We start from the raw sequence: 55,678 nt of genomic DNA, 5'->3' as shown, positions 1-55,678 counted from the left end.
CGCCATCGGTAAGCCGGGCGACGCTTCACAGCTCCCGGAGGCGCTCCGGGCACGCGAGGTTCCAAGCCAGCGCAACCCGATTTCCGATCATATTTTTGAAGGTCGCTTCACAGCGTGAGAGTTCTAACCTGAGCGGAGATTTGCGCCGTGATCGGAGGGCGCGACGAAACTCGTTCCGACGGCTGAACCTTTAGACACGCTACTCTACGCCGTTTCCCGAGATCCGCTAGCCGCCCGAATGCAGTCTTTCGAAGAAACGAACGACCCGACAGTTCGGCATCTGTATTTGGCACTTTGCGCCAGGAGCTCGACGCTAAGAAGCAGACATTCAAGCGCGTGAATGCGATCGTGGCGATACGTCCGTTTCAGGCGGAGCGCTTTGCCGGCGCGGCTGCATTGAAGCGGCTCTGAACCGCGTCCAGTCCCAGCCGGTCGCGGAGCGTCCCGTCGCGATACTCGCTGCGGAACAGGCTGCGTTTGCGCAGGAGCGGGACGACCTCTGTCGCGAAGATATCGAACTGCGCCGGCAGGATCGGCGGCATGACATTGAAGCCGTTGGCCGCGCCGGATGTGAATCAGTCCTCGATGATGCCGGCGATCTGCTCCGGCGTTCCGGTTGCGGTGAAATGGCCGCGCGCCCCCGCCAAGCTGTGCAGTAAGCCGCGCAATGTCGGCCGCTCGCGCGCGACCCGCGCAGTGATCGACTGTGCCCGGCTGCGCGAGGCCTGAACCTGCAACGGATCTGGAAAATCCTCGACGGAAAGGGTCTGGTCGAGTTTCAGATGTGAGAAATCGTGGCCACCGAACCGGCCCGGCAGCCTGGCCATCGACCCGAGGCACCCCATGCGACAGCGGAAAATGCAGCGCTATCCGCGCCATCTGTCATTCGCTCAGCAAAACAAATCACTCATCACGGCATTCTCCCGGAACCGTGAATCAGATCTCAAACAAGATTAATAGGTCCTGAGCCTAGCCTTTCTCACGGCGAATGGACGCAGGCTGCATCTGTATCGTCGCCCAGCTGGATGGATGCTCGGCCTCATGATCCAGCACCATCCGCGCACCGCACGGGACCGCACCTCAGGCGAAAACTTGTTTGTCGTCTTGCTCGCAGCTCTGCCTTCTCAGGAGTTGGAGCCTCCGACAAACCCGGCGCAGTTCAGGAACGGCAAGCGGGGAACGTCTGGGTCCTGGCATGCCAGACGGTTCAGGCAAAGCTGGATGGCCATCACCAGCTTCAAGTCTGGGTTAGTCCGTCCTTCACCGACATCCGAAACCGCTCGATGCGAACATCGCTGAACAGGCCTTGGGCTACGAACGGGTCGTTCATCACGAGGTCCGACGCCGTCTGCCGATCGTCAGCATCCAGGACCAGAATCTGTCCGAGCCTGGTGTTGCCGTCATCGGAAAGCAACGGGCCGGCAAGTCGGATGCGAGCCATGCGTCCCGACCAGTAGTCGTCATGCTGCGCTCGGATCTGCTCACGGAGAGATAGCTTATCCGGGTTTGTCGTCAGCATAGCCAGATACATCGCAGTCCAGCTCCAAAAAGTCGATATTACATAAATAAATATGCATAAATCCGTATCTTAAAAAGAAGCGACCTGCAACGGCCTTTCTGCTTCGGAATTGGGGTGTGGTTGCAAGAAGGTGCAAACGGGGCTTCGTCCCCCGCGCGCGGCATTTTTGCACATCCGATAATTTGCTAAACCTTGAAGCTAAGCAGGGTCCATGCCATCAGGGCCTGATGGCATTCCCGGCTTTGCAAAGCCGCGTGCAGTTGGATACGACATGACCACGAAACCAGGTCGGGCCGAAATAGTGGCCGAAAAGAAGAAGAGTCCTGCCAAGGCCGCGACGCACAAGGATCAGGCGATGACCTTCGCCCCGCCTCTAACGGTATCGCACCGCGAAATGCTGGTGTCGGGAGGCGACGACGAGTTCAGGCAGGTGATCTATACGATCGTTCAGGTCCTCAGCGAGGTCGAATCCTGTGGAGCGGCGTTCGGACGCGCGATCGGCCTGACGCGTTCGCAGTTCGTCGTTCTGATGGGCGTTGCCTATCAGCAGGCTGACAGCGGGGTCAGGATCAACATGCTGGCACGTTACGTCCAGCTCGCCTCCACTCACGTCACGACCGAAGTCGGCGTGCTCTCACGCAAAGGGCTCGTGCTGAAAATGGTCGATCCAGGGGACCGGCGCAGCGTTCTGGTCCGGCTCTCTCCGCAGGGAGAGACGACGGTGACCTCAATCGCACCTTTCGTCAGGCGCGTGAACGACCTGCTCTTCAAGGACATCAGCCGGGATCAACTCAAGGCGCTGCGCGAAATCTTCACCGTCCTCTCGCTCAACAGCGAATTCGCACTGGCCGAGGTCCGGCGTTCGGAGCGCGAGCAGGCTGCTAATCTGAAGAAAGCCTACTGACCGTAGAACTTTAGGGACAGGCGGCGATGACCGCGATCTCGATCCTGCCCTTGCCATTCAGCGTCGCGCCGACGCAGGAGCGGGCCGGCAGGCTGCGCTTGTCGACCCATTCTGTCCAAGCGGCGTTGAAAGCCGCGAAATCGCGTTCCATGTCGGACAGCCACACCGTCGCTGAGATCAGTGCCGATTTCGATGTGCCGGCGGCAGCGAGGCAGAGGTCAACCTCCGCCAGCACCGCTTGTGTCTGCGCGGTCATATCCGCATCGCCATCAGCGGGCATGATCCCGGAGAGGTGAACGCAGCCGTCCCAGGCTACGGAATCGCCCCTGTGAGGCAGATCGTCACGATTGAGACGCTTTATGTGCACGGGAGCTGCTCCTTTCGCGATGCCAGCTGGAGCGGGGCGCCGCGCTACTTCATCCCGCGGTTGGCTTCCTCGCGCAGATCGCTCCAGATGCTGCCGACGAGCTTACCGAAGCGCTCGCTGGTGATGATCTCTGAGGAGCGTGGGCGCGGCAAATCGATGTCGACGATGCGTTTGATGCGGCCCGGCCGGTAGGTCATGATCACGACGCGGTCGCTGAGCTGCACGGCTTCGGTCAAGTTGTGCGTGATCAGCAGCGTCGTCTGCTTCAGGGCCTGCTGGATCTGCAACACCTTGTCACCGAGCAGGATGCGGGTCTGCTCGTCGAGCGCCGCGAACGGCTCGTCCATCAGGAGGATCTTGGGCCGAACCGCAAGCGTGCGGGCAATTGAGACGCGCTGTTTCATTCCCCCCGACATTGCTGCGGGATAATGATCCTCGAAGCCTTCGAGACCGACCAGTGCGAGCATCTCGCGGGCGCGCTCGATCCGCTCCGGCTTTGGCACACCTGCGGCTTCCAGTGGAAACAGCACATTCTCCAATGCCGTGCGCCATGCGAAGGTCGACTCCTCCTGGAAGACGCTGCCGATGGTGCGCCGCGCCGTGGCGTCCGACTGGCCGTGTACGACCACGTCGCCGTCATAGCGCTCGAAGAATCCGCCCATGATGTTGAACAGCGTCGACTTCCCGCAGCCGCTCGGCCCGATGATCGAGATGAACTCGCCGTCGGCGATGTCGAGCGAAAAGTCCTGCACGGCCCATTGCGGCGCTTGCGCGGTTCCATAGGCCTTGCCGACCTTGCGCAGGCTGAGTGCCGGGACAAGCCCGCCGGCATGGACCGCGGGCGGGGTATGATCGACCATCGTCATGCTGCTCGGCTCCTGCTTCGCGGATCGGACGCCGGGGCGGGCCTTCAGCCGGCCCCGGACTTGAGATCAGGCGCCGGTCGCGGCCTGCCGCTGGCGCGTACGCTCCAGCTTCCACGGCGCGAAATGCGGGTCGAGCTTGAACAGCGATTGCGCATTGCCACCAAGGATCGCGCGCTTGCCGCTCTCCTTGAGGAAGGGCAGATCGTAGATCGTACTCGGCAGATCCATGTCCCAATGGGGATAATCGGACGAGTAGAGCAGCTGGCTCTCGGCCTTGATCATCTTGAAGGTCAGTTCAAGGGCGTCCTGGTTGTCGACCATCTCCATCGGCTGAGACGTATAGAACATCTCGCGCATGTAATCGCTTGGCTTACGCTTCAACAGCGGCGCATCAGAACTGCGCATCATGAACTCGTTGTCGAGGCGCTGCATCAGGAACGGCACCCAGGCGAGGCCGCTTTCGATCCAAAGCGTCTTAAGCCCCGGAAAACGCTCCGGCATGCCGTTCATCAGCCAGTTCGTCATATGCACCATGTTGTGCCAGACGAAACCCAGAGCGTGCACGGAGATGAAGCGGTTCATCAGCGCGGTCGACTTGTCGCCCCAGGTATAGGCGGCGTGGAAGCCGAGTGGCAGGCCGCGTTCCTGCAACGCGCCATAGGTCCTCGCGAAGGCGTTGTCCTGGACGCTCTTGTAATGCGTCGAGGTCACCATGAAGCCGATCACGCCCTTCCGGTCACCGAATTCCTCGACGATCTTGTAGCAGGCGTCGGGGTCGTTGAAGGGCAGATAAAGCATCGACGTCAGGCGCGGCTCTTCGGCCAGGATATTGTCGCAAAGCCAACGATTGTAGGCACGCGCCAGTTCGACCTCGACCTCGACGCGCGGGCAGGTCGAGATGTTGAGCATCGGCGTTGGAAACATGCAGGCCATGTCGACACCCATCGGGTCCATCCAGCGCCGCATCAGTGTGATGTCGCGGTGGATCGTGGGTGGCGTCACCTCGTGCTTCCGCATCGGGTAGCGCGTCACCCGGCCGGCCATCTCCTGATAGGAGCCGTCTACCGACGTCACGCCGCCGCGCGCCATGCCCTGATACAGCGCTTCGTCGCGCAGGACGGGGTCCTCGATGTATTTCGCGATTTCGCCGAAGGCCTCGGTTTCGTAATGGTGCGAATCGACATCGACGATGAGGAAGTCCTCGTATCCGCGCTCCGTCGCCTGCCCATAGGCATTGGCGAGGTGCTGCTCGGTGTCGAAGGATTTTCGGGACGGCTCCCGGAAGACGCCTGCTGTCGCGGTCATGGACGTTCCCTCCCGAGGGCTGTTTTCGCGACCTGCCGCGAGCCGATATTGGACACCGCCTGCCATGCGGCGAGTTCGAAAACCGCGAGCTCGACGCTCTCCAGGATCGCGGTGCAGGCGATCACAGCGTCGGTCGCCGACACGGTATTGTTGCCCGCGAATGTCACGGGCACCTCACCCTCCTGCGCCTTGGCTGCGAGCAGGCGGATCGCGCTGGCGAAGACGGCGCCGAGATCCGCGTCGTCGATCGAATGGATCGCACCCGCATCAGCGGCTTCCGCAAAACGGCGGGCCAGTTCCGCAGCCAGATCGCCGGTCGGAAGGTCGGCTGGATCAGAGTTGGACATAAACGCTGCCCTCCCTGACCACCGCCTTGTGCTTGTGAAGCCGGATCGCGGGATTGATGACGTGTTCGCCTGTCTTGATATGGAATTCATAGCCGTGCCACGGGCACACGATGTGCATGTCGCTCTCGTCGTACCGCTGGCCGAGAAACCGGCCATCGCCGTCGATCAAATCCTGTACCTGCGGAATCCGCACGCCTTCGCAGGCCGGGCCGCCTTGGTGGGGACAGCGGTTGCGATAAGCGAGATATTCGCCATCGTGCAACATCACGCCGATCTGCCGGCCCGGTTCGCCGACAAGCCGGACATTCCCGTCCTCCAGCTCGCCGACTTCGCATACATAGAGCTCGCTCATGAGACCCTCATTTTAATAAGGTATATTATAATATGGCGCCTTGTGAATTGATGTCAATTGACAAGGTGCCTTATAATTCCGCTATTGCGCAGCTTCTTGGATGGAGAGCCAATGGACAACGGTGGCAACAAGCGTGCCGATATCGGAATCGGATGGCGCCTGCGCCGCGCGCACATGGCGTTCAGCCGGGGGTTTCGGCAGGAACTGGCGAAAGCGGAGGTGTCTTTCGGCCAGTTCGTCCATCTCGAAAAGCTCTGGGAAAACGACGGGCCGACTCAGGCCGAGCTCTCCCGTGCTGTCGGGATCGAGACCGCGTCGTCCACGACGATCCTCGACGAGCTCGAGCGCCGCGCCTTCGTTACGCGCGTGCGAAATCCGCAGGATCGGCGCAAGATCAACGTCTATCTGACGGAGGCAGGCCGAGCGCTGGAGCCGCTGCTGCTGGAGCGCGCACGCGCCGTTAATCTGCAAGCCAAGGCGAAGCTGACCGGGAAGCAGGTCGAGGACCTCTTCGCCTTGCTCGAAACCGTCACCGACGCGCTGAACGAGATCTATCCGCAGGCCAGCCAGGGCGACGCGCGGGAACGCCTGAGGAGCTGACAGCCGGGCTAGGTTTTCATCCATCCCGGCGTCCGCAGTCACAGCGCGATGTTGATGTTCTTGATCTGAGTGCATTCGAGGAGTTCCTCGATCGACTCCTCCCGCCCCATGCCCGACTGCTTGTAGCCGCCGAAGGGCGCGCCGGGAAAATGGGTGCTGCTGCCGTTGATCCAGATATAGCCGGCTTCGACGCGCGCGGCGGCGCGATGAGCGGTCTTCAGGTCCTGCGTCCAGATCGAGGCAGTCAGGCCGAGATCGGAATCGTTGACCGCCTCGAACATCTCGTCCTCGTCGCGCCAACGAATGACAGACATGACCGGGCCGAAAATCTCCTCACGCGCGATCGTCATGTCCGGCGTCACGTCTGCGAAGACCGTCGGCGGATAGAAGAAGCCCTTGGCAAAGGCCGGGTCGGTCGGCGCCTCGCCGCCTGCGACCAGCCGTGCGCCTTCCTGCTTGGCGAGCGCGACGTAGTGCATCGTCTTGTCGAGCTGCTGGCGGCTGACCAGGCAGCCCATCTGCGTCGCCTCGTCTGTCGGCAGGCCGTAGGAGACGCTGCCGACAGCCTTGACGATGTGGTCGACGACCTCGTCATGGATTGTGTCGTGCAGGAAGATGCGAGAGGTCGAGCCGCAGGACTGACCGCACCAGGTGAAATTCATGCCCTGCACCGCGCCGGCAGCGACCTTCACAGGATCGCTATCCGGATAGGCGATCAACGCGTTCTTGCCGCCGAGCTCGAGCCCGACCTTCTTCAGCGTGCCGGCAGCCGCGCGCGCGATCGCCTTGCCGGTCGGCACGGAGCCGATCAGACCGACTTTTGCCACGAGGGGATGCTCAACCAACGCTGCGCCACATTCGCGCCCACCGGTCAGCACACCAATGACGCCCGCCGGGAACAGCGGCCCGATCAGCTCCGCAAGCCGCAGCGTGGAGAGTGGCGCCTGGTCTGGCGGCTTGATGATCAGCGAATTGCCGGCTGCCAGCGGTGCAGCCGCGCGCGAGGTGGCGAAAAGGAAGGGATGGTTGAAGGCATTGATGCGCACGACGACGCCGAGCGGCTCACGCAGCGTATAGTTCAGCGTATCGTCGCCGAAAGGGATGGTCTGGCCCTTGAGCTCGGTCACGAGGCCGGCGAAGAACTCGAAAGCCTGCGCGCCACCTTCCGAATCCCTGATCATGCGCTTGAACGGACCGCCTGAGTCGGCGGAGTCGATCAGTGCAATCTCCTCGGCGTGCTCGCGGATGACCCGGGCAGCTTCGCGCATGATCGCGGCGCGCTCGGCCGGTTTCACTGCGCGCCAGGTCTTGAACCCCTCGCAAGCGGCTCTGACGGCGGCATCGACGTCGGCAGCCTGCGCTACGGCATAGCGGCCCAGGCTCTCGGCATTCGCGGGGTTGAAGGATTCTTCGGTGCCGCCGTCCTGCGCCGGGGACCAACGTCCGCCGTAGAAAAGGTCGCGATGGAGGGGGAGCTTGTCGAGATAGGACGGCATGTCGTCACCTCATCAGGAAGGGCTTCGCGTTTTGGTGTCGGCTTAGCCGCCGCCGGCGTAGCCGGCCTCGATATGCACATCGATCACCGCAACCTTGCCGGCGCGGACCTGTGCAACAGCATCTTTCAAAGCGGCCTGAAGCGCTTCGCGGTCCTGCACCGGGCCGATCGCATAAGCACCCTGCGCCTTGGCCATTGCGGCGATATCGGGCTCGGGATCGGCAATGCGCTGCCCGATCCACTTGTTCTCTACGGGCCGGTCGCGCTTGCGGGCCACCCGTTCCTGATGCTGCTCGTCATTGAAATAGGAGCGGTTGTTGGCGACGATGATCAGCAGCGGGATATCGTAATGCACTGCGGTCCAGATCGCGGTGATGCCCATCAGCGTGTCGCCGTCTCCCAGGATGCCGACCGGAAGGTGATCGCTGTCGCGCAGGGCCAGCGCGGAGCCGACCGCCATGCCAGGACCTGAACCGACGCCGCCGCCGCCGGAATGTCCGAGTTGATCGAGCGGATGGTCGAAATCCATCAGGGCTCCGTCCCAGCCGAGCGGCACGCGCGTCAGCGAGACAGGCCCGCCATCGTTCGCCTGATCGAGCGCATAGGCGATGTCGGCCAGCGTCAGCTCCGGCTTGGGCGTAGGCTTCGTGGGGCGTCGCTTGTTCGTGACATAGGCCTGCTTTGTGGCCGGCAGCTTCGCCACGAGCGCAGGGGTGAAGGCTTCGGGCGTCGTGGCGATGTGCAGATCCACGGCCGGCAGCGCCATATGGTCGAAGCTGAAGCCGTTATGGACGTGATGGTCGACCGAAACCTGGATCACCTTGGCCGGGCAGGGCTTGCCTGGCCAGACGACGCTGGCGAAGCCGGCGAGGTCGACCCAGTCCAGCGACAGCACGAGGTCGGCCTCCGCGAGGCGCGCGAGGGCCGGCTTGGTCAGGTTCATGCCGGGCGGGCCGACATGCAGGGGATGGGCGGTCGGGAAGGCGGCGCCGACCTTGAGATCGGTCACCACCATGGCGCCGAGCCGCTCGGCCAGCGCGATGCGGGCGGCCCAGGCTTCGGTGTCGCGCGTGACGCGCCCCATCAAAATCGCCGGGCGCTTGGCGGCGGCGATCAGCGCCAGCGCCTGATCGAGCAGCGCGCCATCCGGGGCAGAAGCCGCAATTGGCCGATAGCGGCTGAGGTCGCAGGGCTCGCTGCGCGGCGCGCAGGCGGATTCCTGAACCTCGGCGTCGAGATTGATATAGACCGGGCCGGCCGGGGCCGTCAGCGAGAGCTGCATCGCCCTCAGCAGCGCTTCCTCCGCCGCCTCGACCGAAGCGGGCTGGTCATCCCACTTCACATAGCTGCGTAGCATCGCGCCTTGGTCGCGCATCGTGTGGATCCAGTCGATGAACGGCCGCCGCTTGGCGGCATCGACCGGGCCGGTGGCGCCGAGAACCAGCATCGGCAGCCGGTCGCACCAGGCGTTGAAGATCGCCATCGTCGCGTGCATCAAGCCGACATTGGCGTGCAGGGCGACGGCTAGCGGCTTGCCGCAGGCTTTCGCGTAGCCATGGGCGATGGCGACGGCGTGCTCCTCATGCAGGCACACCATCATCTTCGGGGCAGTATTGCCGAGGTAGTTGACCAGGCTGTCGTGCAGGCCGCGGAAACTTGATCCGGGGTTGAGGCAAACATAGGGCAGGTCGAACTGGGCGAGCAGCGCCGCGATCCGGTCGCTGCCCCAGCCCTGGACCGGCGTGCCGCGCAGCAGCGGAGCCTCGACGGAGAAACGAAGGTCGGAAGAAGGCTCTGCAGTCTCGGGCGCGCCGCCCTTGGCCATCGTCGCGGTCATCGGATTCCCCTCGTCGCGTAGATGAATTTACATCCATAAAATAGATAAATATCGGAGCTGTTTTGACGGGTCAAGATGCTGTTTGGCTTGATCGCTCTGCTTTGGTAGGCGGCCTCGTTCGAGGGCTACGGTCCGCGCGAGGAAATGCCCGGACTCTGGGCAATCTCCCTAATAATAGCTTCAGTTTTAAGCTTGCTAATTAACTAGAAGATGTATCTAATTTATCGTCTCGACGCGAGATCGCATGTCCCGTCGTGGCTGGAGTCGCACTCACGCATCTATCAATGAACAAGAGGGGAAATGCGATGCGCAAGCCGATCGTTGCTAGCCTGGTGGCCTTCTCGACGCTCGCCGGGGTTCATTCCGCGGCCATGGCACAGTCGCCCGAGACGGTGAAGGTAGCCGTTTCCTTTGTCGGGTTGTGGGATACCTCCCAGCCGACCTTCTGCAAGGACCGTGGCGAATTCGCCAAGGCCGGCCTCGACGTCCAGATCACGCCGACTCGCGGCGGGTCCGAGACCGTTCAGGCGGTGATCGCCGGAGGCGCTGACATCGGCTATTCGCCCGGCACCTCGGCCGTGATCGCAGCCTATGTGAAGGGCGCGCCGATCAAGATCGTCGGTTCGGAATTCGTCGGCCAGAACGACACCTTCTTCTATGTGCCGGCCAATAGCCCGATCAAGAAAATCGAGGACATCGCCGGCAAGAAGGTCGCTTATCCGCGCCCCGGCGGCGCCTCCGAGGCTGTGCTGCTTGGCCTGAAGGCCGAGCGCAAGCTCGACTTCACCGCCGTCTCCACTGGCGCGATGGACGCGACACGGACGATGACGATGACGGGCCAGGTCGATGTCGGCTATTCCGTTCCGCCATCGGGCCTCGATGCGGTAACGAGCGGCGAAATCCGCGTGCTGTTTGCCGGCGACGTCGTTGCATCGCAGCGGGACATCTCGGCGCGCGTGAACATCGCCCACACGAACTTCCTGAAGCGGGGCGAGGTCGCCAAGAAATTCTTCAAGGTGCTCGATGAATGCGTCGACTGGGCCTACAAGAACACCGACCAGAGCCTGAAGATGTATGCCGAACTCAACAAGGTCAGCCTCCCGGTGGCGACCGAGGCCCTGAAATTCTATGGCCGCGACCAGCTCCGCTTCACGCCGGTCAAGGGCCTCGATGAATCGATCAAAGCCGCCATTGGCGGCAAGTTCATCGATAAGGACCTGACGGCGCAGCAGAAGACCGACATCGTCGACCTGATGAACTAAGGCTTTCGTTTCGCAGAGATGGGCCGGCGGCCGATGACGACCGCCGGCCCATGCATGTGTTTTCCCATTCGCCGTTGATCACGACAGGATGCCGATGCGGCGATCCTTCACTGACTTGGAGGCACGCTACCCGACCGCTGCCGATCTTCACGCAGCGGGCTTGCGACGCGTGCCGCGTTTCGTCGCCGACTATGTCGATGGCGGCTGCGGTGAGAATGCGACGATGGTCCGTAACCGGCAGGCATTCAAAAGCCTGACGCTTCTGCCGCGCTACGGTCTCGGCGCCTTTGATCCGTCGATGGAAATCGAGCTTTTCGACGCGCGTTATGCGGCGCCTTTCGGCATCGCGCCGATGGGACTGGGCGCCCTGGTGCGGCCGCGTCTGGAAGAGCGGCTCGCGCGAGCGGCACAGGCAGCGGGCATTCCTTATGTGCTGTCCACAGCCGCCAGCGCTGACATCGAGACGATCGGGCGGCTCGCGCCGGACGTGTTCTGGTTCCAGCTCTTCGACTTGCCGCGCGAGGATCACCGCATCACCTTCGATCTGGTCGCGCGCGCTGAGCGGGCGGGGGCCAAAGTTCTTGTCCTCACCATCGACACGCCCATTCAAGCGCGTCGGCCGCAGGATCTGAAAAACCGGCTTGGTGCGTCCGTCCGCCTGAGCCCTCGGATGCTTCTCGATATCGCATTTCGGCCGCGTTGGGCCGCGGAGATGCTGCGTCATGGCCGGCCGGGCTGCGAAGGTTTGCGGCCTTATCTCGCGGTTGGCGCGACCTCCGAAGAGTTGGTGGCCTTCGCCGGGTCGCGGATTCAAGGCGGCTTCACCTGGGAGCTCGTTCGGCGCATTCGGGATGCCTGGCCTCGCGCGTTGGTCGTCAAAGGCGTTCTCGCTCGCGGAGATGCCGAACGCGCCGTCGAGGCCGGTGCCGACGGTATCATCGTTTCCAATCATGGTGGCCGAACCTTCGATGCCGCACCGGCCAGTCTCGCGATGCTGCCGGAGATCGCCAAGGCCTGCGAGGGGCGAGCGACGATGATGCTTGACAGTGGTGTGCGCAGCGGGCTCGACGTTGCGCGGGCGGTGGCTTCAGGCGCGCGGATGGCTTTTTTGGGCCGACCGTTCCTGCACGCCGTCGCTGCGCTGGGCGAGGATGGCGGCGATTATCTGGCCGCGCTTGTGCGCACGGAACTGCGCCATACGATGACGCAGCTCGGCGCTGCCGACGTAGAGGCCTTGGGTTATGTGCGCCACGCCGAGCCTTACCAGGCGTAGACCCACCAATGCTCCGAGGGCAGGGGGTCGACGCGGGCGCGGGCGTCGAGATTGCGATAGCTTCCGCCGAAAAAGACGAGCGGCTGCGCCGCCTCATTACCATGGCGCGTGACTGAAAGCACGCGGCCCAGGATGATGATGTGGTCGCCGCCGTCCAGGATCTGGTGCGTCTCGCATTCGAACCAGGCCAGCGCACCCGGCAAGAGCGCCGCGCCGCAGGCGGCGCTCTTCACGATCTCGACGCCATCCCATTTGTCGGGCTGTGCCCGGCCGAAGCGGCTCGACAAGTCGCGCTGCGATTGATCGAGCACGTTGACGGCGAAACGCTCGACCGTGTTCCACGCGGCGAACGACTTGGCGTTGCGGCCGATGCTGAACAGCACCAGCGGCGGGTCGAGCGAGACCGAGTTGAACGAACTGACCGTCGCGCCGATCTGCTCTCCGTCGCTTTCGGCGGTTACGATGGTGACGCCGGTCGCGAACAGGCCGAGCGCGGCACGCAGATCGAGGCTGGTGAAACCGGGCGAAGGGTCGAGAACCGCTCCGGCGCGGTTGTCCGCGGTCGGGGTTCGGTTCCCGCTGTCCATCACAGCGCCGGCATCGCGAGCGCGTGATCGACCAAGTCGGTCGAGCGCTTGAGGTCGTAGTTGCGGTACATGTTCTGCTTCACCAGGAAGGACGCGCCACCGTAGAATTTCTCGTATTGCTGGTGGCGGGCGCCGAATTCGGAGCCGATGAAGTCCCAGGCCAACCGCATCAGTGCGATGCGCTCGCGCGCACCGGACACGCTGGAGGCGAGATAGCGCTCGATGTCGGCCGATGTCTCCGGGCTCTCGAGATCCTTGAGCGAGGAGGGCATCGAGATCATGGCCGAGCCGGTCAGCTCCTTGATGATCTCGATCATGCGGGGGTTGATCTCGGATTGCAGCGCCATCACCGCATAAAGCGCGGTGCGTGAAGGCCAGACCACGCCGTTGACGTCGATCGTCGCCTTGAGCTCCTGCGCCTCCAGCATCGTCTCGACGATCGAGGAGAGCGCCGCGAGTTCGCCCATCTGCACCATCACCGGCGGCACGTTGGCATTTCCAGTGGCCTCGTTCATCCGCTGGGCGAGGCCGACCATGAAGCGCAGCTTCGTGGCGTAGCGCGCCTGCGCCTGTAGATTGCCATAGGCGTGGGAAGGCGTCTTCCACCACTGGTCGCGGCAGATTTCGATGTTGCGATAGATGAAGACGTGCTCCCAGGGCACGAAAACGTTGTCCAGCACGACGAAGCAGTCGGACTCGTCGAAGCGGCTGCTCAGCGGATGGTCAAAACCATTCTGCGCCTGGGTGGCGAAGGGGCGGCGCGGATAGAGCTTCAGCCCCGGCGCGTTCATCGGGATGGCGACGCCGATAGCATGGTTCTCGTCGCCAGGCTGCAGCGGATGTATGCAGCTCAGATAAAGAACATCCGAATAAAGTCCGGCGGTGGCAAGCTGCTGCGCGCCGGCGATGACGATGCCGCCGTCCTTTTCCTTCACCACGCCGGCATAGAGCGTCGGGTCGCTCTGCTTATGCGCCGGCTTGGAGCGATCGATCTGCGGCGGCACGATCGCGTAGGTCGCCCAGAGGTGGTTTTCGCGCATGTGCTCGTAATAGGACACGACGTTGTCGGCGAATTGCTGCCCACCCGCGGCGAAAACCTCCGGAACCGCGGCATAGCCGCAGAAAAAGCCGGCGACGTGGTCGGGCGTGCGGCCCATCATCCCGAATGTGGATTCGGACCAAGTCTCCGAGGCCAACCGCTTGGCCTTCAGGTCGGCATGGTCACGCGGGATCTGGAAGGCGCGCAGCACGCGGTTGCCGGAGGAGGGCGAAATGTACGTCATGCGCTCCTGCATCGCCGGTTCGGCGGCGATGTCGTAGAGCCTGGAGGCCGAGAGCGCGGCCTGTCGCAACGCGGGGTGCTTGGTCACGTCGCGCACACGTTCGCCGTCGATATAGACCGTGCGACCGTCTGCCAGCGAGCGCAGATAGTCGTCGCCCGTGCGCAACGCGCCGGTCGGGGCGGTGACCTGGGAAGATGCGGAATTTGCCTTTGGGACGGCGGACATTGTGGTTCCTCCGGGCGATCCTCGATCGGGATCAATTAGCTACGGTTTGTAGCTTCTAAATGTAACTTAAATCTGTCGCTGTCAAGCGCCTTGGCGAACTCACGCATCACGCGATGTGCCCGGCCTCATTGGGAAAATCGTGTTGCGCCTTATGATAAGATGGCTTACAAATTTCGTGCGCGGGATCGCAGCTCTCCGCATGCGGCGGCGATCCGCTGTATGTGGAAGACGGCCCCGACCCGCGCGATTTCTGAACACGGGGATGAATGATGGCAGCTGTTGGTTATCGCGACCTGCGCGACTTCATCGGGCTGGTCGAGGAGATCGGCGATCTCAAGCGGGTGCGCGGTGCGCCAGCCGAATATGAGCTCGGCGCGATCACCGAGGTCGCGGCAGGGTCGCCCGCCTGCCCGGCGCTGCTTTTCGACGACATTCCCGGACTGCAACCGGGTTTTCGCGTCTTCTCGAACGCGACGGTCAACACGCGCCGTGCCGCGCTGGCGCTGGGTATCGATCCCTCGCTTTCGCCGCTGGAGGTGTTGAAGACCTGGAAAGAGCGTCGCGGCACGCTGAAGCCGATCGACCCGGTCACGGTGAAGGACGCCGCTTTCCTCCAGAACGGTATGCGCGAAGGCGAGGTCGATCTTTCGCGGTTTCCGGCGCCGATCTGGCACCGCGGCGATGGCGGCCCCTATATCGGCTCGGGGAGCCTCGTCATCACGAAGGATCCCGACGAGGGCTGGGTCAATGCTGCGATCTATCGCGTCCAGGTGCACGGGCCCGACCGGGTGACCGTCCAGTTCGACCACAAGGGCCGCCACGGCGCGATGATCTCGAAGAAGTACTGGGATCGCGGCGAGCCGTGTCCGATCGCCATCGTCAACGGCCAGGATCCGGCGCTTTTCATCGCCGGCTTCGAATACCTCCCGGAGCGCCATCCCGAATATGCCTTTGCCGGGGCGATCAAGGGGGAGCCGATCGAGGTCTATGAACTGCCGCTGACCGGTCTGCCGGTGCCCGCCCATGCAGAGATCATTCTAGAGGGCTATCTGCTGCCCTTCGACGAGGTGAACCTGCCGGAGGGGCCGTTCGGCGAATTCACGGGATATTACGCCGCCGACAAGCGGCCAGCGCCAGTGATGGAGGTGAGGGCCGTCCATTACCGCAACGATCCGATCCTGCTCGGTTCGCCGCCTCTGAAGCCACCCCGCTTCCATTTCGGTATTCCGTTCCGGGCCGCCAGCATCTGGGCTAATCTCGAAGCCTGCGGCGTGGGCGACGTCGTCGGCGCCTGGCAACACGTCTCGCAGCTGATGACCGTGGTCGCGATCAGGCAGCGCTATGCCGGCCATGCCAAGCGGGCAGGGCTGATCGCTGCAGCCAACAGCTATATGGGCCGCGTCGTGGTGGTGGTCGATGAGGACGTCGATCCCTCTAATCTCGCCGACGTGATGTGGGCGGTGACGACGCGCGCGGAACCGTCGGAAGATGTCGATATCATCCGCAATGGCTGGAGTTCCTCGCTCGATCCACGCATTTCGGCTGCCGATCGCGACTCCGGCCGCACCTCCAATTCCAAGATGATCATCGACGCTTGCATTCCCTTCGAGCACCTGGCCACCTACCCCAAATCCTCGGCTCTTTCCGTCGAGGAGGCGCTGGCGGTGAAGCGGCGATGGCCCGATATCCTGGGAGTGTGAGGCGATGGCGGCGAGCCGGCTGATAGTCGGGATCTCCGGGGCCTCGGGCGTGGTCTACGGCGTCGCGGTCCTGGATGCGGCGCGTGCGCTGGGGCTGGAGACGCACCTTGTCATGACGCGCTCCGCCAAGGTGACGTTGGCCCACGAGATGTCGCTGAAGGTTCGCGACATCGAGGAGAAGGCCGACCATGTCCATGCCGTCGAGGACATCGCGGCGCCGATCTCCAGCGGCTCGTTCAAGACGCTGGGGATGATCGTCGCGCCCTGTTCGATCCGCTCGCTCTCGGAGATCGCGCATGGCACGACGTCGAGTCTGCTGTCACGTGCGGCCGATGTCGTGCTGAAGGAGCGGCGCAGGCTCGTGCTGATGGTCCGCGAGACCCCGCTGCACCTCGGCCACCTGCGCAGCATGGTTCAGGTGACGGAAGCCGGGGCCATCGTCATGCCGCCGGTGCCGGCCTTCTATGCCAGGCCCAACAGCATCGACGATATCGTGCGCCACACCGTCGGCCGTGCACTCGATCTGTTCGACCTCGATATCGGCGGCTTGAAGCGCTGGGGCGAGGTCGGGGCGTGAGCTGCGCGGCCCGGCCCGACACGGGGCTCGATCTCGATTCCCCATTTTGGCGTTTCGCCTTGCGGCTCTATGCCCAGCCGGGAGTCTCGCCCCTGTGCCTGGCTTTGCAGGACGAGAACGGCATCGACGTGAACCTCCTGTTATTTGCCTGCTGGTGCGGCAGCATCGGCCGCATGCTTGATGCAAACGCTGTCGCAACGGTGTCGTCCCAAACCAGACCTTGGACCGAGGCCGTCGTGACGAAGCTGCGGGAGGCACGGCGCGCCTGGAAAGAGATCGGCCCCGACGCGGTTCAAGCCAAGACAGGGCGCGAGACCTTGAAATCGATCGAGCTTCTCTCGGAGCGCATCGTCTGCGCCATGCTCTATGCGGCCCATGAAAGCCTGGGAGCACGGGCTCGCGAAACCGCATCGCCGATCGATAACGTGCCGGCGAACGTCGGGCTGGTTCTGGCGCGAGCCGGCGTCGCGCCGCCCCGCATCGAGGCGGCTTCGGCCTTGCTGGGGCAAGCCTGCCGCGCGGCTTCCTGACGTCAAGCGCGGGCGGCGGTAAATCGGTTGGCCGGCACATCCAGGCCGAGGTGATCGCGCAAGGTCGTGCCGGTATAGTCCTGACGGAACAGCCCGCGCCGCTGCAATTCCGGCACGACCAGTGCGACGAAGTCGTCGAACGTGCCGGGGAAGGTTGCCGGCACCAGCATGAAGCCGTCGCAGGCCTGGCCGGCGAACCACGCTTCCATGATGTCGGCCACCGTCGATGGCGAACCGCAGGCGACGAGATAGGCCCGCGAGACCGCGAAGATGTTGTAGATGTCCCGCAGCTTGCAGCCGGGCCGCTGGGCGAGGGTGCGGATCACCGCATGATAGCTGTGGATGTGGGCAGAAGGGGGCAGGTCCGGCATCGGCCCGTCGAGGTCGTAGCCCGACATGTCGTGGCCGAGCCGTTCTGACAGCGTGTTGATTGCGCTGCGATCGTCGACCAGCTCGACCATGGCGGCTAGCTTCTCCCGCGCCTCCTCGTCGGTTCGACCGACGACCGGGAACAGGCCGGGCAGGATATTGCACTGGTCCGGCAGGCGCCCCATGGCGGCGACGCCGTCCTTCATTTCGCGGTAGAAGGATTGAGCCACGTCAAGGTCCTGCTGCACCGTGAAGATCGCCTCGGCATAGCGGCAAGCGAAGTCGCGTCCCGCATCGGAGGCGCCGGCCTGCACGATGACCGGTTGGCCCTGCGGCGTTCGCGAGAGGTTGAGCGGCCCGCGCACTTTGTAAAATCGGCCGTCATGATCGATTGCGTGCACCTTGCTCGCATCGACATAGACGCCGCTGGCGCGATCGGCGATCCGGGCGCCGTCCTCCCAGCTATCCCAGAGCGCCTGAACGACATCGACGAATTCGGCGGCCATCTCGTAGCGTAGATCGTGCTCGATCGGCTGGGCGAGCCCAAAATTCGCGGCCGCCTGCGGGGTAGAGGTCGTCACCACGTTCCAGCCGGCGCGGCCATTGCTCAAATGGTCCAGCGAGGCGACGAGCCGCGCGAGATTATAAGGCTCGCTATAGGTGCTGGAGCCTGTCCCGATGAGGCCGATGCGGCTTGTCCGCATCGCCAGCGCCGACATCAAACTAAACGGCTCGAAGCGCGCGATCGAGCCGGGATGGTCGCCGGGCGACGATGCAAGGCCATCGGCGATGAAGACGAAGTCGAATTTGCCTCGCTCGGCTGTCTCAGCGATGTGAAGGAAGGCATCGAGGCTCTCGCTGCTGGTGAAGGAACCGTCCATCCGCCAGCCGGCGACATGATTGCCGGTGCCGACCGAGAATACACCAAGATGCATCGTCCGGCTGGTCACGGCTCCGTCCCTGTTCAGCCTTCAGCCGCGATCGCGGCAAGGTGTGGAGCAACGACCTCGTCATAGGTCAGGTCGCGGTCGAGCTTGCCCATGGCGCGGCAGGCACGGCTCATTCCGGCGACGAAGTTTGGTGCGATCGCCTTGTCGTAATAGGGCAGGTCGCGCCGGATCAGGTCGGTGATCAGCGCGGCCTGGGCCGGGGGGAACAGAGCGTTGCCGACCTGGGTGGCGTGCTCGACGTCAGCCTTGAGCAGTTCATGCGTTTGGGCGATCGCGCGGATGATCTTCCTGGCGACGTCGGGTTGCTGCTCGGATAGATCCTGCCGCACCGCAATCGACGCCATCGTGCAGTCGAAGGCTGCTCGCGGTCCGTCGCCACGCCGCGCATCGAGAACGACCGTGCCGAAGCCCTTGCGAACGGCGATCTCGGCCGCCATGCCATTGGCCCAAAAGCCGTCGATCTGGCGGTTCTGCAACGCGCGAGCGGCGTTAAGCCCGAAATTCACCGACTTTTCGGGCGGCGCCGGGACGGGGCCGATCGTGATGCGATCGCGCTCCAGATCCATGCCGGCTTCCCGCAGCAAAAAGCGCAGACCCATCTCCACCCACGGTGCGGCCCCGATGCGGCGGCCTTTCAGCACGCTCAGGTCGCCCCGCTGTGCCTTGAAGTCGGCGTGCATGACGAGAAACCAGTACATGCCTTGCGCCTGCGCGCAGAGCAGCTTGACGCCATCGAAGCGCGGAAAGGCCGCGAGCGCCGAATGGGCGGAGCCCGCCACGATGTCGATCGTGCCGTCGCGCAGGGCCTCATAGGCCTTGTCGACTGGGAAGATCAGCTCCAGCGAGACGTCGAGTCCGCATTCCTTGAAGACGCCGAGTTCGATCGCGGCCTCTGCCGGGAAATACGAGTTCGACACCATATCCGGTACGGCGAGCCTCATCGTCTTGCTCCGTCCTTCCGCTGCCGGCCGCATCAGTAGTAATGAATTTCGAACAGGATGCAGCCGTTCACCGATTTGAACGGGCCGTGATAGGCGCCGGGCGGGCGCACGGCGTAGGTGTAGCCGGTGAAGGATTCACCACCCTCGCCATTGGCATCGTTGCCGACGGTCAGATCGCCCTCCAGTAGGAAGACCTCTTCGAAATACTCATGGACGAAAGGCGAGGTCGTGTAGACACCGGGGTCGAAGCGCAGCAGCCGCGTGCGGTTGCCGCGCTTGCCGGGCTCGTCCAATCCGCCGCCGATGATCTTCTGCTTGATGCCGGCTGGGTAGCCTGGGGGCGTGTGCCAGCCGCTTTCCATGTCGAGCCGGTGGAATTCGTCATGGGTCTTCTCGTAGACGACGGGGTCGCTCATCGGAATCATCCCTCGATCGGAAGGCTGCGGATGGAATAGGCGGCGGTGATGGAGCGCCCGCTGCGAGGATCGTGCAGCTCCATTTCGAAGCGATCGGCCGATGCGACGCCGCCGATGGCTGCGAATGTGCCGCAGAACATGGCAGTGCCGTCCGGCAGCGACTTGCCGCCATTGTACAATTCGATCAGCTCGGCGACGGGCCGCATCGCCTTGGCGGTGCCCTCCTGGTAGAGCCGCCGCTCGCCGTCTACGACGGCGTGAGAGCGCAGCACCAGCTCGTCCCAGTGGTCGGCGACCTCTGAGAAGCGCCAGAGCCTGGCGGAGACCGGCTTGGCGCACATCTGCTTGGAAAGCGAAACGCCCATGGCTTCCGCCTCGCGGTCGGTATGGTCCGAGCCGACGCCGACCCAGAGTTCGCCGTCGAGCGCGACCACGACCGGTTCGATTTCGCCGCTCGATGCGGTGCCGAGAACCTCGATGGTGTCGGCCGTCGTCAGTAGCGCAGCCGCCGCACGATAGAAGATCGGGGTCGTCTTCGGTCGCTTCACTCCCAGCGCTTCAAGTTCCTTGATGTGATGTTCGACCGCGTTCTGATCGCGGCCGGTCCAGCCGGCGATGATCAGGCGATCGATTTGCGAGGTCAGGAATTCTCTTTCGGCAGACACGCGAACCTCCGGATCGGCCGGCGACAACGTGCCGGAACAGGTGCATGATTTTGCTTCGGGTATAACTTGTCAAGTTTAGGTTATTAATGAAGCTAAAAGGAGGTTCGGCTTGGCCCGATCGGGCGGGCTTCCGCTAGGCGGAAAAAGCGCCGTCGCTGACAACCATATTATTTTTTTAGCTTTCATCTTGATATAAATTTGGGAGGCGATAAGGTCGTGGCTCATGGCGAGGGGAGAGCGACCGTGAAGGCTTGGCTGACATACGATTTCAACGACATGCGGCTCGAGGACGTGCCGGAGCCAAAGGCCGAGCCCGGTTGGGTCGTCTGCCGCACAAGGGTGCTGGAACTCTCCGTTACCGAGGTCGCCGAGTTCAGCGGCGCGGCGGTTTCGAGCCATGAGAGCCTGAAGGCGATGCTGGCCAAGGGCCAGCCTCTACCACTGTTCGGGCACGAGTTCTGCGCCGAGGTCGTCGAGGTCGGGGAGGGCGTCACCAACGTCAAGCTTGGCGACCGGGTCTTCTACCATCGCGGTGTGCCATGCGGCGCCTGCAAGTATTGCCAGGCGCATCGTCCGCAGCTCTGCCGTTCCGTGATTAACGTCGGCGAGGACACCCCCGGTTGCCTGGCCGAATATTTCCCGGTGCCGGCCCGCATGGTCGCCGCCGTCCCCAACGAGATCAGCGACGCCGAGGCCGCCGCGCTGCAACCGCTGGTCTCGATCGTCGGTGCCACCGAAGGCATCGGCATCGAGATGGGCGACACCGTTGCGGTAATTGGCCTCGGCCCCATGGGGCTGGACTCGTTGCAGGTGGCGCGCTGTGCCGGCGCTTCGCGTGTCATCGCCATCGCCCGCCGCGACGCCGTACTCGATCTTGCGAAGCAGTTGGGCGCCGACGTGCTCGTCAACACGACCCATCAGGACCCGGTCGAGGCCGTGATGGAAGCGACGAAAGGCTTTGGCTGCGATGTCGTCTTCGATTGCGCCGGCGGTGCCACCGGGCAGGGTCATGCCGGCACGCAGGCCTTCCAGCAGGGTTTGCAGATGCTGCGGCCCGAAGGTCGCATCATCGAAATCGGCCATCTGCCGACGGGCGCGGAAGTCACCTTCGGACTGATCGAGAAAAAGGCGCTGCGGGTCGTCGGGCGCCGCTCGCCCTCGCCGAAGATGATCGACTACGCGATCCAGCTCGTTGCCTCCAAGCGCGTGCAGATCACGCCGACGATCACGCACACCCTGCACGGACTCGACAAGGTCCCGGAGGCCTTCGACATCCTCGCCAACAAGGGCAAATACGGCGTGATCAACCCGCCGCAGGTCGTCGTCTGGCAATGAGCCGAAGGTGGGGAGCGGCTCCGGTCGCCCCGCCGATGCGCAATGGTTTGAGGAAGCCGTCATGATCTCCGAAGAGCAGCTGGCCGCATTGTCCTATCCGACAATGCCGCGCATGGTCTCCAATGAATTCCCGGGAGCCAAGGCGCGTGCCGTCATCGAGCGCGCCATGCAGTTCCAGAGCCCGACGCGCCCCTCCGTGCGTGGGCGGCTCGTCATCGAGAGCGGCCGCGGCGCCGGCATCCAGGACCCCGACGGCAATACCTTCATCGACCTATCGGCCGGTGTGGCCGTCGCCAATGTCGGCCGCAGCCATCCGAAGGTCGTCGCGGCCGTCAAGGCGCAGGCCGATCGGCTGATGCACTCCGCCGGGCTCGTCAGCGAGACGACCGTGGCGCTGGCCGAAAAGATTTCGGCCTCGATGCCCGAGGGCCTCCGCGGCGAATGCTTCACCTGGTTCGGCATGAGCGGCTCCGCCGCCAACGAGACCGCGCTCAAATACGCCAAAGCGATCACCGGCCGCACACAGATCGTTGCCTTCGAGGGCGCGTATCACGGCGTCTTCCACGGCACGCTGGCGCTGACCACGCGCGAGAATTTCCGCAAGCCCTATGGGCCGATGATGTCGGGCGTGATCCACATGCCTTATCCTGACGACTACCGGCCTTTCCTCGATCTGGAGCCGGAGGCCGCCGCAGCGGCCTGCTCCAAATATCTCGACCATCGCCTCTCGACGCCCAACACCGGGGCCGACGACGTCGCCGCCGTCATCGTTGAATCGATGCAGGCCGATGGCGGCTATCTCGATCCGCCGCTGTCGTTCCTAAGGGCGGTGCGCGAAATCTGCACCCGCCGCGGCATCCTGCTGATCCTCGACGAGGTGCAGGCCGGTGGCGGACGCACCGGCAAGATGTGGGCCTGCGAGCATGCCGGCGTCGTGCCGGACATGATGACTTGGGCGAAGGCGATCGGCGGCGATCTGCCGCTGTCGGGCGTCACGGTCCACAAGCGCTATCAGGAAAAGCTGCCGCTGGGTTCGCAGGTCATCACCGGTGCGGAGAACGCGCTCGCCAATGTCGTGGCATTAGCCAATCTCGAAATCCTGCTCGATCCCGAGGACGACCTCATCGGCCGCTCGGTCGCGGTCGGCGAGGAGATGAAGCAGGAGCTGACGCGGATCGCGGAGAAGAGCGCCTTTCTCGACGGCGTCCGTGGTCGCGGCTTCTTCATCGGTGTCGAGCTGGTCTCCGACAAGACGAGCAAGGAGCCTCTCGACCTCAAGCGCGTCGGCGCGATCCTGCAGCGCTGCGAGCAGCTCGGCGTGCGCATCATGTCCTGTGGGCGCCACGGCTCGACCATTCGCCTGATGCCGCCCTTGACCATCACCCGCGAGCATTTCCGCGAGGGGCTGAGGCTTTTCGGTCAGGCCGTTTCCGAGGTCGAGCAGGGCATTGCCGCCTAAGGGCGACGCAGGGATCAAGACGGTTTGCGAGGCACCGATGAGCGAATTCACATGCAGCCAGGAAATCGTCAGCCAGGCACGCCGAAACCTCAATCAGGAGGTTTGGGACTATCTGACCGGCGGCGCCGAATCCGAGACGACGATGCGGCGCAACCGTCATGCTCTCGATAGCTACGCCTTCCTGCCCCGCGTCCTGCGGGACGTGTCCAGCGTCGACCCGTCCGGCACCCTGCTCGGCCATAAATTGCGAATTCCGGTGATCCTCGCCCCGATCGGCTCCTTGCAGGCGATCGAGAAGGGCGGGGGCGCCAGCTCCTGCCGGGCGGCCGCCCGGTTCGGCACGGTGCCGATGATCAGCTCGATCACCGAGCCTTCGCTGGAAGACAGCGCGGCCTCGGCTGAGGGGCCGAAGATGTTCCAGCTCTACGTCCGCGGCGACTTCGACTGGATCAAAGCCATACTGAAGCGGGTCAAGGAGGCCGGCTACGACGCGCTGGCCGTGACTGTCGATTCCTCGCATTACGGCATTCGCGAGCGCCAGCTGATGAACCGCTACCTGCCGCCGAGCGTGAAGGCGCAGAAGGACCGGCATCTTCAGGCTGCGATCACCTGGGATCTCGCCAGCCGCATCCGCGACGAATGGGGCGGCCACTTTATGCTGAAGGGCGTCGCCCATGTCGAGGATGCCGCGATGGCAGTCTCGCGCGGTGTCGACGCGATCTACGTCTCCAACCATGGCGGGCGCCAGCTTGACCATTGCCTGGGCGCGCTCGACTCGCTGGTCGAGATCGCGGGCGAGGTGAATAAGAAGGCCGAACTGATCGTCGATGGCGGCTTCCTGCGCGGCACCGACGTCATCAAGGCTGTGGCGCTGGGCGCCACGGCCGTCGCGATCGGGCGGTTGCAGGGCTGGGCGCTCGCGGCCGGCGGCGAGGCGGCGCTCTTCCGCAGCCTCGAACTGCTTGAGCGCGAGATTGTCAATGCGCTCGGACTGCTCGGCGTCACCTCCTTCGCCGAACTGAGCCCGGCCTATGTCCGCAAGGCGGAGGTGATCGGGCCGACGCACGAGCTCAGCACCTTCTATCACCTACGCGATCGGCTGCTGTGAGGATGATCGCGATGCAGGACGATTGGGCCAATCTGATCGGCGGCGAATGGGTCCGCGCGCGCAGCGACCGCGCGATCGCAGTCGTCAACCCGGCGACCGAAGCCGAGATCGGCCACTTGCCCCTCGCCGGGAAAGACGAGTTGGACCGCGCGCTGGAGGCCGCCCAGGCGGGGTTCAAGCTCTGGCGCAAGGTGCTGCCGCAGGAGCGTGCCAAGGTCGTGCGCAAGTTCGGCGCATTGATGCGCGAGAACGTCGAGATACTCGCGGCGGCCATCACCGCCGAGCAAGGCAAGACGCTGGCGGAGGCGCGCGGCGAGGTGACAGGCGCAGCCGAACTCGTCGAATGGCTCGCCGAGGAAGGGCGCAGGCTCTACGGCCGCATCGTTCCCTCTCGTTTCGCCGATAGCCGCATCCTGGTCATGCATGAGCCGGTCGGCGTCGTGGCGGCGTTTTCGCCCTGGAATTTCCCGTGCAGCATGGTGTCGCGCAAGATCGCGCATGCGCTCGCCGCTGGCTGCTCCGTCATCGTCAAGCCGGCGGAGGAGACGCCGACCGCCGCCATCATCCTCGGCCGCCTCTGTATCGAGGCCGGCGTTCCTCCCGGCGTCGTCAACATCGTCTATGGCGATCCCGCCGAGGTCTCCGCGCATCTGATCGGCAGCCCGATCGTTCAGAAGATATCGCTGACCGGCTCGGTCGGCGTCGGAAAGCATCTGGCAGCGCTTGCCGCCCGTGACCTGAAGAAGATCACGCTCGAACTTGGCGGTCACTCACCGACCGTGGTCTTCGAGGACGCCAATGTCGAACTTGCCGCCAGGCAGTGCGCCGGCTCGCGCTTCCGCAATGCCGGCCAGGTCTGTACCGCGCCGACCCGCTTCTATGTCCAGTCGGGCGCAGTCGAGCGCTTCACCCGGCATTTCGTCGAGGCGGCCAAGGCGATCAAGGTCGGCGACGGTGCCGATCCTGCCAGCCAGATGGGGCCGCTCTCCAACCGTCGTCGCCTTGAGGCGATGGAGGAGTTCGTCGCGGACGCGAAAGCGCGCGGCGCGCGGGTGCTGGCCGGCGGCGAGCGTCTCGGCAATCGCGGCTTCTTCTTCGCGCCGACCGTCTTCGCCGACGCGCCGATCGACAGCGCGGTGATGACCCGCGAGCCCTTTGGGCCACTGGCGCCGATCCGGTCTTTCGAGACGGCTGACGAGGTTCTGGAACAGGCCAACAGCCTGCCTTACGGGCTCGCAGCTTATGCCTTCACCAGCTCGCACAAGACCGCAGCCGCGATGTCTGAGGGGCTGCGAGCGGGCGTCGTCGCCATCAACGGCGTCACCGTCACGGCACCGGAGGCGCCTTTCGGCGGCGTCGGCGACAGCGGCATTGGCCGCGAGGCCGGAGCCGAGGGCCTTGCCGAATACACCCACATCAAAACGATCACCGAGACCTTCCTCTGACCGCCTCGCCGAAAGCCGCGCCATGAACCCGGACATTCCCGCCAAGAGCGCCGAGACGACGATGGCCTGGGGCAGCGACGCTGCCGCGGAAATGCTGCGGCATCTCGGCATCGACTATGTCTGCGTCAATCCGGGCTCCAGCTTCCGCGGGCTGCACGACAGCCTCGTCAATTATCTCGGCAACGAAAACCCGCAGATGCTGCTGGCGCTGCATGAGGGCAGCGTCGTTTCGATCGCTCACGGCTATGCGAAGGCCAGCGGCCGCACCATGGCCGTCGTGCTGCACAGCAATGTCGGACTGATGAACGGCATGATGTCGATCTTCAACGCCTGGTGCGACCGCGTGCCGGTCCTGATGCTGGGTGCAACGGGTGCCGTCGACACCGCCGTCAGGCGCAACTGGATCGACTGGATGCACACCGCCCGCGACCAGGGCGCCATGGTCAGGCATTTCGTCAAATGGGACGATCAGCCCCATTCGCCGGCGGCAACGATCGAGGCGATCGGCCGTGCGCATATGATGGCGCGCACCGCGCCCTGCGGACCCTCTTACGTCATTCTCGACCGTCGCCTGCAGGAGGATGCGTTGCAGACGCCGCTCGCGCTGCCGCCCGCCACCCTGTTCGATCCTCCGGCGCGTGTCGTACCAGGTCGCGAGACCGTGGCGGGCGCCGCTCGCCTGCTGAAGGACGCGAGGGCGCCGGTCATCCTGATGGGCCGGGTTTCTCGAAGCCCGGCCGACTGGGCGTTGCGCGTCAAGCTCGCAGAGCTTCTGGGCGCACGCGTCATCACCGATCTGCGCACCGGCGCCTCCTTCCCGACGGAACACCCGCTGCACGGCGCACCGCCCGATCTGTTCCTGACCGGCGTCAACCGGAAGCTGCTGACCGATGCGGACGTCGTGCTCAGCCTGGATTGGACCGACGTTGCGGACGTTATGCGCGCCGGCGCGGTGGAGGCCGGCACCCGCAAGCTGATCCACGTCTCGGTCGATCACTATGTGCATAACGGCTGGAGCGGCGACCATCAGCGCTATAGCGGCGCCGACATTCATCTGCCGGTCGAGCCCGACGCCGTGCTCGCGCCGCTCATCGCGGAACTCGAGGCGCTGGGTGCGGCGGCGCCTGTCCCGCTCACGGTACCGCCTGCGCCAGCGCGTCCGGCTCCGCATGGACTTCCGACGCTGGCCGATATCGGTGCTGCCCTGTGCGAGGTGAAGGGCGCGCGCGAGCTCTGCCTGGCCCGTGTGCCGCTGAACTGGCCGGCCGGAGCCTATCCCTTCCGCGATCCGCTCGATTATCTCGGCTATGACGGCGGTGGCGGCGTCGGATCGGGCCCCGGCATGGCCGTTGGCGCAGGCCTTGCCTTGAAGGGCAGCGGTCGCCTGACGCTCGGGATGATGGGGGATGGCGAGTTTCTCGGCGCCCCCTCCGCCCTCTGGACGGCCGCGCATTACCAGATCCCGGTGCTCTTCGTGATCGCCAACAACCGCAGCTACTACACCGACGAAGTCCAGCAGGAGGCGGTGGCGCAGCATCGCGGCCGTCCGCCCGAGAACAAATGGATCGGCCAGCGCATCGACGACCCGGCCATCGACATCCCGGGCCTGGCTCGCGACTTCGGCGTGGAATCGGAAGCCTCGGTCACCGATCCTGCCATGATCGCGGCAGCGCTTGAGCGCGGGCTCGCCGCCGTCGAGGCCGGCCGGCCCTACCTCATCGATATCCGCATCGATTCCACGCGTGGTTCGAGCCTCGATTGGCTCAACCATCACTGACTTGTAAGAGGAGCACGACATGGCCCTGGCTCCCGCCGATACCGGTGGCGATACGACGATCCAGATCGACAGGGCGGGCGTTCTCTCGGGGCGCAGGCTGGCGGCCTCTATCGGGCTCGATGCGCCGACGATCTTCGGCCTCGCCACGGTCGTAGTAGTGCTGCTGCTGATCGAGGTGCTCGTCAGGACAGGTGTGGTATCGAGCCTGATCATCGCCCGCCCGAGCGAAGCGATCGGCGCGATGTTCCATGCCGAAACGCTGTCCAAGCTCTGGACGGCGACGCAGATCACCTTCGGCATGGTTCTGGCGGCGATGCTGGCAGAGGTGATCATCGCCGTTCCCGCCGGCTATCTGCTCTATCGCTACAAGGCCTTCGGCAAGGCGTATGAAGGTTGGCTGGCCTCGCTCTTCGCCGCGCCGATCTTCCTGCTCTACCCGCTCTTCATGGTCGTTTTCGGCCGCAACAACTTCACGCTGATCTTCATGGGCGTGGCGGCAGGCATCATCCCGATCATCGTTCATGTGCGGCTGGCGTTCATGTCGGTACCGCCGACCTTGATCAAGGTCGGGCACAGCTTCCATATGTCGGAAAGCACGATATTCTGGAAGATCATGGTGCCGGCGGGCGCCAAGACCATCTTCACCGGGATCCGACTCGGCCTGATCTACACCCTGATCAACATCATTGCCATCGAATACCTCGTCGACGCAGGCGGTCTCGGCCGGATGGTCTCCGACAGCTATTTCCGCTTCGACATTACCGGCACTTACACGGCAATCATTGCCGTGACGCTGGTCAGCGTCGTGTTCAACATCATCGTCAACCGCATCGAGAGGCTGGTGAGGTAGGCATGGCGTCCAATCCATCATCGAGCGCAGAGCCAAACGGACCTTCCGTCCTCACGATCAAGTTCGTGACGATCGCGATCCTGCTGACCGCATGGCAACTCGTCGCGATCTCCGGCCTGCTTTACAAAGGGCTCGTCCCGCCGCCGCTGGCGGTGGCCGGCGCACTGGTTGCCGAACTGACCGGGTCTTCGGTCTATCGCGATCTCGGCATCACCCTGTTCACATCCTTTTCAGGTTTCGTCATCGGTTCGCTGATCGCGGTTCTCGTGGGGATCTGGCTCGGCTCGAGCACGTTCTTCCGTCGCGCCTTCGAGCCCTACATCCTGGCGTTGGCCGGCACGCCGAAGATCATCTTCCTGCCGATCCTGTTTCTGGTCTTCGGCCTCGGTTTCGAATCCAAGATTGCGAAATCGGCGATGTCGGCCTTTTTCCCGGTCGTGTTCAGCACGATCAGCGGCTATCTCCAGATCAGGATCATCCTGCTGCGGGTCGGCGACAGCTTCCACCTGCGCTGGCTACAGAAGGTGCGGATGATCTATCTGCCGGCGATGCTGCCTTCGCTGCTCGTCGGCCTGCGGCTGGGGCTCGCCATGTCGATCATCGGCGTGCTGTCGGCCGAGATCGCCTATTCCGATTCCGGGTTGGGCTACCGCCTGATGCGCTATTCGGACCAGTTCCAGATCCCGAGCATGTACGCGACGATCATCGTGATCTTCGCTCTCGCCTCACTGGTCAATGCCGGCTTCAACCGCTTCCAGCGCAGCCGGCTGCGTTATCTCGAACGTCCCGGCGAATGAGCCTGGAGCCTGCTCGCGCCGATAACTCCTCCGGCATATCCGGCGGCCTCGGAAAGCCGGTGCGGCGTGTCGAGGACGGGCGCCTCGTTCAGGGCCGCGGCCGCTATACCGATGATATCGCGGCGTTGTCCGGCGATGCGGCCCATCTGTATGTGCTGCGGTCTCCCCATGCCGCGGCGCGCATCCTCTCCATCGATGCGCAGGGCGCCCGGCAGGCCGAGGGCGTGCTCGCGGTGCTCACTGCTCGCGAAATGGAAGCGGAGGGCTTCGCGCCCATTCCCACACGGGTCAAGCGCCAGCGTGCCGACGGCTCTCCGTCGCCGGAGCCTCCCTACTTTCCGCTGGCGCGCGGCCAGGCCCGCCATGTTGGGGAGGGAGTCGTCGCCATCGTGGCGGAGACCCTGAACCAGGCGCGTGATGCAGCTGAGCTCGTGGACATTCGATATGGACCTGTCGAGGCCGTCGCCGATACGACACAGGCGGCCCGGGGCGACGCTCCGCAGGTCTGGGCTGATCTGCCCGACAACATCTGCTTCGATTTCCGGGCCGGGGACGTGGCGCGCACCGAGGCGCTGTTCGCGCAAGCCGCCCATATTGTCTCCGAACGGATCGTCATCAGCCGTGTCGGCACGAATTCGCTCGAGCCGCGCAATGCGCTGGGCGCCTTCGACCCGCGCACCGGCCGCTACACGCTCCATGCCGGGCTTCAGTCGCCGCATATGATCCGTGGCGAACTCGCCACGATCCTGCGCGTGCCGCCGGGCGGCATCCGGGTCGTCGCCCCCGATGTCGGCGGCGCCTTCGGAATGAAAGGCAGCTTGCATCCCGAACTCGTCCTCGTGCTCTGGGCGGCGAAGCTGACTGGCCGATCGGTCCGCCATACGGCCGATCGCTCCGAGGGCTTCATGTCGGACCATCAGGCGCGCGACAATGTCTCGGACGTGTCGCTCGCCCTCGACGAGCGGGGCGGGTTCCTCGCATTGCGGGTCGAGACGCTCGCCAATATCGGTGCCTATGTCGCCTCCAACGGGCTGCACGCGCCCACCAACAACATCGGCGGGCTCGCCGGTGTCTATACGACGCCAGCCTTCGACGTGCGGGTGCGCGGCGTCTTCAGCAACACCGTGCCCACCTGTCCGTTCCGCGGGGCCGGGCGGCCGGAAGCTTCCTTCTGCATCGAGACGATCATCGACAGGGCAGCGCGCAAGCTCGGCCTTGACCGTGCCGAGATCAGGCGCCGCAATATGATCCCGTCCTCAGCGATGCCGTACCGGACGCCGCTGGTCTTCACCTACGACAGCGGCGAGTTCGAAGCCGTCATGGATAAATGCCTGAAGGCTGCCGACTGGAAGGGCTTCGAGCAGCGCCGCCGGGAGGCAAGGAAGCGCGGCAAGCTGCGCGGGATCGGTATCGCCAGCGTGATCGAGATCGCCGGCGGGCCTCCCGACCGGCCCTTCGAGGAATATGCCGAGATCCGCTTCGACGCTGCGGGCGACATGACGATCCTCGCCGGCAGCCATTCGCAGGGGCAAGGCCACGAGACGACCTATCACCAGATGGCGGCCGAACTGCTGGGCGCTGCGAGCGAGACCGTCAAGGTCCTCTTCGGCGATACGGATGTTGTCGCCCACGGGCGCGGTACGTTCGGCTCGCGCACGATGATGGCGTTCGGCGCGGCTTTTTCGCGCGCCAGCGAGCGCATCGTCGAGAAGGCGAAGCCGATCGCCGGCCATCTGCTGGAGGCCGCAAGCGAGGATATCGTCTTTGAGCGCGGGCGCTTTCTGGTCGCAGGGACGGATCGTTCGGTGTTGCTGCGGGAGGTCGCGGCCGCCTCCTTTCAGTTGCGTTCGCTGCCTGCCGGGTTCGAGACGGGGCTGCAGGCCTCGGCAAGCGTCGCCCTCGACAAATCGACCTTCCCCAATGGCTGCCACATCTGCGAAATCGAGATCGACCCCGAAACAGGGCACCGCGATATCATCGCCTATCACGTCGTCGACGACGTCGGGACTGTGGTGAACCCGCTGCTGCTGAAGGGCCAGATCCATGGCGGGGTGGCACAGGGCGTCGGCCAGATTCTCGACGAGTTCATCGCCTTCGACTCCGATGCGCAGGTGCTGACCGGTTCCTTCATGGACTATGGCATGCCGCGCGCGATGGACCTGCCGCCCATCGGCGTCGAGAGCCACCCGGTGCCGACCACGACGAACCCGCTTGGCGTCAAGGGCGCGGGTGAAGCCGGCACGGTCGGCGCGCTGCCTGCCGTGATGAGCGCGATCCGCGACGCGCTGGCGCCGCTGGGCATCGAGCAGGTGGAGATGCCGGCGACGCCGCTGCGGCTCTGGCGCGCGATCCAGACGGCGCGTGCAGCCTCGCAGCCGCTCTCCGGCTGACGGAGATCCTGGGGAATGACGATGGCGAACGTGTTGTATCCGGAACTCATCGACCCCGACACCGGGCTGGAGCAGAGCGTCCTTGCCGGCCATTGCAACGTCACCTTCCGCGATGTCCCGCAACTCTCCGACATCGACGAGGTGACCTGTCGCGAGACGGACGGGCTGCTGGTCTTCCGCCATCATGTGACGGAGGCCGATTTCGCCCGGTTCCCGAAGCTCGGGGTGCTGGTACGCATCGGCGTCGGATACGACCGCATCGCGATGAAGACGGCGGCGGCGCGCGATATCCTGGTCTGCAACGTGCCCGATTACGGGACGACGGAAATCGCCGACCACTCGCTGGCTCTCGTGCTCGCCTTGCGGCGGGGGCTGCTGCTGCACCACGACCTTCAGCGCGGCGATGAGCCGGCGCCCTGGCTGATGATCGACACGCCGCTGATCGACCGCTCCGGCACCCAGACCTTCGGCATCGTCGGGCTCGGGCGCATCGGCACGGCGGTGGCTTTGCGCGCCAAGGCGTTCGGCTTTCGCGTCGTATTCTACGACCCTTATGTGCCGAACGGCACCGAACTGGCACTCGGCGTCGAGCGCATGCGCTCGCTTTCCGAACTGCTGACGGTCTCGAACGTGTTGTCGCTGAACTGCCTGCTCTCCGACGAGACGCGCGGCATGATCGGCGCCCCCCAGCTCGCGCGACTTCCGGCCGGCGCGGTGGTCGTCAATACGGCGCGCGGCGCGCTGATCGATATCGACGCGCTCGGCGAGGCGATGCGGAACGGACATGTCGCCGGAACCGGTCTCGACGTCATCCCCGTCGAGCCGCCGGTGGAGCCGCTTCCGGCCCTTCTCAAGGCCTATCGGCAGCGCGAGCCCTGGCTGGACGGGCGCCTGATCGTGACGCCCCATGTCGCTTATTACTCGCAGAAGGCCGATCGCGACATCAGGGTGAAGGCGGCCGAGACGATGGTCGCCGCACTGCAGGGACGCCCGCAGAACGTCGTGCTGGCGTCGAGCCGTTTTCCGGTCACAAGTCGGTGACGGCAATGTTGGAGCCGGGTCAGGCAAGCATCGTGGCGGCGCCGCGGCCTGTCGACGAGACGCCGCGAAACCTCGCCGGGTTCCTGTGCCTGGACGATTTTCAGGACGCCGCGCGGCGCCGTCTGCCACGCCAGATCTACGGTTACTATGCCGGGGCCGCCGAGACCGGCCAGTCCTTCGCGGCCAATCGCGACAGCTTTCGCAGCTACGATCTCGTACCGCGTGTTCTGGCCGACGTCTCCGGCCGCTCGACGAGGACAAGCCTCTTCGGTCAAAACCATGACGCGCCCTTCGGTATTGCGCCGATGGGCCTGTCGGGGCTGGCGACCTTCGACGGCGAGATCGCGCTCGCTCGCGCGGCCGATCGGGAGCGCATCCCCTCGATCGTCAGCGCGACGTCGCTGACCAGGCTCGAACGGATCGCGGAGGAGGGTGGCGCCCGCTGGTTCCAGGCTTATCTTCCCGGCGAGGATTCGCGGATCGAGGCGATGGTCGAACGCGTCGCCGCCGCAGGCTACGACACCCTCGTCTTGACGGTTGACGTCCCCGTTCCAGCCAATCGCGAGAACAATGTCCGCGCCGGCTTCAGCATCCCGCTGCGCCCATCGCTGCGACTGGCTTGGGACGGGATGATCCGCCCCCGCTGGCTTATCGACACTTGGCTCAGCAGTTTCCTGCGAAAGGGCGTGCCGCACTTCGAGAACATGGACGCCTTCCGCGGGCCGCCGATCCTCTCGCACAACGTGGTGCGGGCTATCGGCGCGCGTGACCAACTCGCCTGGCGGCATCTCGAATTGATTCGTAGGCTCTGGTGGGGGCGTCTCGTCGTCAAGGGCGTTCTCTCAGCCCATGATGCGGTGCTGGCGCGGGAGGCGGGCGCCGATGGCGTCATTGTTTCGAACCATGGCGGCCGTCAGCTCGACGGCGCCAGGCCGGCGCTCGCGGCCCTGCCGGAGGTCGCGGAGGTTGCCGGCACCATGGCGGTGATGATCGATGGCGGCATCCGGCGCGGTTCGGATGTGCTGAAGGCTCTGGCGCTCGGCGCCGATTTCGTCTTTCTCGGCCGGCCGTTCCTGTTCGCGGCGGCGGCGCGCGGCGAAGACGGCGTCGTTCATGCGATCAGGCTGCTCAAGGCCGAGATCGATCGCGACATGGCGTTGCTTGGGGTGAACGAGGTTTCGGCGGTCGGACGGGGCCATGTCGAGGCTGCGCTCTGCCGCCGCTTTTGACGCAAGGCCGAACACCGGTGCCGTTCGCGCGATAGGGGAGAGACCATCATGGCGATGACGATGAGCGGCGAGGCGACTTTGCCGGCGGGCAAGGATGTCGTCTGGGCGAAGCTGAACGATCCCGAGGTGCTGAAGGCATGCATCCCCGGCTGCGACCAGCTGACCAAGGATGACGACACGCATATGTCGGCGGTGGTGAAGGTGAAGCTCGGCCCGGTGAAAGCGACCTTCAAGGGCAAGGTCGAGCTGGTCGATCTCGACCCGCCCAACGGCTATCGCATCCAGGGCGAAGGGGAGGGCGGCATCGCCGGTTTCGCCAAGGGCGGCGCCAAGGTGATGCTGTCGGACGTCGAGGGTGGCCAGACGCTGCTGCGTTACGAGGTCGAAGCGCAGGTCGGCGGCAAGCTGATGCAGCTCGGCTCGCGGCTGATCGATTCCGTCTCGAAGAAGCTGGCCGACGAGTTTTTCTCGAATTTCGCAAAAGCCGTCAGCGAAGGCTGACGGAGCCGCGCTTGCATTGGAGAAACGGCACCATGAACGACAGCCTTCACGATCTCGAGCAGCGCCTTCAGTCCGGCGATATCACCGCCGAGGCGCTGGCCGACGAAGCGCTGGCTCGCGCCGCGGCACCTGATGGCGAGGGCGCAAGAGTCTTCATCGAACGTTATGAGGACAAGGCGCGGGCGATGGCTCGTGCCTCCGATACGCTGCGCGAGGCGGGTGTCGTCCGCTCGCCGCTTGAAGGCATCCCGGTTTCGATCAAGGACTTGTTCGACGTGGCCGGCGAGACGACCCGCGCCGGTTCCATCGCGCTGGACGATGCGCCAGCGGCCACGCAGGACGCCGAAATCGTGCGACGCCTCGTTGCGGCCGGCGCCGTGCTCGTCGGCCGCACCAACATGACCGAATTCGCTTTTTCAGGCCTCGGCCTCAATCCGCATTACGGCACGCCGCTCAATCCTTACGATCGGGCGACCCGGCGCATCCCCGGCGGGTCCTCCTCCGGCGCGGCGGTGTCGGTGACGGACGGCATGGCCGCGGCCGCGATCGGCACGGATACCGGCGGCTCGGTCCGGATTCCTGCCGCACTCTGCGGCCTCGTCGGCTTCAAGCCCTCCGCGGCGCGCGTGCCTCTGCAAGGTGCCTTGCCGCTATCGAAGAGTCTCGATTCGATCGGCCCAATCGGAAGCAGCGTCGCCTGCTGCGCGCTGCTGGACGCGGTTCTCTCCGGCACCCCGTTTGAACTTCCCGAAGCCTTGCCATTGGCCGGCCTGCGGCTTGCCGTCCCGACGACGCTTGCGCTCGACGGCCTGGACGAGACCGTCTCCGAGACCTTCCGCCGTGCCCTGAGCCGGCTTTCGGCAGCCGGTGTCCATATCACCGATCTGGCGGTACCGGAGTTTGCGGCGCTCGCCGCGATCAACGCCAAGGGCGGTTTCGCGGCCTCGGAGGCTTGGCACTGGCATCGCGCTTTGATCGAAAAGGCGGGCAGCCGTTACGACCCCCGCATCCTGATGCGAATCCGGCGCGGCGCCGACCTCACGGCGGCGGAATATCTCGATTTGATCGAAGCCCGCACGCAATGGATCGCGGCGGTCGAGATGCGGCTCGCGCCCTTCGATGCACTGGTGATGCCGACGGTGCCCGTCATCGCGCCCCGCATCGCCGACCTCGAAGAGGATGCGGCCTTCGGAGCGACCAATCTGCTCATGCTGCGCAACCCGACCTTGATCAATTTTCTCGACGGCTGCGCCTTGTCCCTCCCTTGCCATGATTCCGGAGAGGCTCCCGTCGGGCTCATGCTCGCCGGCCCTCGCGGCAGCGATCGGCGCATCGTCGCGCTTGGCCTCGCTGTCGAAACGGCCTTGGGGTTCGCGGGCTGAACGTAGCGGGATCACGATTGTCCCGCTGACACGTCAGCCGTCTTTTTCAGGCATTTCCGCCGGCGACGCCCGACACTGGGCGTTCGTCGTGAGCGGCCGGCGATGGCTTTTATCTTGCTTGGGCGGCAAGCAAGGAAAAGCCGCTTGACAACGCAAGTTGCGACGCGAAATCTATACAGAATTTACATTTCTAAGAAATCGAATCCGCTGCCGAATAAAACCAGGGGAATGGCAGGTTGCGGGTTCGATGTAACCGATTCAGAGCGGAGAAGCCGACATGTCGATCTCGATTCCAGGCAGGCTGGCCTTTGGCTTCGCTGCTGGCCTGATGTTGTCCCTGCCGGCCGGCGTCTTGGCCGCGGACCTGACGACGGCGGTGTTCATCAGCCCGATCGGCGAGGTCCTCAAGAAGGACGTGATCGAGCCCTACGCCAGCCAGAACAAGCTCGATATTGCATCCGACAATCGCGACTGGGGCCTCGGCGCCGTCCGCGCCAAGGTCGAAGGCGGTAGCGGCGCCTGGGATGTCGTATCGCTTGAAGAGGTCGAAGCGCTGCAGGGTTGCGACGAGGGGCTGTTCCAGCCGCTAGACCGCAAGAAACTGCCAAACCTCGCAGATTTCGACGCGATAGGCGAAGGCTATTCCTGCGGGGTGCCGATCTATTTCTACAGCTCGGTACTCGCCTACGACAAGAAACGGATCAAGGACGAGCCGACGTCCTGGGCCGACCTGTGGGACCTCGAGAAATGGCCCGGCAAGCGCGCCTTGCATCGCACGGTCAGCGGAACGCTGGAGATCGCGCTGATGGCCGACCGGGTGCCGCGCGGCGACGTCTATAAGGTGCTGGCGACGAAGGAGGGCGTCGATCGCGCCTTTCGCAAGCTCGATGCGATCAAGCCGAACGTCATCTGGTGGCAGAACCCAGGCCAGTCGCGCCAGATGCTGGCGGCGGGCGAGGTCGCGCTCGCGGTGACCTATGACAACGGCATCCGCTACTTCAACAAGACACAGGGTACCGATTTCGGCCTCGTGCGCAAGGATGCGATCATCCATGTCGACTTCTGGGCTATCGTCCAGGGCAGCAAGCATGTCGAGAAGGCTTATGCCTTCATCAACGACGCCATGAGCCCGCAAAAGCAGGCGGCCGTTACCAACGGCCTGGCGATCTCGACTCCGAACCGCAAGGCGATCGAGTTCGTCGATGCGGATTTGAAGCCCTTCCTCACTCCGAACCCGGACAATCTGAAGGAAGCGATTTCGCTCGATGCGAAATTCTGGCTCGACAACACCGACGCCCTGTCGCAGCGCTTCGAGGCCTGGCTGACGGCCAAATAGTTTCTGGCCGATCCCGTTATTCCGAACGCCCCGGTCCTTGCCGATGCCCGTGCGCGGTGCCGCTCAGGCAGACTAGCCATCGGCCAATGGCCAAGCGCGGCGTTTGACATCGTCCGTTCAGCCGAGCCGGAAAACAAATTGTCAATAAAAGCTTCGTAATATAGCTAAAATGTGTATTTATATGAGCGTGCAAGGCGCTCGCGCGGGACGCATTTGGCGCGGCGCGGATGTCAGCCCGCTTGGAGAGATGAACCAGCATGCGCGCCGTTCTCGAAGCCACCTTGCCGGCACTCAGCGTTTTGATCTTCCTCGCGATCTGGCAGCTTTACGTCCAGCTCGGGGGCATCCAGCCGATCTATCTTCCTTCGCCCGTCGCCATCGCCTCGGCAGGGGCAACGATGATCGAGGATGGCTCGCTGTGGCCGCATCTGGCGGCGACGGTCATGCGGATTTATGCCGGCTTCGCGATCGCCGCGGTGCTGGGAATCGCGTGTGGGGTGCTCATGGGCATGTCGCTTCTCACGCGAAAGATCGCCGATCCCTGGATCGCCGCGCTCTATCCCTTGCCGAAGATTTCGCTGATCCCGCTGCTGGTGATCTGGCTCGGCACCGGGGAAGCCTACAAGATCGTCATCAGCGCGGTCGCCGCGTTCTTCCCCATCCTGATGAGCACCTATGCCGGCGTGCGGCAGGTCGACACCGGGCTCGTCAAGGCGGCCGAGGATCTCGGAGCGTCCCGGCGCCAGGTGCAGATGCGCGTCGTCATTCCCGCCGCGATCCCGACGATCCTCGCCGGTCTCCAGCTGGGCACAGGTGTCACGATCATCCTGGTCATCGCGGCTGAAATGATCGGCGGCACCAGTTCGGCCGGTCTCGGCGGACTGTTGATCAAGGCCGGCCAGATTCTCGAGACCGAGAAGGTTTTCTCGATCCTGATCGTCCTGGCGCTGATGGGCGCTGCGATCATGAAAATTCAGGAATGGGTCGCTCGTCGCCTCATGCCCTGGGCCGACTGAACCGGCCGACCATGCAAACGAGGTGTCGACGATGAGATCGCTGGTTCTGGTCATGAGCGTGGTGCTTGCCGCGCTGACATCCCCCGCTTTGGCGGACGACACCGTTCGCGTCGCCGAAGGCCCGTTCATTTCGAGCGGTGGCTTCCTGATCGCGCGCGAGCGGGGCTACTTCAAGAAACTCGGCATCAACGTGGAAACCCGTGTCTTCGACGACGGTGCACTGGCGATCCCGGCGATGATCGCCGGCGAGATCGACATCAGCACGATGCCGGCTTCGGCCGGACTGTTTAACGCAGTGGCGAAAGGCGCCCCGCTCGTCATCGTGCTGGACCGCGGGCGAGACCGCGGAGAGAACGCCTACACCTCGATCAGCGTCACCGGCGCCCTGGCTGCCGAAGGCGTGAAATCCTCGGCCGATTTCGCCAAGCTCAAGGGCAAGCGCATCGGCATTCCCGCGATCGGCAGCATCAACCACTACAATATCGCGATCGGGCTCGAGCGCGCCGGGCTGGATCCGGTCAACGACGTCAAATATGTCTCCGGCATCGGGCAGCCTGATCTCATGAAGATGCTCGGCCAGAAGACAGTCGACGTCGCCGCGATATCCTATCAGTTCAGCCTCTTCGCACAGACCAGTGGATGGGGGCCGATGGTTGCCACGGGCAGCAGCATCGAAGACGATCAGCAGGTCGCGACCTTCGCGGCCCACAAGACCTTCCTGGCGCGTAATCGTGACGCTTTGGTGCGGTTTGCCATGGCCTATCTACGTGGTGCACGGGATTTCAACGCCGCTGCTGCCGACCCCAAGGCGCATCCGGAGGTGGTTGCCATCCTGGCCGCGCATACGGCCATCGGGAAGGCGGAACTCGTCGTCGCGATGGCTCCGCATTGGAGCTATATCAGCCCGGACGGCCTCCCGAACGTGGCCTCGATCATGAAGATGCAGGACTACTGGTCCAAGGGTCCCTTCAAGCTCGTCCAGCAGACCGTCCCGCAGGACAAGCTCTTCGATCTCTCCATCGCCCAGGAGGCCGCCCGGCGTCTCGCGAGCGAAAAGCCCTTCGACTGAGGGTGGCGTCGACTCGCAGCCGCGTCCGAGCGCCCGCCCTCAACCTGATGGAATAGTGGTCAGATGGACATCATCGTCGACGACATCCGCCAGCAATGGCCCCGCAAGGGCTCCGGTGCCTTCATTGCTCTGGAGAGCGTGAGCCATCATTTCCGCTCCGGTCGATTTTCCTGCATCCTGGGTCCCAGCGGCTGCGGCAAGAGCACCCTGGCGCAGATCATCGGCGGGCTTTCCAAGGCCACCAGCGGGCGGGTCACGATATCGTCTTCGGCGAGTGCCGGCACACGCCCGCAGGCGCCATCGATCATGGTCTGGCAGAACCAGAACCTGTTTCCCTGGCGCACGGTGGAGGACAATGTCGCCTTCGGACTGGAGATGACGGGGGCCGGCCGCGAGGACCGTCTTGCAAAGGCCCGATCGCTCCTGAGCAAGGTCGGCCTTCACGGCTTTGGGCAGTATTATCCAAAGCAGCTTTCCGGAGGGATGCGCCAGCGCGTCGCCCTCGCTCGGGCGCTGATCATGGACCGGCCGATCATGCTGATGGACGAGCCGTTCGGCGCGCTAGACGCCCAGACCAAGTTGGTAATGCAGGAGGAGCTGATCCGCATCTTCGAAGAAAGCCGCAAGACGATCGTCTTCGTCACCCATGCAATCGAGGAGGCGATCCTGCTTGGAGACGAGGTCGTCGTCATGACCGCGCGCCCCGGCCGTATCAAGGAAGTCCTGCCGGTGGATCTGCCGCGCCCGCGCTCGCTCGCGATGGTGAACACGCCGGCGTTCTCCGCGCTTTACAAGCGCGCTTTCGACCTGATCCGGGAAGAGGTGACCCATGCCATGGAGCAGCAGAATGCGTCGCTGCTCGCTGAGGCAGAAGCGGTCTGACGACACGGCGGCATGCTTTCCCAAGCCTAGGAGTGCAAGCTACTCTGCCACGGAATTGGGCATCCGCTCCGATCGGGACTCCTGTTTGCACGCTGAGTGGGCAGCCATCGCTTGACATCGTTTTGGCTCCGCTATTTATATACAATATTAAGATAATATGTCTGAGCCGGCATGGTGCGGACCACTCGGCGAACCCGACGGCGGTCAAAGGGGAGTACGGTGCCGATGACGCTGGTCCGCAACACTGCTCTCGTCGCCGCAGCGGTCTGTTCGATGGCTGCGGCCTCCGCGGGGCGGGCGGCCGACCTGACCGTCTCGGTCTTCATCAGCCCGATAGGGGAGGTCCTGAAGAAGAGCGTGCTGGAGCCTTACCAGAAGCAGTCCAGGCTGGACCTGCGGATCGACAACCGCGACTGGGGCCTCGGCTCCGTGCGGGCCAAGGTCGAGGCCGGAGGTGCCGACTGGGACATCGTGACCACCGAGGAAACGGAAGTCCTGCAGGGCTGCGACGAAGGCGTCTTCGCCGAGATCGATCGCGCGAGGGTGCCGGGCCTGGCCGAATTCGACAAGATCGGCGAGAGCTACAAGTGCGGCGTGCCGTTCATCTTCTACAGTTCGGTGCTTGCCTATGACCGCAAGAAGTTCAAGGGTCAGCCCTCGTCATGGGCCGATCTGTGGGACATGAAGAAATGGCCAGGCAAGCGCGCCATGCGCCGCAGCCCGATCCAGACGCTCGAGATCGCCTTGATGGCCGACGGTGTCGCGCGCGCAGACGTCTACAAGGTGCTGGCCACGAAGGAGGGCGTGGACCGCGCTTTCCGGAAACTCGACGTGATCAAGCCCGAGGTTGTCTGGTGGGTAAATGCCGGCCAGTCGCGTCAGTTCCTGGCATCCGGCGAGGCCGTGATGGGAATGACCTATGACAACGGCATTGCCTTCTTCAACAAGACGCAAGGCACGGATTTCGCCCTGACACGCAAGGACGCCATTCTTCTCACGGACTTTTACGCGATCGTGCAAGGCAGCAAGCATGTCGAAAACGCGTATGCGTTCCTCAACTATGCGGCAAAGCCGGAGGTCCAGGCTGCCGTAACCAACGGCTTGGCGATCTCAACCCCGAATTCCAAAGCGATGGCGTTCGTCAACCCGGACTGGAAGCCGTTCTTGACGCCCAATCCGGATGCCCTGCAAGACGCGATACCGCTCGATGCGGAGTTCTGGGTCAATCACACCGACGATCTGACACGGCGTTTCGACGCCTGGATTGCGGCCCGGTAGGCGGCGATGGCGATGACGGCGGTCCAGATGGAGGGCGCCGCGCGCCCGGTTGAAGACCCTAAAACCCTGTCCCGCGGTCTGGCACGCTCGCAGCGCTCTGCGCGGTTTGGCGCAATGCTGCTCGTGGCGCCACTGGTGCTTTTCCTGCTGATCGTCTTCATCGGGCCGTTGGCGATGATGCTCGGCAGAGGCGTTGGCGACCCCGAGGTCGCGCGAGCCTTGCCGGCGACCGTCTCGGCGCTCCGGGACTGGCGCTCCGATCAACCGATCCCTGACGCCGCATTTCGCGGCCTGGCCACGGATCTGCTGCAGGCGCATACGCCGGCCGACGTCGCGGTCGCGGCCGCGCGGCTGAATTATGCGCTTCCGGGGCTGCGAGCCATGGTGATGGGCGCGCGTGCGCGGATCCGGAACATGCCGGCCGAGCCTCGCGCATTCTTCACCGGGATATCGGCACGCTGGGAAGACGCCGCGACATGGGCGACGATCAGGCAGGCCAGCGGACCGCTGACGGACTTCTATCTGCTCTCCGCACTGGATCTGAGGCGCACGGCTGCGGGCGCGATCGAGCAGGCCCCGACGGGTGAAAGTGCTTTTGTGCCCGCGATCCTGCGCACCTTTACCATTTCCTTCGGCGTGACGTTTTTCGCCATCCTGCTCGGATTTCCATTCGCCTACCTGATGGCGACGACGAGCAAGCGCATCGCCGGCGTGATGATGCTGGTGCTGCTGCTGCCGTTCTGGACCGCGGTGATGGTGAGGGTCCTGGCCTGGAGCATGCTCCTCGGACGCGAGGGCATCATCAATGACGGCCTTCTCGGTCTCGGTGTGCTGAGCCGGCCGCTCGACCTGCTCTACAACCGCACGGCCGTTATCGTGGCGCTCGTGCACATCTTCATCCCCTATATGGTGCTGCCGCTCTACAGCGTGATGAAGACCGTTCCCGTCTCTCAGATGCGGGCGGCCGCCTCGCTCGGAGCCCCGCCGACGATGGCGTTCCGCCGCATCTTCCTGCCGCAGATCGTGCCAGGTCTGGCTGCGGGATCGCTGCTCGTCTTCATCCACAGCCTTGGCGTTTTCGTCGTGCCCGCGGTTCTCGGAGGTCCGATGGAGCAGGGGCTGCCCGTGCTTGTGGTCAACTACGTCTCGAAGACCCCGAACTGGGGCTTGGCCGCCGCGCTGTCGGCGGTGCTGCTCCTGTCGGTTTATCTGCTCTATTGGCTCTTCGTGTCGCTGACCAAGAGCGTCACGCCCAGTGTCGGCGCGCGATGAACGGCTTTCCCTCCACTCTCTCGCAGCGTGCCTTGCGCCTCGTGTTGGCCGGCTTCGGGGTCCTGTTCGGCATCTTCATGATCGGCCCAATCGCGGCCTTCGTGCCGATGGCCTTCAACGACGTCGCGGTGCTGCATTATCCGATCCACAGCTTCAGCCTGCGCTGGTTTCGCGATCTCTTCGCGTCGCCGGATTGGAGCCGCGCGTTGCTGAACAGCCTTCTCGTCGGCGCGGGCACCACGGCCCTGTCGCTCGCGATCGGCGTCAGTGCCGCGATCGGCCTTTGGCGCTGGCGGCTTGCGGGCAAGAACGCGTTGATGGTGCTGATCATGACACCCATGATCGTGCCGAGCGTCATCGGTGCGGCCAGCATGTATTTCGCCTTCGCGCGCGTAGGACTCGACTACAGCTTCATGGGGTTGATCCTGGCCCATTGTGCCTTCGCTTCGCCGATCGTCGTCGTCACCGTCCTGGCCGCGTTGCAGCGTTTCGACGGCAATCTGCTGCGTGCCGCAGCCAGCCTTGGCGCGCCGCCGCTCTTAAGTTTCCGTAGGGTGATGCTCCCGCTCATTTTTCCGGGCATCGTTTCCGGCGGCATTTTCGCCTTCGCGATCTCGTTCGATGATGTCGTCGCGGCGTTGTTTCTAGCCGGCCCGGAGCAGCGGACCTTGCCGGTGCAGATGTATATGCGCTCCGGCGACCTCTTCGATCTCGTCATCGCGGCGGCCGCGACCGTCATGATGGTCATTGCGGTCTCGCTGATGACCATCCTGCTTTTCGTCAGGCGCGGCGAGAAATTGCGGCAGGGCGGCGAAACCGCTCATTGACCGCTCAGTCACAGGAATGTCGACGTGGACGCCATCATCCGGTTCCAGAACATCAGCAAGACCTATGACGGCCGCTCGCAAGTCGTCTCGAACCTCAACCTGGAGGTCGAGCGCGGCGAGTTCCTGACCCTGCTGGGGCCGTCAGGCTCGGGCAAGACGACCTCGCTGATGATGCTGGCGGGTTTCGAAATGCCGACGAGCGGAGAAATCTTCCTGGAGGACCAGGCGTTCTCCCGCCTGCCGCCGCACCGCCGCGAGATCGGCATGGTCTTCCAGAACTATGCTCTGTTTCCGCATATGACGGTCGGCGAAAATGTCGCCTTTCCCCTGCAGGTCAGGCGGCAGGACAAGCAAGCGATTGCCGTGAGCGTCCGGCGCGCGCTCGATATGGTCCAGCTTCCGGGCGTCATCGATCGGAAGCCCGGCGAATTGTCCGGCGGCCAGCAGCAGCGCGTGGCGCTCGCGCGAGCTCTGGTTTACGAGCCGGCGATCGTCCTCATGGACGAACCACTTGGTGCCCTTGATCGACAACTGCGGGAAGGCATGCAGATGGAAATCAGGGCGATCCACCAGCGTCTCGGCGTGACGATGGTCTATGTCACGCATGATCAGGAGGAGGCATTGACCATGTCCGATCGGATCGCAGTGTTCAACCGAGGCCTGGTGGAACAGCTGGCCGATCCGAAGACCTTGTACGATGCTCCCGGCAACCTCTTCGTCGCCGGGTTCGTGGGAGACAACAACCTTCTGCGCGGGCAGGGCAGGCGGCGCGACGGGGATCAGATCGAGGTCGAATTGCCCCGTGGAGGAACCGTTCGCGCCAAAGCTGGAAATGCCCGCGGCGATCATTCTGTCGTGATTGCCGTTCGACCAGAGAAGATCGCGGTTTCAGCGGCGGGCGGCCCCCTCGACAGTGACAACCAGCTCGACGGCATAATCGTCGAGAGCATCTATCTTGGAGACCAGACGAAGCTGGTCGTAGAGCTGCCGGACACGCAGACAGTTACGGTGAAGCTGGGCTCAGGTCCACCATACCACAATGGACAGCACGTGAGCCTGAGCTGGGCATCGCAGGATGGAGCTGCGTTTCAGGCTTAAAACGTCTCTCACTCAGCGCCTGCGCCGTGCAACCAAATTTCTGAGGTCGACATAGCAGCGTGGCGGATGCTTGGCTTCATGATCCAGGAGTTTGATTGCCGCTTGATCACATGTTTTCGGCCACACTCCACAATAGGATGCCCGGCGCTGGGCAGTGGGGCAGGGGAATTGGTATCCGTTCCGGCACGTAGCGCTTCACTTCAATGCGAACCCGGCACGACTTGGCCCGCTGCATTATTGCCCTTCATCGGCACAGCGACGGATGAAGCAGGAAGTTCGCAGAACGCGGCCCATGCTTCCATAAGCAGCCGTCGCTTATCGAACAGGTCTGTCCGCTGATAGGCACGTTCGACTTTGCTGCCGACCGTGTGCGCCAAAGCCATCTCGCAAACTTGATGCGGGAATGGCGTAGTCTCGGCTGCCCAATCTCGGAATGTCGAACGAAACCCATGAACCGTGATGTCGTTGGCCTTCATCCTGCGTAGGATCATTTCCATCGACATATTCGATAGTGGGCGACCGATCTTCTGGCCAGGAAATACGTAGGCCGCACCCTCATCGTCTTTCCGGCCTCAACTTTCCGGCTTGTTTCAAGATCGCGATCGCCCGGTCAGAGAGCGGCATCCGGTGCGCCTTTCGAACCGTCATCCGCTTTACGGGCATGGTCCAGATTCGCCTTTCAAACTCGATTTCGGTCCATCGCGCACCTTAGGCCTCTCCAGTCCGCGCCGCCGTCAGAATCGTGAATTCTAAAGCTAGGCTTGCGAGAGCCGTCCTCTCTCTGAAGGACGCGATGAAGGCGCTGATCTGGTCATATGCAAGGGCCGCATGTGATCGGTCAGGTCGACGGGATCGTCCTCGCTCGAGGCGAGGCGAGCCTGACGTTCCGAACGCTCACCCGGATCTTTGGGGCTCGACAATGCGTCGAGCAGGTCCAGACGCGAACGCGCTTTGCTTCCAGCATTTTTTGCGTTGCTGTGCATATTAGGTCAGCGATGGGTCTGCGATCCGAAGCTCAGGGATGATGTGAATTCCTGATTGTCAAATGCCGAGCGGCATAGGTCGGACGACCACATCAGGTGGAGCCACGTGCGTTTTCTTTATCAATAGGCAACTTGAAAGAATTTCAGCTCTGGATATTTCCTATCTAAAGCGATGATGTCGCGTCGTTGCTCTAGAATGATCCAGTCTCTGATCGCAACCGCACTATCGGACAGTTTTTGATCGTGAGCCGACGCTAGGACGCACAACCTCTCCCCCCGCGTCAAAGTAGAAGATGCCGGCAGCAATGCGCCTGTTCTCAAGGCAGAGGAGACAACCGATAGCCAGCCGTAAGCGATGCCCTGCCCCGCCATGGCGGCCTGCATGACGACCGCATAATCGGAGAACGTCAATCTCCTAATTTGCCCCCTGCCGCGACGCAGCACATCAGGGTGCAGTTCCAGCCAATTGGACGGATTGTCGGTGAGCTGGATGATCGTATCGACATCGTCATAGGCGTCGGGCTCGGTCGGCAACATGTAGGAGGGGCTGCAAACCGGCAGCATCACTTCGTGCGACACCAGTTCGTCGGGCGATATGGCGGCGGTTGGCTCGACGTAGCGCATTCCGAAATCAGCATGCTCGACGGGCCCCCGCAGAGACCCGCTGGTCATCTGAAAGCGCAGCTCGATGTCTGGAAACTCATTTTGAAAGCGCCGCATGCGCGGGATCATCCAATGCGTCGTAAAGGCGGAAGAAACCGAGATCGTGACCGTGTCTTTCTTGGCCTTGAGGCGCTCTACCTCCTTAAGCCCGGTCTCGATCATGCCGAAGCCGTCCTTGACCCGGCGGAACAGCACTTCGCCCTCTTCAGTCAAAACGGCGCCGCGGCGGCCCCGCTGAAACAGTCGAACACCCAGATAGGCCTCTAGCTGTCCGAGCATCCTGCTGACGGCGGGTTGCGTCACATTCAATGCCTCTGCAGCTCCCGTGAAGCTGCCGCTGCTGGCTGCGGCCTCAAACACGAAGAGCGCATTGCTGGACGACAGCATGCGGCGGAGATCAGACATAACCACAGATTATGGAAATCCCAAGAATTCCGCAATTGCGGATGCAGCCTTTCAGGCCCTTAAATCGACCCACGCAGCCGGTCAGTACGCCAATGACGGCGCTGAGCCACGAAGCGGCAACGGGACGGGATCGATGACCGGCGCAGGTCTTATTCACACTTCTGGAGAATGTTGATCGTGCATATGAGCGGCGAGCGCGTCGAGATCCGGTCGGCCAGCAAGATCTACGGGTCGGTGCGGGCGCTGGATGACGTCTCGCTTGACATCGCGCCGCAGGAATTCGTCTCGCTGCTTGGTCCCTCCGGGTCCGGCAAGACCACGCTGCTCGGCATCCTCGGAGGCTTCGTCCAGCCCTCCGCCGGCCAGATTCTGTTCGGTGGCCGCGATGTCACCTTCACACCGCCGCACAAGCGCGACATCGGCATCGTCTTCCAGAACTACGCGCTCTTTCCGCATATGAATGTCGGCGAGAACGTCGCCTTTCCGTTGCGCGCAAGGCGGCTGCCGAAATCGAGCTATGCCGAGAAGGTCCGCGCCGCGCTGGCGATGGTCGACCTCGCGGGCTACGAGGAACGCGGCATCGGCCAGCTCTCAGGCGGTCAGCGGCAGCGTGTCGCCTTGGCCCGCGCCATGATCTTCGAGCCGCGCCTGATCCTGATGGACGAGCCGCTTTCGGCGCTCGACAAGCAGCTCCGCGAGACGATGCAGATCGAGTTGCGGCAACTTCACAAGCGGCTTGGCGCCACCATCATCTACGTCACGCATGATCAGCGCGAGGCGCTGACGATGAGCGATCGTGTCGCCATCCTCAAGGATGGCAAGCTGGTCCAGATCGACAAACCTGGACGCCTGCACGACCATCCGGCCAACGCTTTCGTCGCGAGCTTCATCGGTGAGGCTACGCTGTTGCCGGTCGCGCGCGCGGGCAGCGATGCGGTGTCGCTCGCCGGCTCCGTCATCAGAACGGCCCGCCCTCTGCCAGCGACAGGCGAGCTCGTTCTCGCTGTGCAGACCGAAAAACTCCTGATCGAAGACGGCGCCGGCGCGCCCGAACGCAACCGCTTCTCAGCCCGCGTCACCGACGTCGTCTTTCAGGGTGAGAGCCTACGCGTCTTCCTCGCGCTTGATGACGGCACACCGCTCAGCCTGCGCCAGCCCAGCCATTTCGAAGCCGCCCGCCGCATCCCGCCAATCGGGGAGCCCGTCCAAATCAGCATCCACCCGCAAGACACCATCGTCGTGTCGAAGACGGATGACTGACACATCGCCAACACACCCGAAAAGCCCAGCAAGAGAAGTCGACATCATGGCCCTTCGCGATTTCAAGGTTCTCACATTCGACGTCGTCGGCACGCTGATCGACTTCGAGACCGGCGTCTTGACCGCCGTTCGGCGTATCGGCGGCCCTGCCGCGGCCAACCTGACCGACGACGAGATCTTCGGCCCCTATCTCGAGGGGCGCGACGAGCATTACGGACGCTCGAGCGTCGTGTTCAAGCTCGTCTATCTGTATATCGCCAAGAAACTTGGCTTGCCTGCCGACGAAGCTTCGGCCGATGCGTTCCAGCATGCGATGTTCCGGCACCCCGCCTTCCCGGATTCGGCCGCAGCCCTTGCTCGGTTGCGCAAGCATTATCGCCTGGTTGCGATGACCAATGCCGACCGCCCGACCTTCGCCTTCTATGAAGAGACCCTGGGGCGGCCGTTCCACGACAGCATCACCGTCGACGAGGCGCAGCATCCGAAGCCGCATGCGGGCTACTTTGCCTATAACCGTGGGCGTCAATCGGCCTTCGGCTTCAAGCAATCGGACATGATCCACGTTGCCCAGAGCCAATATCACGATATCCGGCCTGCCAAGCCACTTGGCTACACAACATGCTGGATCGAGCGCCGTCGTGGCCAGAAGGGTTTCGGCGGGACGCCCGCCGTGCCCGAGATTACGCAGGCAGATTATTGCTTCCCGACGCTGAAGGCCCTGGCTGACGCAGTGGACGCCGAAGCAGCGTCCTGATCGATCGCATGAGAACCCGGGCCGGCCGGTGTCGGCGCGGTCCGGGGCAACGCCAATGGAGGCGCGGCGAAAACGTCCACAAAGCGTCCGGTGAAAACGACCTCGGTTCGTCCAGTCGCAAAGCCGGCCGGAGCCGACAATCATTTCAGCATTGATGGTCAACAACAAAACGAGGGGACTTGATATGGCTAAGTCGAACGCGAGATCCGTGAAGTCATTAGCGCTCTATGCTGTGATGGCCACTTTCACGATGAATTCAATCGGACCGGCCGCCGCGGCGGATCAAGTGACCTATGTCGGCCAGGGTGGCGCTTCTCAGAAGGCGGACACCGTCGCCATCCTCGATCCTGTAGCCAAGCGCCTCGGGATCACCGTCAATCAGGACAGCGTGCCCGACGCCTGGCCGATCATGCGCTCGCAGGTCGCCAGCGGGAAGCCGACATGGGACGTCGTCATGGTGGCGACGAATTACTGCCTTCGCGGCGGCGAGCAGAACATCGTCGAGAAGCTTGATTTCAGCAAGCTGCCCAATGCCGCCGCGATGCCAGCCGACTATCGCAGCGACTATTCGATCGTTTACGAAACCTATTCCAGCGTGCTCGGCTACAGCCTGAAGAAGTACCCCGACGCAGCAAGTGCTCCCAGGACCTGGGCCGATTTCTGGGACGTGAAGAAGTTCCCCGGCCGCCGCTCGCTGCGCAACCACCCGCTCGCCACGCTCGAGGCCGCGCTGATGGCCGACGGCGTGCCGGCCGACAAGCTTTACCCGCTCGACGTTGATCGCGCTTTCAAGAAGCTGGAGGAGATCAAGCCCAACATCACCGTCTGGTGGACCTCCGGCGCGCAGTCGGCCCAGCTTCTCAGCGATGGCGAGGTCGATATGGTGATGGCCTGGAACGGCCGGATATCGGCTTTGGTCAATGATGGCGCGAAGGTCGGCTATACCTACAATGAGGGTATCCTGCAGCACACCTCGCTCTGCGTGCTGAAGGGGGCGCCAAATTTAGCGACGACATACAAGTTTTTGAACGAAGCGTTCGACCCGGCGATCCAGGCCAACCTGCCGCTGCAGATCGATTACGGTCCGGGCAACCCCAAGGCGTTCGACACGGGCGTGATTCCCGCAGCGCGCGTCAAGGAGCTGCCAAGTGCGCCGGAGAACGCTAAGGTCCAGGCATGATGTCCTACGCCTGGTGGACCTCGCCCGCGGGCGAAGCCGCCGAGAAGCGCTGGCTCTCCTTCGCGCAGAAGTAATCTGCGTCACATGACGTCATTCCCGGGCCGCGCCTCCTGCGGACCCGGGAACCTCTTGCAGGAGATGCCAGGGCCAAGCCCGGCGTGACGAGGGCAGCCCGATGACCGCAACCGACCCGTCCCTCCGCTACCAGCGCCGCGAGCAGGGGCTGATGCTTCTGCTTGCCTCGCCCGCGGTGATCGTCATCGTCGCGCTGGTGGTGATCCCGGTCGGCTGGCTGATGGCGCAGTCGGTGTACGATAACGGCTTCACGCTGGAGAACTACCGCCGCATCTTCAGCGAGGATGTCTACTGGCGCAGTTTCGCGCTGACCTTCCGGATGGCGCTCACGGTCACGATCATGACCCTGCTGCTGGGCTATCCCGTCGCCTATGCCGCCGCCCATGTGAAGCGACCCTGGGACGTGCTGATCCTCTCCTTCGTCATGCTGCCCTTCTGGACTAGTGTGCTGGTGCGTGCCTATGCCTGGCTCGTGCTGCTCCAGCGTACGGGTGTGACCAACCAGGTGCTGGAAAGCCTCGGGCTGATCAGCGAGCCGCTGGCGCTCGTCCACAACGAGCTCGGCACGACGATCGCGACAGTCCACATCCTCCTGCCTTTCATGGTACTGCCGCTCTATTCGACGATGCAGAAAATCCCGCGCGATCTGATGTTGGCCGGCGCCAGCCTCGGCGGCGGGCCGCTGCACAGCTTCCTGCGCATCTTCCTGCCGCTGTCGCTGCCCGGCGTCGTCGCTGGGCTGACACTGGTCTTCGTGCTGACGCTGGGCTTCTACATCACGCCCGAGCTGCTGGGTGGCGGCCGAACGATCATGATCTCCATGGTGGTGAGCCGAAACGTCGAGCTCTACAACCAGTGGGGAGCGGCGAGCGCTGTGGGCGTCGTGTTGCTCGTCTGCGTGCTCGCCATCTTCATGGCCGTCAGCCGCATCATCCCGCTCGACAAGATGCTGGGGCAGAAGTGATGAAACCGCCGCTGTTCCCCCGCCTGCTCTTCGGCGCCTTCGTCGGTCTTATCCTGATCTACCTGATCTTGCCGCTGCTAATCATCGTGCCGATGTCCTTCTCGGCGACGCGCTTCCTGACCTTCCCGCCGCCGGCTCTGTCGCTGCGCTGGTACGCCGAATATTTCGGCAACCCGGCCTGGATGCAGGCGACACGGATGAGCGCGCTGATCGGCGTCCTCACGGTGCTGGTCGCGACGCCGCTCGGCACGGCCGCGGCCTATGCCATCAGCAACTCGCAGACGAAGCTGATGCGCTCGCTTCACATGGTGCTGATGCTGCCGCTGATCGTGCCGATCATCATCGTCGCGATCGGCATCTTCTTCGTCTACGCCAAGATCGGCCTTATCCAGACGCTGACTGGCCTCGTGCTGGCGAACGTCATGCTCGGTCTGCCCTATGTCATCACCTCGGTGGTGGCTGGGCTTCAAAGCTTCGACAAGACGCAGGAGATGGTGGCGCGCAGCCTCGGCATGAACCGCTTCCGCGCCTTCCTCACCGTAACGCTGCCGCAAATCAAGGCGAGTGTGTTCGCCGGCGGCGTCTTCGCGTTCATCTCGGCGATCGACGAGACGATCATTTCGCTCTTCGTCTCCGGCGGGCAGTACCAGACGCTGACCAAGCGTATGTTCACCGCGCTGCGCGACGAAATCGACCCCACCATCGCCTCGATCTCGACCCTGCTGACGGCGGCGTCGTTCATCCTGGTGCTGCTGGCGACCCGCCAGCCCAAAAAGATCGCCTGATCCGGGCGATCGAACCGCATTCCCCATTTTCAAGCAGAGGACCTATCGATGATCACACGTCACAACATTCAGAACGGCCGTCTTAGCAAGGTGCTGGTCGCCAATGGCTTCGCCTTTCTTTCAGGGCTGACGGCAAAGGACCGGAGCGGCGGCGTCAAGGAGCAGACCGCGGACATCCTGACCCAGATCGACGGCTATCTGGCCATGGCGGGGACCGACAAGACCAGGATCGTCGTCGGCAACATCTGGCTGAAGGACATCAGCACGTTCAACGAGATGAACGCCGCCTGGGAGGCCTGGGTCGATCCGAAGCAGCCTCCGGCTCGCGCGACGGTCGAATCGCGGCTTGCAGCCGACAATATTCTCGTCGAGATACAGGTTCAGGCGCTCGTCTGATCCGGCAAACGCTGTCGCCGACGGGCAGGGGAGCCGGTGCCTTCGTCGGCTCCCCCCAAGTTCAGTTCAAGCGATTTCGATATGTCCCATTCCAACACCGACCCGAGCCGTTCTCCCAGCGATGGCTCCTGGTGGTTCAGCGACGCCTTGCGTGCGGAGGGCGATCTCCCAGCCTCGCCGTCTCTCTCCGGGACGGTGACGGCGGATGTCGCGATCGTCGGCGGCGGGTTCACCGGCTTGTGGACCGCGCTCGCACTCAAGGAACGGGCGCCGAATCTCTCCGTAGTGCTGATCGAGGCGTCGCTTTGCGGCTCGGGCGCGAGCGGCAAGAATGGTGGGAAGGTCCATGGATACTGGGCCTCTCTCGGCGGCATGGCTGCAAACCTCGGAGCCGACGGAGCGCTTGCGGTCGCACGCGCCGGCACGCGTGCGCAGGACGCCATCCGGGCCTTCGCCACCGCGCCGGGCCGTGACGTATGGTGGCGCGAGGCGGGAAATGTCCGCGTTTCGGCCGCGCCTGCGCAGGACATCAAAATCAAAGCTTACGCGGACACCGCCCGCCGCCTCGGGGAGCCGGACAGCGCTCAGGCGCTGACACCGGAGCAAGTCGCGGCGCATTGTCGTTCGCCCGTATTCCGTGGCGGAGTCTTCTTTACGGAGGGCGCTAATGTCCATCCGGCGCGCCTCGCACGCGCCCTGCGGCAGGCTGCGATCGAAGCCGGCGTCGTCGTTTACGAAAATACACCGATGATTGGTCTGGACGCGGGCTCGCCCAACCGCATCAGGACGTCGGCAGGCGAAATCCTGGCCCGCGAGGTCGTGCTGGCCACCAATATAGCGCTCGCAAGCCACCGCGACGTCCGCGCGCATGTCAGCGTCTTTTCGTCCTACGCATTGATGACCGAGCCAGCGCCTGAAAAGCTCGAAGAGATGGGTTGGAACGGCGATGAGGGCCTCGCCGATCTGCGCATGTTCGTCCATTATTTTCGCAAGACCATCGACGGTCGCGTGCTGATGGGCTCAGGGTCGGGGCCGATCAGCTATGGCGGAAACGCGACTGATACCGGTCTGACCATGGACAGGGCTTCCGGAGCACGTGCGGAAAGAGCCTTGCGCCGGCTTCTGCCGGGGTTCGCCGATGTCGGCATCTCCCGGATATGGGGCGGGGGGATCGACGTATCCTCCGATCGGCTGCCCTTCTTCAAGACCATGCCGGGCACCCGAATTCATTATGGCTGCGGCTACTCCGGCCATGGCGTGAACCCGACCTATATGGGCGGGCAGTGTCTGGCGTCATTGGTACTCGGCGCCAACGATGCTTGGGCCAATCTGCCGCTCTGCACACGGAAGTTACCGTCATTGCCGCCGGAGCCATTCCGGGCGATCGGGGGGCGCCTGGTTCGCTGGGGCATCATCGGTTGCGAAGAGGCCGAGGAACGCGAACAGCGGGCGAGGATCGTCCAGCGTGCGGCAGCGGCGATTCCAAGGGTCTTCGGCCTGAAAATTGGCACGCGGTAAGCTGCTGCAGATCGGGCGACGCGGGATGCCGCAGAGTCAGGCGAGCGCGGCCGTCCGATGACATGCTTCTGCACACCGACAAGGTTTCCGATGAGTGCCGAATGAAGATGTCCTCATCGAGCCGTGTAGACGTTGAGCCCCCGCGGTAGCGGGCCGGCCATGCGCGCAGCAAGCGCCGCCAGCGCTACGCGCACGCCAGCGCGGTCGATCGGGGCCAGCACTCTTCTCTCTCAAACGATTTAGCGACTCGCCGCAGCCTCCAGAGGCGAATGTCCCCGGACACAGGGGCGCCTGGAGACCGGGGCGCCGACGGTGACGCGAATGCGTTTGCCGCGGCCGCCGATTGCTATGTTCCGGCGAGCTTGTCCTGGGTCTTCGTCGCGAAGTCGCCGGCGTCGTGGCGTTCTCTCAACTGGCTGGCTGGCTCGCCGGTGGTGCGGTTGACCATGCGGCCACGCGCCACGGCGGGCCGGGCCAGGAGCTGCTCGGCCCAGCGGACGACGTTGGTGTAGTCCTTTACCGAGAGAAACTCAGCCGCACCGTATTGCCAGCCCATCACCAGCCCGCCATACCAGGGCCAGATCGCCATGTCGGCGATCGTGTAGCTGTCACCGGCGATGAACTCGTTATCGGCGAGGCGCCGGTTGAGCACGTCGAGCTGACGCTTCACCTCCATGGCGTAACGGTTGATCGGATATTCGAGCTTCGTAGGCGCATAGGCGTAGAAATGGCCGAAGCCGCCACCCAGAAACGGGGCCGAGCCCATTTGCCAGAACAGCCAGGAGAGGGTCTCGGCCCGCGCGGCCGGTTCCGTCTGCAGGAACGCCCCGAACTTCTCGGCGAGATGCATCAGGATCGCGCCGGATTCGAAGATGCGGATCGGGTTTGGTCCACTGCGATCCATCAGCGCCGGAATCTTGGAGTTCGGATTGACCTCGACGAACCCGGAGCCGAACTGGTCGCCGTCGCCGATCTTGATCAGCCAGGCGTCGTATTCGGCGCCTTTATGGCCGGCCGCCAGCAATTCCTCGAGCATGACCGTGACCTTGATGCCGTTCGGCGTGCCCAGCGAATAGAGCTGCATCGGGTGCTTGCCGATCGGCAGTTCCTTGTCATGGGTCGCGCCGGCGATCGGCCGGTTGATATTGGCGAAGCGGCCGCCGCTGGCCTTGTCCCAGGTCCAGACCTTGGGCGGGACATAATCGGTGCTCTCGGTCATGATGCGGTCTCCGGATGCGCGATTACGCTGCGGGCGGAAAATTGGACGGGAAGAGCGCGCGCTGAGCCTCTTCGTCACGGATCTGCTTGAAGGCATGGTCCTTGCCGACGGCGCGGGCCGCGATCACGGCCGGCCGCGCATCGACCGCCTCGAACAGACGCTTGAGGTTCGGGAAGGGCGCTAGCGGATCGTCCGCTCCCTTGAGCACGCGCGAGGCGCGGTCGAGCCAGCCCCAGGCCGAAATGTCGGCGATCGAATAGGTCTCGCCCACGATGAAGCTCCGACCCTCGAGATGCTCGTCCAGCACCCGATAATGGCGTTCGGCCTCGCGGCGGTAGCGATTCACGGCATAATCGAGCCCTTCGGGCGCGGCGAACTGAAAATGGACCGCCTGTCCCGAAAACGGGCCGAGGCCCGACGCGATGAACAGGAGCCAGGAGAGCAGCTCCGGCCGATCTTTGGGGGCGCCCAAGAATTGTCCCGTCTTCTCGGCGAGATAGAGCAGGATGGCGGTGGAATCGAAGACGCGCGCCTCCTGGCCGCCCGGCCCGTCCGTATCGACGATCGCCGGCACCTTGCCATTGGGATTGATCGCTCGGAACGACGCTGCATGTTGCTCGCCCTTGCTGGTGTCGACGGGGATCGCCTCGTACGGCAGACCCGTCTCTTCCAGGAACAGCGCGACTTTCGCCGGGTTCGGCGTCGGGTGGAAGTAGAAGCGGATCATCGAACTTTCCTTCTTTCGTCGGGTGGGCCGCGATGGCCTCCCCGAACCAACGCCGCACGCCCTTAGCGTACGGACTAGGGTCTGGACTCATAACCAGTAGCTGACGGTCGCTGCGATGCAGACTGCTGCGAGGAAGTTGACGGCGTTTCGATCGTATCGCGTGGCGACGCGGCGGAAATCCTTGAGGCGGCAGAACATCCGTTCGATGGCGTTGCGGTCGCGGTAGAGGACCGGGGAGAAGCAGTTCTTCCAGCGCCGGTTGGCCTTGGGCGGGATGTTGGGCATGG

At 63.9% G+C, this 55,678-nt stretch carries 54 protein-coding genes and 2 pseudogenes (1 of these 56 cut by a window edge); 35 read left to right on the top strand and 21 right to left on the bottom strand.

What is annotated here, in order from left to right; translation table 11 throughout:
• Positions 1-118, top strand: partial view of a nitroreductase family protein gene (locus AC1DR6_RS11875; RefSeq protein ID WP_476829439.1) — the 3' end only. 479 nt of this gene lie to the left of the window's left edge; only the last 118 of its 597 coding nucleotides appear in the window; the start codon falls outside the window, past its left edge; its stop codon occupies positions 116-118.
• Between the two features lie 247 nt (positions 119-365).
• Here the strand turns inward: AC1DR6_RS11875 and AC1DR6_RS11870 are convergent, their stop codons facing one another.
• From AC1DR6_RS11870 to AC1DR6_RS11860, 3 genes are all read right to left on the bottom strand, one after another.
• Positions 366-542 carry a hypothetical protein gene (locus AC1DR6_RS11870; protein WP_476829438.1) on the bottom strand — a complete coding sequence of 59 codons (177 nt, stop codon included), beginning with the start codon at positions 540-542 and terminating at the stop codon, positions 366-368.
• Between the two features lie 33 nt (positions 543-575).
• Complete coding sequence (locus AC1DR6_RS11865) at positions 576-827, bottom strand: hypothetical protein (protein ID WP_476829437.1); 252 nt, start codon at positions 825-827, stop codon at positions 576-578.
• Between the two features lie 410 nt (positions 828-1,237).
• On the bottom strand, positions 1,238-1,531 hold the full coding sequence (locus tag AC1DR6_RS11860; RefSeq protein ID WP_476829436.1) for a YciI family protein: 294 nt from the start codon (positions 1,529-1,531) through the stop codon (positions 1,238-1,240).
• A 259-nt stretch (positions 1,532-1,790) separates the two neighbouring features.
• Between AC1DR6_RS11860 and AC1DR6_RS11855 the strand changes: the two genes are divergently transcribed.
• Positions 1,791-2,423 carry a MarR family winged helix-turn-helix transcriptional regulator gene (locus AC1DR6_RS11855; protein WP_476829435.1) on the top strand — a complete coding sequence of 211 codons (633 nt, stop codon included), beginning with the start codon at positions 1,791-1,793 and terminating at the stop codon, positions 2,421-2,423.
• Positions 2,424-2,433: 10 nt separating this feature from the next.
• On the opposite strand, the gene AC1DR6_RS11850 is transcribed toward AC1DR6_RS11855, so the two are convergent.
• The 5 genes from AC1DR6_RS11850 to AC1DR6_RS11830 form a co-directional block, all read right to left on the bottom strand.
• On the bottom strand, positions 2,434-2,790 hold the full coding sequence (locus AC1DR6_RS11850) for a RidA family protein (RefSeq protein ID WP_476829434.1): 357 nt from the start codon (positions 2,788-2,790) through the stop codon (positions 2,434-2,436).
• 44 nt (positions 2,791-2,834) lie between these two features.
• Entirely contained in the window at positions 2,835-3,656 is an 822-nt protein-coding gene (locus tag AC1DR6_RS11845; RefSeq protein ID WP_476829433.1) for an ABC transporter ATP-binding protein, read from the bottom strand.
• A gap of 66 nt (positions 3,657-3,722) precedes the next feature.
• On the bottom strand, positions 3,723-4,961 hold the full coding sequence (locus tag AC1DR6_RS11840; RefSeq protein ID WP_476829432.1) for an amidohydrolase family protein: 1,239 nt from the start codon (positions 4,959-4,961) through the stop codon (positions 3,723-3,725).
• Positions 4,958-5,308 (bottom strand): hypothetical protein, encoded by a 351-nt coding sequence (locus AC1DR6_RS11835; RefSeq protein ID WP_476829431.1) that lies wholly within the window; start codon positions 5,306-5,308, stop codon positions 4,958-4,960. Before AC1DR6_RS11835 ends, AC1DR6_RS11840 begins: the two co-directional genes overlap by 4 nt.
• Positions 5,295-5,660, bottom strand: coding sequence for a Rieske (2Fe-2S) protein (locus tag AC1DR6_RS11830; protein ID WP_476829430.1), 366 nt, complete (start codon positions 5,658-5,660; stop codon positions 5,295-5,297). The genes AC1DR6_RS11835 and AC1DR6_RS11830 overlap by 14 nt, the downstream gene beginning before the upstream one ends.
• A 111-nt stretch (positions 5,661-5,771) precedes the next feature.
• On the opposite strand from AC1DR6_RS11830, the gene AC1DR6_RS11825 reads away from it, so the two are divergent.
• Positions 5,772-6,260: a MarR family winged helix-turn-helix transcriptional regulator gene (locus AC1DR6_RS11825; protein WP_476829429.1), complete on the top strand. Its 489-nt coding sequence runs from the start codon at positions 5,772-5,774 to the stop codon at positions 6,258-6,260.
• A 38-nt stretch (positions 6,261-6,298) separates the two neighbouring features.
• Here the strand turns inward: AC1DR6_RS11825 and AC1DR6_RS11820 are convergent, their stop codons facing one another.
• Entirely contained in the window at positions 6,299-7,756 is a 1,458-nt protein-coding gene (locus AC1DR6_RS11820; protein ID WP_476829428.1) for an aldehyde dehydrogenase family protein, read from the bottom strand.
• A 42-nt stretch (positions 7,757-7,798) separates the two neighbouring features.
• Positions 7,799-9,592, bottom strand: coding sequence for a thiamine pyrophosphate-binding protein (locus tag AC1DR6_RS11815; protein WP_476829427.1), 1,794 nt, complete (start codon positions 9,590-9,592; stop codon positions 7,799-7,801).
• A gap of 305 nt (positions 9,593-9,897) precedes the next feature.
• Here AC1DR6_RS11815 and AC1DR6_RS11810 point away from each other — a divergent pair, with 305 nt between their 5' ends.
• On the top strand, positions 9,898-10,854 hold the full coding sequence (locus tag AC1DR6_RS11810; RefSeq protein WP_476829426.1) for an ABC transporter substrate-binding protein: 957 nt from the start codon (positions 9,898-9,900) through the stop codon (positions 10,852-10,854).
• A 115-nt stretch (positions 10,855-10,969) separates the two neighbouring features.
• Positions 10,970-12,127 carry an alpha-hydroxy acid oxidase gene (locus AC1DR6_RS11805; protein WP_476829425.1) on the top strand — a complete coding sequence of 386 codons (1,158 nt, stop codon included), beginning with the start codon at positions 10,970-10,972 and terminating at the stop codon, positions 12,125-12,127.
• Here AC1DR6_RS11805 and AC1DR6_RS11800 read toward each other — a convergent pair.
• Complete coding sequence (locus AC1DR6_RS11800; protein WP_476829424.1) at positions 12,115-12,714, bottom strand: flavin reductase family protein; 600 nt, start codon at positions 12,712-12,714, stop codon at positions 12,115-12,117. The two genes, AC1DR6_RS11805 and AC1DR6_RS11800, sit on opposite strands and share 13 nt — an antisense overlap.
• Positions 12,714-14,222: a 4-hydroxyphenylacetate 3-hydroxylase family protein gene (locus tag AC1DR6_RS11795; RefSeq protein ID WP_476829423.1), complete on the bottom strand. Its 1,509-nt coding sequence runs from the start codon at positions 14,220-14,222 to the stop codon at positions 12,714-12,716. Before AC1DR6_RS11795 ends, AC1DR6_RS11800 begins: the two co-directional genes overlap by 1 nt.
• 269 nt (positions 14,223-14,491) lie before the next feature.
• Between AC1DR6_RS11795 and AC1DR6_RS11790 the strand changes: the two genes are divergently transcribed.
• From AC1DR6_RS11790 to AC1DR6_RS11780, 3 genes are read left to right on the top strand one after another with little or no spacing between them, the layout of a single operon-like run.
• Entirely contained in the window at positions 14,492-15,922 is a 1,431-nt protein-coding gene (locus tag AC1DR6_RS11790; protein ID WP_476829422.1) for a UbiD family decarboxylase, read from the top strand.
• A 4-nt stretch (positions 15,923-15,926) separates the two neighbouring features.
• Positions 15,927-16,499 (top strand): UbiX family flavin prenyltransferase, encoded by a 573-nt coding sequence (locus AC1DR6_RS11785; protein ID WP_476829421.1) that lies wholly within the window; start codon positions 15,927-15,929, stop codon positions 16,497-16,499.
• Positions 16,496-17,029: a TIGR02444 family protein gene (locus tag AC1DR6_RS11780; protein ID WP_476829420.1), complete on the top strand. Its 534-nt coding sequence runs from the start codon at positions 16,496-16,498 to the stop codon at positions 17,027-17,029. Before AC1DR6_RS11785 ends, AC1DR6_RS11780 begins: the two co-directional genes overlap by 4 nt.
• 2 nt (positions 17,030-17,031) lie before the next feature.
• On the opposite strand, the gene AC1DR6_RS11775 is transcribed toward AC1DR6_RS11780, so the two are convergent.
• The 4 genes from AC1DR6_RS11775 to AC1DR6_RS11760 are packed head-to-tail and all read right to left on the bottom strand — an operon-like array spanning position 17,032 to position 20,370.
• Positions 17,032-18,348, bottom strand: coding sequence for an LLM class flavin-dependent oxidoreductase (locus AC1DR6_RS11775; RefSeq protein WP_476829419.1), 1,317 nt, complete (start codon positions 18,346-18,348; stop codon positions 17,032-17,034).
• Positions 18,349-18,362: 14 nt separating this feature from the next.
• A complete protein-coding gene (locus AC1DR6_RS11770) occupies positions 18,363-19,289 on the bottom strand; it encodes an ABC transporter substrate-binding protein (RefSeq protein ID WP_476829418.1) in 927 nt (308 codons plus the stop codon).
• Between the two features lie 32 nt (positions 19,290-19,321).
• Positions 19,322-19,705, bottom strand: a complete 384-nt coding sequence (locus tag AC1DR6_RS11765) for a cupin (RefSeq protein ID WP_476829417.1) — start codon at positions 19,703-19,705, stop codon at positions 19,322-19,324.
• A gap of 5 nt (positions 19,706-19,710) precedes the next feature.
• Positions 19,711-20,370 (bottom strand): DUF2848 domain-containing protein, encoded by a 660-nt coding sequence (locus AC1DR6_RS11760; RefSeq protein WP_476829416.1) that lies wholly within the window; start codon positions 20,368-20,370, stop codon positions 19,711-19,713.
• A 243-nt stretch (positions 20,371-20,613) separates the two neighbouring features.
• Here AC1DR6_RS11760 and AC1DR6_RS11755 point away from each other — a divergent pair, with 243 nt between their 5' ends.
• The 20 genes from AC1DR6_RS11755 (at position 20,614) to AC1DR6_RS11660 (ending at position 44,462) form a co-directional block, all read left to right on the top strand.
• On the top strand, positions 20,614-21,705 hold the full coding sequence (locus AC1DR6_RS11755) for a zinc-dependent alcohol dehydrogenase (protein WP_476829415.1): 1,092 nt from the start codon (positions 20,614-20,616) through the stop codon (positions 21,703-21,705).
• Between the two features lie 61 nt (positions 21,706-21,766).
• Positions 21,767-23,164 carry an aspartate aminotransferase family protein gene (locus AC1DR6_RS11750; RefSeq protein WP_476829414.1) on the top strand — a complete coding sequence of 466 codons (1,398 nt, stop codon included), beginning with the start codon at positions 21,767-21,769 and terminating at the stop codon, positions 23,162-23,164.
• A 37-nt stretch (positions 23,165-23,201) separates the two neighbouring features.
• Entirely contained in the window at positions 23,202-24,272 is a 1,071-nt protein-coding gene (locus AC1DR6_RS11745) for an alpha-hydroxy acid oxidase (protein ID WP_476829413.1), read from the top strand.
• Between the two features lie 11 nt (positions 24,273-24,283).
• Positions 24,284-25,717: an NAD-dependent succinate-semialdehyde dehydrogenase gene (locus AC1DR6_RS11740; RefSeq protein WP_476829412.1), complete on the top strand. Its 1,434-nt coding sequence runs from the start codon at positions 24,284-24,286 to the stop codon at positions 25,715-25,717.
• A gap of 22 nt (positions 25,718-25,739) precedes the next feature.
• Complete coding sequence (locus AC1DR6_RS11735) at positions 25,740-27,494, top strand: thiamine pyrophosphate-binding protein (protein ID WP_476829411.1); 1,755 nt, start codon at positions 25,740-25,742, stop codon at positions 27,492-27,494.
• 19 nt (positions 27,495-27,513) lie between these two features.
• The gene (locus tag AC1DR6_RS11730) at positions 27,514-28,344 is read left to right on the top strand and encodes an ABC transporter permease (protein WP_476829410.1); all 831 of its coding nucleotides are present in this window, start codon (positions 27,514-27,516) and stop codon (positions 28,342-28,344) included.
• A 65-nt stretch (positions 28,345-28,409) separates the two neighbouring features.
• On the top strand, positions 28,410-29,141 hold the full coding sequence (locus tag AC1DR6_RS11725) for an ABC transporter permease (protein ID WP_476829409.1): 732 nt from the start codon (positions 28,410-28,412) through the stop codon (positions 29,139-29,141).
• Positions 29,138-31,531: a xanthine dehydrogenase family protein molybdopterin-binding subunit gene (locus tag AC1DR6_RS11720; RefSeq protein WP_476829408.1), complete on the top strand. Its 2,394-nt coding sequence runs from the start codon at positions 29,138-29,140 to the stop codon at positions 31,529-31,531. Before AC1DR6_RS11725 ends, AC1DR6_RS11720 begins: the two co-directional genes overlap by 4 nt.
• Positions 31,532-31,546: 15 nt before the next feature.
• Entirely contained in the window at positions 31,547-32,572 is a 1,026-nt protein-coding gene (locus tag AC1DR6_RS11715; RefSeq protein WP_476829407.1) for a C-terminal binding protein, read from the top strand.
• 5 nt (positions 32,573-32,577) lie between these two features.
• Positions 32,578-33,801, top strand: coding sequence for an alpha-hydroxy acid oxidase (locus tag AC1DR6_RS11710; RefSeq protein ID WP_476829406.1), 1,224 nt, complete (start codon positions 32,578-32,580; stop codon positions 33,799-33,801).
• Positions 33,802-33,849: 48 nt separating this feature from the next.
• Positions 33,850-34,302, top strand: a complete 453-nt coding sequence (locus AC1DR6_RS11705) for an SRPBCC family protein (protein WP_476829405.1) — start codon at positions 33,850-33,852, stop codon at positions 34,300-34,302.
• A 32-nt stretch (positions 34,303-34,334) separates the two neighbouring features.
• The gene (locus tag AC1DR6_RS11700) at positions 34,335-35,684 is read left to right on the top strand and encodes an amidase (RefSeq protein ID WP_476829404.1); all 1,350 of its coding nucleotides are present in this window, start codon (positions 34,335-34,337) and stop codon (positions 35,682-35,684) included.
• A 277-nt stretch (positions 35,685-35,961) separates the two neighbouring features.
• On the top strand, positions 35,962-37,020 hold the full coding sequence (locus AC1DR6_RS11695; RefSeq protein WP_476829403.1) for an extracellular solute-binding protein: 1,059 nt from the start codon (positions 35,962-35,964) through the stop codon (positions 37,018-37,020).
• A 257-nt stretch (positions 37,021-37,277) separates the two neighbouring features.
• On the top strand, positions 37,278-38,036 hold the full coding sequence (locus tag AC1DR6_RS11690) for an ABC transporter permease (protein ID WP_476829402.1): 759 nt from the start codon (positions 37,278-37,280) through the stop codon (positions 38,034-38,036).
• Positions 38,037-38,067: 31 nt separating this feature from the next.
• Positions 38,068-39,105 (top strand): ABC transporter substrate-binding protein, encoded by a 1,038-nt coding sequence (locus AC1DR6_RS11685; RefSeq protein WP_476829401.1) that lies wholly within the window; start codon positions 38,068-38,070, stop codon positions 39,103-39,105.
• 63 nt (positions 39,106-39,168) lie between these two features.
• On the top strand, positions 39,169-39,987 hold the full coding sequence (locus AC1DR6_RS11680) for an ABC transporter ATP-binding protein (protein WP_476829400.1): 819 nt from the start codon (positions 39,169-39,171) through the stop codon (positions 39,985-39,987).
• Positions 39,988-40,212: 225 nt separating this feature from the next.
• Entirely contained in the window at positions 40,213-41,265 is a 1,053-nt protein-coding gene (locus AC1DR6_RS11675; protein ID WP_476829399.1) for an extracellular solute-binding protein, read from the top strand.
• 12 nt (positions 41,266-41,277) lie between these two features.
• On the top strand, positions 41,278-42,537 hold the full coding sequence (locus AC1DR6_RS11670; RefSeq protein ID WP_476829398.1) for an ABC transporter permease: 1,260 nt from the start codon (positions 41,278-41,280) through the stop codon (positions 42,535-42,537).
• The gene (locus tag AC1DR6_RS11665; protein ID WP_476829397.1) at positions 42,534-43,364 is read left to right on the top strand and encodes an ABC transporter permease; all 831 of its coding nucleotides are present in this window, start codon (positions 42,534-42,536) and stop codon (positions 43,362-43,364) included. The genes AC1DR6_RS11670 and AC1DR6_RS11665 overlap by 4 nt, the downstream gene beginning before the upstream one ends.
• A gap of 24 nt (positions 43,365-43,388) precedes the next feature.
• Positions 43,389-44,462 (top strand): ABC transporter ATP-binding protein, encoded by a 1,074-nt coding sequence (locus tag AC1DR6_RS11660; RefSeq protein ID WP_476829396.1) that lies wholly within the window; start codon positions 43,389-43,391, stop codon positions 44,460-44,462.
• Positions 44,463-44,662: 200 nt separating this feature from the next.
• On the opposite strand, the gene AC1DR6_RS11655 is transcribed toward AC1DR6_RS11660, so the two are convergent.
• The gene (locus AC1DR6_RS11655) at positions 44,663-44,938 is read right to left on the bottom strand and encodes a tyrosine-type recombinase/integrase (RefSeq protein ID WP_476829395.1); all 276 of its coding nucleotides are present in this window, start codon (positions 44,936-44,938) and stop codon (positions 44,663-44,665) included.
• Between the two features lie 627 nt (positions 44,939-45,565).
• Positions 45,566-46,513, bottom strand: coding sequence for a LysR family transcriptional regulator (locus tag AC1DR6_RS11650; protein ID WP_476829394.1), 948 nt, complete (start codon positions 46,511-46,513; stop codon positions 45,566-45,568).
• A gap of 183 nt (positions 46,514-46,696) precedes the next feature.
• Between AC1DR6_RS11650 and AC1DR6_RS11645 the strand changes: the two genes are divergently transcribed.
• From AC1DR6_RS11645 to AC1DR6_RS11615, 7 genes and pseudogenes are all read left to right on the top strand, one after another.
• Positions 46,697-47,773: an ABC transporter ATP-binding protein gene (locus tag AC1DR6_RS11645; protein WP_476829393.1), complete on the top strand. Its 1,077-nt coding sequence runs from the start codon at positions 46,697-46,699 to the stop codon at positions 47,771-47,773.
• Between the two features lie 46 nt (positions 47,774-47,819).
• Positions 47,820-48,527, top strand: coding sequence for an HAD-IA family hydrolase (locus AC1DR6_RS11640; RefSeq protein ID WP_476829392.1), 708 nt, complete (start codon positions 47,820-47,822; stop codon positions 48,525-48,527).
• Positions 48,528-48,762: 235 nt separating this feature from the next.
• Positions 48,763-49,781, top strand: a pseudogene (locus AC1DR6_RS11635) (ABC transporter substrate-binding protein).
• 101 nt (positions 49,782-49,882) lie between these two features.
• On the top strand, positions 49,883-50,746 hold the full coding sequence (locus AC1DR6_RS11630) for an ABC transporter permease (RefSeq protein WP_476829391.1): 864 nt from the start codon (positions 49,883-49,885) through the stop codon (positions 50,744-50,746).
• Entirely contained in the window at positions 50,746-51,531 is a 786-nt protein-coding gene (locus AC1DR6_RS11625; RefSeq protein ID WP_476829390.1) for an ABC transporter permease, read from the top strand. Before AC1DR6_RS11630 ends, AC1DR6_RS11625 begins: the two co-directional genes overlap by 1 nt.
• A gap of 48 nt (positions 51,532-51,579) precedes the next feature.
• Complete coding sequence (locus tag AC1DR6_RS11620; protein ID WP_476829389.1) at positions 51,580-51,927, top strand: RidA family protein; 348 nt, start codon at positions 51,580-51,582, stop codon at positions 51,925-51,927.
• A gap of 81 nt (positions 51,928-52,008) precedes the next feature.
• Positions 52,009-53,445, top strand: coding sequence for an NAD(P)/FAD-dependent oxidoreductase (locus AC1DR6_RS11615; RefSeq protein WP_476829388.1), 1,437 nt, complete (start codon positions 52,009-52,011; stop codon positions 53,443-53,445).
• Between the two features lie 346 nt (positions 53,446-53,791).
• Here the strand turns inward: AC1DR6_RS11615 and yghU are convergent, their stop codons facing one another.
• The 3 genes and pseudogenes from yghU to AC1DR6_RS11600 form a co-directional block, all read right to left on the bottom strand.
• Entirely contained in the window at positions 53,792-54,664 is an 873-nt protein-coding gene (gene yghU / locus AC1DR6_RS11610) for a glutathione-dependent disulfide-bond oxidoreductase (protein WP_476829387.1), read from the bottom strand.
• 22 nt (positions 54,665-54,686) lie between these two features.
• A complete protein-coding gene (locus tag AC1DR6_RS11605; protein WP_476829386.1) occupies positions 54,687-55,391 on the bottom strand; it encodes a glutathione S-transferase family protein in 705 nt (234 codons plus the stop codon).
• 87 nt (positions 55,392-55,478) lie between these two features.
• Positions 55,479-55,678 (bottom strand): annotated as a pseudogene (locus AC1DR6_RS11600) (IS5/IS1182 family transposase); the annotation flags it as partial.

This window comes from Allobosea sp. P5_A5, assembly GCF_056400625.1.
This window is presented reverse-complemented; position numbering and strand designations above follow the sequence as displayed.

What these genes read in the sequence shown, in the direction of transcription:
- AC1DR6_RS11870 (WP_476829438.1), bottom strand. Translation starts at nt 542, where the DNA reads ATGCCGCCGATCCTGCCGGCGCAGTTCGATATCTTCGCGACAGAGGTC.
- AC1DR6_RS11865 (WP_476829437.1), bottom strand. Translation starts at nt 827, where the DNA reads ATGGCCAGGCTGCCGGGCCGGTTCGGTGGCCACGATTTCTCACATCTG.
- AC1DR6_RS11860 (WP_476829436.1), bottom strand. Translation starts at nt 1,531, where the DNA reads ATGTATCTGGCTATGCTGACGACAAACCCGGATAAGCTATCTCTCCGT.
- AC1DR6_RS11855 (WP_476829435.1), top strand. Translation starts at nt 1,791, where the DNA reads ATGACCACGAAACCAGGTCGGGCCGAAATAGTGGCCGAAAAGAAGAAG.
- AC1DR6_RS11845 (WP_476829433.1), bottom strand. Translation starts at nt 3,656, where the DNA reads ATGACGATGGTCGATCATACCCCGCCCGCGGTCCATGCCGGCGGGCTT.
- AC1DR6_RS11840 (WP_476829432.1), bottom strand. Translation starts at nt 4,961, where the DNA reads ATGACCGCGACAGCAGGCGTCTTCCGGGAGCCGTCCCGAAAATCCTTC.
- AC1DR6_RS11835 (WP_476829431.1), bottom strand. Translation starts at nt 5,308, where the DNA reads ATGTCCAACTCTGATCCAGCCGACCTTCCGACCGGCGATCTGGCTGCG.
- AC1DR6_RS11830 (WP_476829430.1), bottom strand. Translation starts at nt 5,660, where the DNA reads ATGAGCGAGCTCTATGTATGCGAAGTCGGCGAGCTGGAGGACGGGAAT.
- AC1DR6_RS11825 (WP_476829429.1), top strand. Translation starts at nt 5,772, where the DNA reads ATGGACAACGGTGGCAACAAGCGTGCCGATATCGGAATCGGATGGCGC.
- AC1DR6_RS11820 (WP_476829428.1), bottom strand. Translation starts at nt 7,756, where the DNA reads ATGCCGTCCTATCTCGACAAGCTCCCCCTCCATCGCGACCTTTTCTAC.
- AC1DR6_RS11815 (WP_476829427.1), bottom strand. Translation starts at nt 9,592, where the DNA reads ATGACCGCGACGATGGCCAAGGGCGGCGCGCCCGAGACTGCAGAGCCT.
- AC1DR6_RS11810 (WP_476829426.1), top strand. Translation starts at nt 9,898, where the DNA reads ATGCGCAAGCCGATCGTTGCTAGCCTGGTGGCCTTCTCGACGCTCGCC.
- AC1DR6_RS11800 (WP_476829424.1), bottom strand. Translation starts at nt 12,714, where the DNA reads ATGGACAGCGGGAACCGAACCCCGACCGCGGACAACCGCGCCGGAGCG.
- AC1DR6_RS11795 (WP_476829423.1), bottom strand. Translation starts at nt 14,222, where the DNA reads ATGTCCGCCGTCCCAAAGGCAAATTCCGCATCTTCCCAGGTCACCGCC.
- AC1DR6_RS11790 (WP_476829422.1), top strand. Translation starts at nt 14,492, where the DNA reads ATGGCAGCTGTTGGTTATCGCGACCTGCGCGACTTCATCGGGCTGGTC.
- AC1DR6_RS11785 (WP_476829421.1), top strand. Translation starts at nt 15,927, where the DNA reads ATGGCGGCGAGCCGGCTGATAGTCGGGATCTCCGGGGCCTCGGGCGTG.
- AC1DR6_RS11770 (WP_476829418.1), bottom strand. Translation starts at nt 19,289, where the DNA reads ATGAGGCTCGCCGTACCGGATATGGTGTCGAACTCGTATTTCCCGGCA.
- AC1DR6_RS11765 (WP_476829417.1), bottom strand. Translation starts at nt 19,705, where the DNA reads ATGAGCGACCCCGTCGTCTACGAGAAGACCCATGACGAATTCCACCGG.
- AC1DR6_RS11750 (WP_476829414.1), top strand. Translation starts at nt 21,767, where the DNA reads ATGATCTCCGAAGAGCAGCTGGCCGCATTGTCCTATCCGACAATGCCG.
- AC1DR6_RS11745 (WP_476829413.1), top strand. Translation starts at nt 23,202, where the DNA reads ATGAGCGAATTCACATGCAGCCAGGAAATCGTCAGCCAGGCACGCCGA.
- AC1DR6_RS11740 (WP_476829412.1), top strand. Translation starts at nt 24,284, where the DNA reads ATGCAGGACGATTGGGCCAATCTGATCGGCGGCGAATGGGTCCGCGCG.
- AC1DR6_RS11735 (WP_476829411.1), top strand. Translation starts at nt 25,740, where the DNA reads ATGAACCCGGACATTCCCGCCAAGAGCGCCGAGACGACGATGGCCTGG.
- AC1DR6_RS11730 (WP_476829410.1), top strand. Translation starts at nt 27,514, where the DNA reads ATGGCCCTGGCTCCCGCCGATACCGGTGGCGATACGACGATCCAGATC.
- AC1DR6_RS11720 (WP_476829408.1), top strand. Translation starts at nt 29,138, where the DNA reads ATGAGCCTGGAGCCTGCTCGCGCCGATAACTCCTCCGGCATATCCGGC.
- AC1DR6_RS11715 (WP_476829407.1), top strand. Translation starts at nt 31,547, where the DNA reads ATGACGATGGCGAACGTGTTGTATCCGGAACTCATCGACCCCGACACC.
- AC1DR6_RS11710 (WP_476829406.1), top strand. Translation starts at nt 32,578, where the DNA reads ATGTTGGAGCCGGGTCAGGCAAGCATCGTGGCGGCGCCGCGGCCTGTC.
- AC1DR6_RS11705 (WP_476829405.1), top strand. Translation starts at nt 33,850, where the DNA reads ATGGCGATGACGATGAGCGGCGAGGCGACTTTGCCGGCGGGCAAGGAT.
- AC1DR6_RS11700 (WP_476829404.1), top strand. Translation starts at nt 34,335, where the DNA reads ATGAACGACAGCCTTCACGATCTCGAGCAGCGCCTTCAGTCCGGCGAT.
- AC1DR6_RS11695 (WP_476829403.1), top strand. Translation starts at nt 35,962, where the DNA reads ATGTCGATCTCGATTCCAGGCAGGCTGGCCTTTGGCTTCGCTGCTGGC.
- AC1DR6_RS11690 (WP_476829402.1), top strand. Translation starts at nt 37,278, where the DNA reads ATGCGCGCCGTTCTCGAAGCCACCTTGCCGGCACTCAGCGTTTTGATC.
- AC1DR6_RS11685 (WP_476829401.1), top strand. Translation starts at nt 38,068, where the DNA reads ATGAGATCGCTGGTTCTGGTCATGAGCGTGGTGCTTGCCGCGCTGACA.
- AC1DR6_RS11680 (WP_476829400.1), top strand. Translation starts at nt 39,169, where the DNA reads ATGGACATCATCGTCGACGACATCCGCCAGCAATGGCCCCGCAAGGGC.
- AC1DR6_RS11675 (WP_476829399.1), top strand. Translation starts at nt 40,213, where the DNA reads ATGACGCTGGTCCGCAACACTGCTCTCGTCGCCGCAGCGGTCTGTTCG.
- AC1DR6_RS11670 (WP_476829398.1), top strand. Translation starts at nt 41,278, where the DNA reads ATGACGGCGGTCCAGATGGAGGGCGCCGCGCGCCCGGTTGAAGACCCT.
- AC1DR6_RS11665 (WP_476829397.1), top strand. Translation starts at nt 42,534, where the DNA reads ATGAACGGCTTTCCCTCCACTCTCTCGCAGCGTGCCTTGCGCCTCGTG.
- AC1DR6_RS11655 (WP_476829395.1), bottom strand. Translation starts at nt 44,938, where the DNA reads ATGAAGGCCAACGACATCACGGTTCATGGGTTTCGTTCGACATTCCGA.
- AC1DR6_RS11650 (WP_476829394.1), bottom strand. Translation starts at nt 46,513, where the DNA reads ATGTCTGATCTCCGCCGCATGCTGTCGTCCAGCAATGCGCTCTTCGTG.
- AC1DR6_RS11645 (WP_476829393.1), top strand. Translation starts at nt 46,697, where the DNA reads ATGAGCGGCGAGCGCGTCGAGATCCGGTCGGCCAGCAAGATCTACGGG.
- AC1DR6_RS11640 (WP_476829392.1), top strand. Translation starts at nt 47,820, where the DNA reads ATGGCCCTTCGCGATTTCAAGGTTCTCACATTCGACGTCGTCGGCACG.
- AC1DR6_RS11630 (WP_476829391.1), top strand. Translation starts at nt 49,883, where the DNA reads ATGACCGCAACCGACCCGTCCCTCCGCTACCAGCGCCGCGAGCAGGGG.
- AC1DR6_RS11625 (WP_476829390.1), top strand. Translation starts at nt 50,746, where the DNA reads ATGAAACCGCCGCTGTTCCCCCGCCTGCTCTTCGGCGCCTTCGTCGGT.
- AC1DR6_RS11620 (WP_476829389.1), top strand. Translation starts at nt 51,580, where the DNA reads ATGATCACACGTCACAACATTCAGAACGGCCGTCTTAGCAAGGTGCTG.
- AC1DR6_RS11615 (WP_476829388.1), top strand. Translation starts at nt 52,009, where the DNA reads ATGTCCCATTCCAACACCGACCCGAGCCGTTCTCCCAGCGATGGCTCC.
- yghU (WP_476829387.1), bottom strand. Translation starts at nt 54,664, where the DNA reads ATGACCGAGAGCACCGATTATGTCCCGCCCAAGGTCTGGACCTGGGAC.
- AC1DR6_RS11605 (WP_476829386.1), bottom strand. Translation starts at nt 55,391, where the DNA reads ATGATCCGCTTCTACTTCCACCCGACGCCGAACCCGGCGAAAGTCGCG.